The 54,680-nt window shown below is 69.8% G+C and carries 59 protein-coding genes (2 of these 59 running past the window's edge); 37 read left to right on the top strand and 22 right to left on the bottom strand.

Features of this window, described 5'->3' with window-relative positions; all coding sequences use genetic code 11:
- Window positions 1–556, bottom strand: the 5' portion of a protein-coding gene (locus NNW99_RS15530; protein ID WP_215119746.1) for a peptidoglycan-binding protein. The gene continues 215 nt to the left of window position 1, outside the view; the window shows 556 of its 771 coding nt (coding positions 1–556); it begins with the start codon at window positions 554–556; its stop codon lies beyond the left edge, outside the window.
- Between the two features lie 307 nt (window positions 557–863).
- On the opposite strand from NNW99_RS15530, the gene NNW99_RS15525 reads away from it, so the two are divergent.
- Window positions 864–1,247 (top strand): peptidase inhibitor family I36 protein, encoded by a 384-nt coding sequence (locus NNW99_RS15525; protein ID WP_215119745.1) that lies wholly within the window; start codon window positions 864–866, stop codon window positions 1,245–1,247.
- 87 nt (window positions 1,248–1,334) lie between these two features.
- Here the strand turns inward: NNW99_RS15525 and argS are convergent, their stop codons facing one another.
- Window positions 1,335–3,089: an arginine--tRNA ligase gene (gene argS, locus NNW99_RS15520; RefSeq protein ID WP_215124298.1), complete on the bottom strand. Its 1,755-nt coding sequence runs from the start codon at window positions 3,087–3,089 to the stop codon at window positions 1,335–1,337.
- Between the two features lie 143 nt (window positions 3,090–3,232).
- Here argS and lysS point away from each other — a divergent pair, with 143 nt between their 5' ends.
- Window positions 3,233–4,975, top strand: coding sequence for a lysine--tRNA ligase (gene lysS / locus NNW99_RS15515; protein ID WP_215119744.1), 1,743 nt, complete (start codon window positions 3,233–3,235; stop codon window positions 4,973–4,975).
- Window positions 4,976–5,018: 43 nt separating this feature from the next.
- On the opposite strand, the gene NNW99_RS15510 is transcribed toward lysS, so the two are convergent.
- The 3 genes from NNW99_RS15510 to NNW99_RS15500 all read right to left on the bottom strand — a co-directional run bounded on the left by NNW99_RS15510 (window position 5,019) and on the right by NNW99_RS15500 (window position 8,231).
- A complete protein-coding gene (locus NNW99_RS15510) occupies window positions 5,019–6,254 on the bottom strand; it encodes a DUF2637 domain-containing protein (RefSeq protein WP_215119743.1) in 1,236 nt (411 codons plus the stop codon).
- A gap of 112 nt (window positions 6,255–6,366) precedes the next feature.
- Window positions 6,367–7,245 (bottom strand): DUF3558 family protein, encoded by an 879-nt coding sequence (locus tag NNW99_RS15505; protein ID WP_251057812.1) that lies wholly within the window; start codon window positions 7,243–7,245, stop codon window positions 6,367–6,369.
- Window positions 7,246–7,379: 134 nt separating this feature from the next.
- On the bottom strand, window positions 7,380–8,231 hold the full coding sequence (locus NNW99_RS15500) for a DUF3558 domain-containing protein (protein ID WP_215119741.1): 852 nt from the start codon (window positions 8,229–8,231) through the stop codon (window positions 7,380–7,382).
- Window positions 8,232–8,402: 171 nt separating this feature from the next.
- Here NNW99_RS15500 and NNW99_RS15495 point away from each other — a divergent pair, with 171 nt between their 5' ends.
- The gene (locus NNW99_RS15495; RefSeq protein WP_215119740.1) at window positions 8,403–9,596 is read left to right on the top strand and encodes an RtcB family protein; all 1,194 of its coding nucleotides are present in this window, start codon (window positions 8,403–8,405) and stop codon (window positions 9,594–9,596) included.
- A 9-nt stretch (window positions 9,597–9,605) separates the two neighbouring features.
- Here NNW99_RS15495 and NNW99_RS15490 read toward each other — a convergent pair whose 3' ends face one another.
- Both NNW99_RS15490 and NNW99_RS15485 read right to left on the bottom strand, forming a co-directional pair.
- Window positions 9,606–10,355 carry a tyrosine-protein phosphatase gene (locus tag NNW99_RS15490; protein WP_321170414.1) on the bottom strand — a complete coding sequence of 250 codons (750 nt, stop codon included), beginning with the start codon at window positions 10,353–10,355 and terminating at the stop codon, window positions 9,606–9,608.
- Window positions 10,356–10,428: 73 nt separating this feature from the next.
- Complete coding sequence (locus NNW99_RS15485) at window positions 10,429–11,208, bottom strand: SDR family NAD(P)-dependent oxidoreductase (protein ID WP_215119739.1); 780 nt, start codon at window positions 11,206–11,208, stop codon at window positions 10,429–10,431.
- A 182-nt stretch (window positions 11,209–11,390) separates the two neighbouring features.
- On the opposite strand from NNW99_RS15485, the gene NNW99_RS15480 reads away from it, so the two are divergent.
- Window positions 11,391–11,828, top strand: coding sequence for an ester cyclase (locus NNW99_RS15480; protein WP_215119738.1), 438 nt, complete (start codon window positions 11,391–11,393; stop codon window positions 11,826–11,828).
- Window positions 11,829–11,848: 20 nt separating this feature from the next.
- On the opposite strand, the gene NNW99_RS15475 is transcribed toward NNW99_RS15480, so the two are convergent.
- Window positions 11,849–12,184 (bottom strand): YnfA family protein, encoded by a 336-nt coding sequence (locus tag NNW99_RS15475; RefSeq protein ID WP_215119737.1) that lies wholly within the window; start codon window positions 12,182–12,184, stop codon window positions 11,849–11,851.
- A 113-nt stretch (window positions 12,185–12,297) separates the two neighbouring features.
- Window positions 12,298–13,122 carry a helix-turn-helix domain-containing protein gene (locus tag NNW99_RS15470; RefSeq protein WP_215119736.1) on the bottom strand — a complete coding sequence of 275 codons (825 nt, stop codon included), beginning with the start codon at window positions 13,120–13,122 and terminating at the stop codon, window positions 12,298–12,300.
- A gap of 62 nt (window positions 13,123–13,184) precedes the next feature.
- On the opposite strand from NNW99_RS15470, the gene NNW99_RS15465 reads away from it, so the two are divergent.
- The 4 genes from NNW99_RS15465 to NNW99_RS15450 all read left to right on the top strand — a co-directional run bounded on the left by NNW99_RS15465 (window position 13,185) and on the right by NNW99_RS15450 (window position 17,242).
- Window positions 13,185–13,853, top strand: a complete 669-nt coding sequence (locus NNW99_RS15465; protein ID WP_251057811.1) for a TIGR03086 family metal-binding protein — start codon at window positions 13,185–13,187, stop codon at window positions 13,851–13,853.
- Between the two features lie 22 nt (window positions 13,854–13,875).
- Window positions 13,876–14,952, top strand: coding sequence for an LLM class flavin-dependent oxidoreductase (locus tag NNW99_RS15460; RefSeq protein ID WP_215119735.1), 1,077 nt, complete (start codon window positions 13,876–13,878; stop codon window positions 14,950–14,952).
- Window positions 14,953–15,025: 73 nt separating this feature from the next.
- Window positions 15,026–15,805: a response regulator transcription factor gene (locus NNW99_RS15455; RefSeq protein WP_215119734.1), complete on the top strand. Its 780-nt coding sequence runs from the start codon at window positions 15,026–15,028 to the stop codon at window positions 15,803–15,805.
- Complete coding sequence (locus NNW99_RS15450; RefSeq protein WP_215119733.1) at window positions 15,806–17,242, top strand: HAMP domain-containing sensor histidine kinase; 1,437 nt, start codon at window positions 15,806–15,808, stop codon at window positions 17,240–17,242. It begins immediately after the preceding gene.
- A gap of 7 nt (window positions 17,243–17,249) precedes the next feature.
- Here NNW99_RS15450 and NNW99_RS15445 read toward each other — a convergent pair whose 3' ends face one another.
- The gene (locus NNW99_RS15445) at window positions 17,250–17,834 is read right to left on the bottom strand and encodes an antibiotic biosynthesis monooxygenase (RefSeq protein WP_215119732.1); all 585 of its coding nucleotides are present in this window, start codon (window positions 17,832–17,834) and stop codon (window positions 17,250–17,252) included.
- Window positions 17,835–17,991: 157 nt separating this feature from the next.
- Window positions 17,992–18,570, bottom strand: coding sequence for a GNAT family N-acetyltransferase (locus tag NNW99_RS15440; RefSeq protein ID WP_215119731.1), 579 nt, complete (start codon window positions 18,568–18,570; stop codon window positions 17,992–17,994).
- 44 nt (window positions 18,571–18,614) lie between these two features.
- Between NNW99_RS15440 and NNW99_RS15435 the strand changes: the two genes are divergently transcribed.
- From NNW99_RS15435 to NNW99_RS15425, 3 genes are all read left to right on the top strand, one after another.
- Window positions 18,615–18,992 (top strand): VOC family protein, encoded by a 378-nt coding sequence (locus tag NNW99_RS15435; RefSeq protein WP_215119730.1) that lies wholly within the window; start codon window positions 18,615–18,617, stop codon window positions 18,990–18,992.
- Between the two features lie 100 nt (window positions 18,993–19,092).
- Window positions 19,093–19,263, top strand: a complete 171-nt coding sequence (locus tag NNW99_RS15430) for a hydrophobic protein (RefSeq protein WP_215119729.1) — start codon at window positions 19,093–19,095, stop codon at window positions 19,261–19,263.
- Between the two features lie 47 nt (window positions 19,264–19,310).
- Window positions 19,311–19,802, top strand: coding sequence for a hemerythrin domain-containing protein (locus tag NNW99_RS15425; RefSeq protein WP_215119728.1), 492 nt, complete (start codon window positions 19,311–19,313; stop codon window positions 19,800–19,802).
- Window positions 19,803–19,934: 132 nt separating this feature from the next.
- Here the strand turns inward: NNW99_RS15425 and NNW99_RS15420 are convergent, their stop codons facing one another.
- Entirely contained in the window at window positions 19,935–20,903 is a 969-nt protein-coding gene (locus NNW99_RS15420) for a LysR family transcriptional regulator (protein WP_215119727.1), read from the bottom strand.
- Between the two features lie 172 nt (window positions 20,904–21,075).
- On the opposite strand from NNW99_RS15420, the gene NNW99_RS15415 reads away from it, so the two are divergent.
- Both NNW99_RS15415 and NNW99_RS15410 read left to right on the top strand, forming a co-directional pair.
- The gene (locus tag NNW99_RS15415; RefSeq protein ID WP_215119726.1) at window positions 21,076–22,197 is read left to right on the top strand and encodes a PrpF domain-containing protein; all 1,122 of its coding nucleotides are present in this window, start codon (window positions 21,076–21,078) and stop codon (window positions 22,195–22,197) included.
- 104 nt (window positions 22,198–22,301) lie between these two features.
- Window positions 22,302–23,555, top strand: a complete 1,254-nt coding sequence (locus tag NNW99_RS15410; RefSeq protein WP_251057810.1) for an SLC13 family permease — start codon at window positions 22,302–22,304, stop codon at window positions 23,553–23,555.
- An 18-nt stretch (window positions 23,556–23,573) separates the two neighbouring features.
- Here the strand turns inward: NNW99_RS15410 and NNW99_RS15405 are convergent, their stop codons facing one another.
- Together NNW99_RS15405 and NNW99_RS15400 are read right to left on the bottom strand one after the other, a co-directional pair.
- Entirely contained in the window at window positions 23,574–24,194 is a 621-nt protein-coding gene (locus NNW99_RS15405; protein ID WP_215119725.1) for a dihydrofolate reductase family protein, read from the bottom strand.
- 52 nt (window positions 24,195–24,246) lie between these two features.
- A complete protein-coding gene (locus NNW99_RS15400) occupies window positions 24,247–24,636 on the bottom strand; it encodes a VOC family protein (protein ID WP_215119724.1) in 390 nt (129 codons plus the stop codon).
- Window positions 24,637–24,746: 110 nt separating this feature from the next.
- Between NNW99_RS15400 and NNW99_RS15395 the strand changes: the two genes are divergently transcribed.
- Entirely contained in the window at window positions 24,747–25,400 is a 654-nt protein-coding gene (locus NNW99_RS15395) for a TetR/AcrR family transcriptional regulator (RefSeq protein WP_215119723.1), read from the top strand.
- Between the two features lie 26 nt (window positions 25,401–25,426).
- On the opposite strand, the gene NNW99_RS15390 is transcribed toward NNW99_RS15395, so the two are convergent.
- Window positions 25,427–25,957 carry a GNAT family N-acetyltransferase gene (locus NNW99_RS15390; protein WP_215119722.1) on the bottom strand — a complete coding sequence of 177 codons (531 nt, stop codon included), beginning with the start codon at window positions 25,955–25,957 and terminating at the stop codon, window positions 25,427–25,429.
- Complete coding sequence (locus NNW99_RS15385; RefSeq protein ID WP_215119721.1) at window positions 25,942–27,195, bottom strand: helix-turn-helix transcriptional regulator; 1,254 nt, start codon at window positions 27,193–27,195, stop codon at window positions 25,942–25,944. Before NNW99_RS15385 ends, NNW99_RS15390 begins: the two co-directional genes overlap by 16 nt.
- Before the next feature lie 186 nt (window positions 27,196–27,381).
- Here NNW99_RS15385 and NNW99_RS15380 point away from each other — a divergent pair, with 186 nt between their 5' ends.
- From NNW99_RS15380 to tgmC, 4 genes are all read left to right on the top strand, one after another.
- A complete protein-coding gene (locus NNW99_RS15380; RefSeq protein ID WP_215119720.1) occupies window positions 27,382–27,798 on the top strand; it encodes an ATP-binding protein in 417 nt (138 codons plus the stop codon).
- Window positions 27,799–27,860: 62 nt separating this feature from the next.
- Window positions 27,861–28,163 carry a putative ATP-grasp-modified RiPP gene (gene tgmA, locus NNW99_RS15375; RefSeq protein WP_215119719.1) on the top strand — a complete coding sequence of 101 codons (303 nt, stop codon included), beginning with the start codon at window positions 27,861–27,863 and terminating at the stop codon, window positions 28,161–28,163.
- A 5-nt stretch (window positions 28,164–28,168) separates the two neighbouring features.
- On the top strand, window positions 28,169–29,125 hold the full coding sequence (tgmB, locus tag NNW99_RS15370) for an ATP-grasp ribosomal peptide maturase (protein WP_215119718.1): 957 nt from the start codon (window positions 28,169–28,171) through the stop codon (window positions 29,123–29,125).
- A complete protein-coding gene (gene tgmC / locus NNW99_RS15365; RefSeq protein ID WP_215119717.1) occupies window positions 29,122–30,309 on the top strand; it encodes an ATP-grasp peptide maturase system methyltransferase in 1,188 nt (395 codons plus the stop codon). Before tgmB ends, tgmC begins: the two co-directional genes overlap by 4 nt.
- 126 nt (window positions 30,310–30,435) lie before the next feature.
- Here tgmC and NNW99_RS15360 read toward each other — a convergent pair whose 3' ends face one another.
- Window positions 30,436–30,873, bottom strand: coding sequence for a hypothetical protein (locus tag NNW99_RS15360; protein ID WP_003974483.1), 438 nt, complete (start codon window positions 30,871–30,873; stop codon window positions 30,436–30,438).
- A 630-nt stretch (window positions 30,874–31,503) separates the two neighbouring features.
- Between NNW99_RS15360 and hemL the strand changes: the two genes are divergently transcribed.
- From hemL to ccsB, 7 genes are all read left to right on the top strand, one after another.
- Entirely contained in the window at window positions 31,504–32,820 is a 1,317-nt protein-coding gene (gene hemL, locus NNW99_RS15355; RefSeq protein ID WP_215119716.1) for a glutamate-1-semialdehyde 2,1-aminomutase, read from the top strand.
- Complete coding sequence (locus NNW99_RS15350; RefSeq protein WP_215119715.1) at window positions 32,817–33,515, top strand: histidine phosphatase family protein; 699 nt, start codon at window positions 32,817–32,819, stop codon at window positions 33,513–33,515. Before hemL ends, NNW99_RS15350 begins: the two co-directional genes overlap by 4 nt.
- Before the next feature lie 150 nt (window positions 33,516–33,665).
- Window positions 33,666–34,946: a polysaccharide deacetylase family protein gene (locus tag NNW99_RS15345; protein WP_215119714.1), complete on the top strand. Its 1,281-nt coding sequence runs from the start codon at window positions 33,666–33,668 to the stop codon at window positions 34,944–34,946.
- Between the two features lie 66 nt (window positions 34,947–35,012).
- Window positions 35,013–35,669, top strand: a complete 657-nt coding sequence (locus NNW99_RS15340; RefSeq protein ID WP_215119713.1) for a TlpA disulfide reductase family protein — start codon at window positions 35,013–35,015, stop codon at window positions 35,667–35,669.
- Between the two features lies 1 nt (window position 35,670).
- Complete coding sequence (locus tag NNW99_RS15335) at window positions 35,671–36,444, top strand: cytochrome c biogenesis CcdA family protein (RefSeq protein ID WP_215119712.1); 774 nt, start codon at window positions 35,671–35,673, stop codon at window positions 36,442–36,444.
- A 3-nt stretch (window positions 36,445–36,447) separates the two neighbouring features.
- On the top strand, window positions 36,448–38,157 hold the full coding sequence (locus NNW99_RS15330) for a cytochrome c biogenesis protein ResB (RefSeq protein ID WP_215119711.1): 1,710 nt from the start codon (window positions 36,448–36,450) through the stop codon (window positions 38,155–38,157).
- Window positions 38,154–39,254: a c-type cytochrome biogenesis protein CcsB gene (gene ccsB / locus NNW99_RS15325; protein ID WP_215119710.1), complete on the top strand. Its 1,101-nt coding sequence runs from the start codon at window positions 38,154–38,156 to the stop codon at window positions 39,252–39,254. Before NNW99_RS15330 ends, ccsB begins: the two co-directional genes overlap by 4 nt.
- Before the next feature lie 82 nt (window positions 39,255–39,336).
- On the opposite strand, the gene NNW99_RS15320 is transcribed toward ccsB, so the two are convergent.
- Together NNW99_RS15320 and NNW99_RS15315 are read right to left on the bottom strand one after the other, a co-directional pair.
- Window positions 39,337–40,746 carry a condensation domain-containing protein gene (locus tag NNW99_RS15320; protein ID WP_215119709.1) on the bottom strand — a complete coding sequence of 470 codons (1,410 nt, stop codon included), beginning with the start codon at window positions 40,744–40,746 and terminating at the stop codon, window positions 39,337–39,339.
- 113 nt (window positions 40,747–40,859) lie between these two features.
- Window positions 40,860–41,588: a MerR family transcriptional regulator gene (locus NNW99_RS15315; protein ID WP_215119708.1), complete on the bottom strand. Its 729-nt coding sequence runs from the start codon at window positions 41,586–41,588 to the stop codon at window positions 40,860–40,862.
- An 82-nt stretch (window positions 41,589–41,670) separates the two neighbouring features.
- On the opposite strand from NNW99_RS15315, the gene uvrA reads away from it, so the two are divergent.
- The gene (gene uvrA / locus NNW99_RS15310) at window positions 41,671–44,178 is read left to right on the top strand and encodes an excinuclease ABC subunit UvrA (protein WP_215119707.1); all 2,508 of its coding nucleotides are present in this window, start codon (window positions 41,671–41,673) and stop codon (window positions 44,176–44,178) included.
- Window positions 44,179–44,962: 784 nt separating this feature from the next.
- On the opposite strand, the gene NNW99_RS39125 is transcribed toward uvrA, so the two are convergent.
- Window positions 44,963–45,568, bottom strand: a complete 606-nt coding sequence (locus NNW99_RS39125; protein WP_215119706.1) for a hypothetical protein — start codon at window positions 45,566–45,568, stop codon at window positions 44,963–44,965.
- A gap of 104 nt (window positions 45,569–45,672) precedes the next feature.
- On the opposite strand from NNW99_RS39125, the gene NNW99_RS15300 reads away from it, so the two are divergent.
- The 3 genes from NNW99_RS15300 to NNW99_RS15290 are packed head-to-tail and all read left to right on the top strand — an operon-like array spanning window position 45,673 to window position 46,899.
- Window positions 45,673–46,626, top strand: coding sequence for a Scr1 family TA system antitoxin-like transcriptional regulator (locus NNW99_RS15300; RefSeq protein WP_370869139.1), 954 nt, complete (start codon window positions 45,673–45,675; stop codon window positions 46,624–46,626).
- Window positions 46,568–46,711, top strand: coding sequence for a DUF397 domain-containing protein (locus tag NNW99_RS15295; RefSeq protein ID WP_251058099.1), 144 nt, complete (start codon window positions 46,568–46,570; stop codon window positions 46,709–46,711). The genes NNW99_RS15300 and NNW99_RS15295 overlap by 59 nt, the downstream gene beginning before the upstream one ends.
- Window positions 46,708–46,899: a DUF397 domain-containing protein gene (locus tag NNW99_RS15290; RefSeq protein ID WP_215119704.1), complete on the top strand. Its 192-nt coding sequence runs from the start codon at window positions 46,708–46,710 to the stop codon at window positions 46,897–46,899. The genes NNW99_RS15295 and NNW99_RS15290 overlap by 4 nt, the downstream gene beginning before the upstream one ends.
- Window positions 46,900–46,913: 14 nt before the next feature.
- On the opposite strand, the gene NNW99_RS15285 is transcribed toward NNW99_RS15290, so the two are convergent.
- Window positions 46,914–47,252, bottom strand: coding sequence for a PLD nuclease N-terminal domain-containing protein (locus tag NNW99_RS15285; RefSeq protein WP_215119703.1), 339 nt, complete (start codon window positions 47,250–47,252; stop codon window positions 46,914–46,916).
- Between the two features lie 67 nt (window positions 47,253–47,319).
- Between NNW99_RS15285 and NNW99_RS15280 the strand changes: the two genes are divergently transcribed.
- Window positions 47,320–48,771, top strand: a complete 1,452-nt coding sequence (locus NNW99_RS15280; protein ID WP_215119702.1) for a menaquinone biosynthesis decarboxylase — start codon at window positions 47,320–47,322, stop codon at window positions 48,769–48,771.
- Window positions 48,768–49,670: a menaquinone biosynthesis prenyltransferase MqnP gene (mqnP, locus tag NNW99_RS15275; protein WP_215119701.1), complete on the top strand. Its 903-nt coding sequence runs from the start codon at window positions 48,768–48,770 to the stop codon at window positions 49,668–49,670. Before NNW99_RS15280 ends, mqnP begins: the two co-directional genes overlap by 4 nt.
- Before the next feature lie 12 nt (window positions 49,671–49,682).
- Here mqnP and NNW99_RS15270 read toward each other — a convergent pair whose 3' ends face one another.
- On the bottom strand, window positions 49,683–50,288 hold the full coding sequence (locus NNW99_RS15270; protein ID WP_215119700.1) for a rhomboid family intramembrane serine protease: 606 nt from the start codon (window positions 50,286–50,288) through the stop codon (window positions 49,683–49,685).
- A gap of 91 nt (window positions 50,289–50,379) precedes the next feature.
- Here NNW99_RS15270 and NNW99_RS15265 point away from each other — a divergent pair, with 91 nt between their 5' ends.
- From NNW99_RS15265 to NNW99_RS15240, 6 genes are all read left to right on the top strand, one after another.
- A complete protein-coding gene (locus tag NNW99_RS15265; RefSeq protein WP_215119699.1) occupies window positions 50,380–51,072 on the top strand; it encodes a UbiX family flavin prenyltransferase in 693 nt (230 codons plus the stop codon).
- A 74-nt stretch (window positions 51,073–51,146) separates the two neighbouring features.
- A complete protein-coding gene (locus tag NNW99_RS15260; RefSeq protein WP_033314055.1) occupies window positions 51,147–51,602 on the top strand; it encodes an Lrp/AsnC family transcriptional regulator in 456 nt (151 codons plus the stop codon).
- A 45-nt stretch (window positions 51,603–51,647) separates the two neighbouring features.
- Window positions 51,648–52,811: an aminofutalosine synthase MqnE gene (gene mqnE / locus NNW99_RS15255; protein WP_215119696.1), complete on the top strand. Its 1,164-nt coding sequence runs from the start codon at window positions 51,648–51,650 to the stop codon at window positions 52,809–52,811.
- 49 nt (window positions 52,812–52,860) lie between these two features.
- Entirely contained in the window at window positions 52,861–53,385 is a 525-nt protein-coding gene (locus NNW99_RS15250) for a GNAT family N-acetyltransferase (protein ID WP_215119692.1), read from the top strand.
- A 74-nt stretch (window positions 53,386–53,459) separates the two neighbouring features.
- On the top strand, window positions 53,460–53,759 hold the full coding sequence (locus tag NNW99_RS15245; RefSeq protein WP_215119690.1) for a DUF4229 domain-containing protein: 300 nt from the start codon (window positions 53,460–53,462) through the stop codon (window positions 53,757–53,759).
- A 331-nt stretch (window positions 53,760–54,090) separates the two neighbouring features.
- A protein-coding gene (locus tag NNW99_RS15240) for a dicarboxylate/amino acid:cation symporter (RefSeq protein ID WP_215119689.1) crosses the window boundary here: on the top strand, window positions 54,091–54,680 show its beginning. Its footprint extends 724 nt past the window's final position; the window shows 590 of its 1,314 coding nt (coding positions 1–590); the start codon lies at window positions 54,091–54,093; its stop codon lies off the right edge, out of view.

The raw sequence follows: 54,680 nt of genomic DNA, 5'->3' as shown, positions 1-54,680 counted from the left end.
TGTTGCCCGTGTACCAGCGGCCGTCGATCCGCTCCGCGACGCAGGTGTAGGTGGGGCGCTCCGACCGCTTGGGCGACCCTGGGACCTGCGTGGCCGCGGACGCCGTGAGCGGGGTCACGGCCGCCTTGCCCGCGCCGTCCGTGAGCCGTACGGCGAGCAGGACCACGGTGGCGACGGCCAGCACCAGGGCCACCGACCCGGCGATGAGGGTGATGCGCAGCGCCCGGCCGTGCGGGCGGGGCGGCGGGCCGGTGCCGGGCCCGGCCGGCGGTCCGCGGTGCTCGGACGCCGTGCCCCATGCCTCGGCGGCGACCTCGTGCAGCGCGAGCAGCCGGGCCGGATCGTCACCGTCGAGCCGGGCCATCGCCTCGACGGCGTCCCTGGGCGGGAGCGACCGGCCGGACAGATAGCGCTCCCACGACGATGTGCTGTAGCCCGTCCTCGCCGCGAGCCGGCGCAGGCTCAGTCCGCTGTGGTCCTTGGCCCGGCGTAATCGCACCACCAACTGCCGCACACGCGGGTCGAGTTCTTCGGGCAGCCCTTTCCAACGCGACATGTTCCCCCCATTCGCGTTCGCGGACCGTGGTCAGCGGTCCCCTTACCGCCGCATTCTGCATCAGCATCCACGCGGAGCCCCATACATCGGTTCCGATCCCCCTGCCGCCCCCCACCGATTCGGCCACGCCCACCGCGAGTGTCCCGCCGTACCGTCCCGGCGGGTGGTGTCCGGGCAGGTCAGAGGGTGGGACGTCCCGTGCGGGCGTCACTTCCGGGGCGGATGTGGTGGAGCGGGGCTCCCGGCCCGCAGTCTCGTTGTCGAGCCGGCCGGTGCGGTCGGCCCGTCCACGAAGGGGGAACAGCACATGCGAATGACCAGGAAGCTCGCCGTCATGGCCGGGGGGATCGCGCTGACCGGTGGTCTGCTCGCCGGCAACGCGGGTACGGCCGGTGCGGCGGAGGCCTCGCCCCAGGCGGCGTCGGACTGTCCGTCGGGCTGGTTCTGCGTCTGGGCCGGCAAGAACTACACCGGCCGCATGCAGAAGGTCGAGGGGAAGAACGCGGACCTCACCCCCTTCGTGGTCTTCCAGGGCTTCAAGTCCTGGTACAACCACGGCAGGTCCTGTGACTACAAGTGGTACACGGAGAAGAACTACCGCGGCGACACCGGAGTTCTCGCACGGGGCGTCAAGGGCACCGGCGACACCGTCTGGTTCCAGAAGTCCAACGAGTGGGTCAACTGCCGCTGACCGGCGGCTCTCCACCACGCCCGAGGGCGGCACTCCACGGGGGAGTGCCGCCCTCGGCCTGTCGTCAGGGCCCGGCCCCGACCCGGTTCAGAGCCGCTCGGGCGTCCGGATGCCCAGCAGGGCCATGCCCTGGTGGAGGGTGCGGGCCGTGATGTCGCAGAGGAACAGGCGGTTCTCGATCTGCTCGGGCGTCTCGGCCTTGAGGACCGGGCACTTGTCGTAGAACGACGTGTACAGCGACGCCAGCTGGTACAGATACGCGGCCAGCTTGTGCGGGGCGTACTCCGCGGCGGCTTCGAAGACCGTGTCGCCGAACGCGTCCAGGTGCAGACCGAGCGCCCGCTCCGCCGGGGCGAGTTCGAGCTCCGGGTGCGCGGCCGGCGACGCCCCGCCCGCCTTGCGCAGGATCGACTGGATCCGGGCGTACGCGTACTGGAGGTAGACGGACGTGTCGCCGTTCAGCGACACCATCTGGTCCAGGTCGAACTTGTAGTCCCGGTTCGGCGACGTCGACAGGTCGGCGTACTTCACGGCGCCGATGCCGACCTGCGCGGCCCGCTCCTGGATCTCGTCCTCGGTGAGGTCCTGCGCCTTCTCCCGGACGACCTCGGCGGCCCGCTGCACGGCCTCGTCCAGCAGGTCCTCAAGACGTACGGTCTCGCCCTCACGCGTCTTGAACGGCTTGCCGTCCGCGCCGAGCACCGTGCCGTAGCCCATGTTGTGCGCGCTGACGCCGTCGCTCAGCCAGCCGGCCCGGCGAGCCGTCTCGAAGACCATCTTGAAGTGCAGCGACTGGCGGACGTCCACGACGTACAGCAGGGACGAGGCGTGCAGGTCCTGGACCCGGTTGCGGATCGCCGTCAGGTCGGAGGCCGCGTAGCCGAAGCCGCCGTCGGCCTTCTGCACGATCAGCGGGACACGCTGGTCGTCCTTGCCGCGGATCTCGTCGAAGAAGACCACGAGCGCGCCCTCGGAGCGTTCCGCGACGCCCATCTCCTCCAGGAGGCGGGCGGTCTCGGGCATGCCCTCGTTGTACGCGGACTCGCCGACGATCTCGTCGTCGCGGATCTCCATGTCGAGCTTCTCGAAGACGGAGTAGAAGTAGACCTTCGACTCGTCCACGAACTGCTGCCACAGCTCCAGCGTCTCCTTGTCGCCGGACTGCAGGGCGACGACCCGCCCCCGGGCCCGCTCCTTGAACTCCTCGTCCGCGTCGAACAGCGCACGCGACGCCTTGTACACCCGGTTCAGGTTGCTCATCGCCTGCTCGCCGTCGACGTCGGCCGCGGGGGCCAGCTCGCCGGGGTGCTCGAACAGGTACTGGATGAGCATGCCGAACTGGGTGCCCCAGTCGCCGATGTGGTGCCGGCCGATCGTCTTCTCGCCGGTGAAGTCGAGCATGCCGCGCAGGGCGTCGCCGATGACCGCCGACCGCAGGTGGCCGACGTGCATCTCCTTCGCCACGTTCGGCTGGGCGTAGTCGACGACCGTGATGCCCGCGTTCTCCTTCAGCGGCACGCCGAGGCGCTCGCCGTCCGCGTGCCGCGCGGCGAGGTTCTCGGTGATCGCCCGGTCGGCGATCGTGATGTTGAGGAAGCCGGGTCCTGAGACCTCGACGTCCTTGATCACATCACCGGTGACGATGGCGCCGACGACCTCCGTCGCCAGCTCCCGGGGGTTCGACTTGGCCTTCTTGGCGAGGGCGAGGATCCCGTTGGCCTGGAAGTCGGCCCGGTCGCTACGTCGCAGCAGCGGGTCGGCGTCGGCCTCCGGCCGGGTGGCCGACAGGGCGTTCGCGAGACGCTGCTGGACTTGATCGGTGAGCGACGTGACCGAGGTCATGGGATGGATGCCGTTCTCCTCGTGGGAATCGATAGACACGCTCAGTATCCCACGGGGGGTAAAGCCGTTTTCCCGGGCGGGATGCCGTCTGGGAGAATGGGCACCGGCCGTTGACCGTACGGCTGCCCTGGAGAAAGAAGGACGTGCCGATCGTGGCTCAGAGCACCGAGACCACCGACTGGGTCTCCCGTTTCGCGGATGAGGTCATCGAGGAGTCGGAGCGTCGGGCCCCGGGCAAACCCGTCGTCGTCGCGTCCGGACTCTCACCGTCCGGCCCCATCCACCTCGGGAACCTGCGCGAGGTCATGACCCCGCATCTCGTCGCCGACGAGATCCGCCGCCGGGGCCACCAGGTGCGGCACCTGATCTCCTGGGACGACTACGACCGGTACCGCAAGGTCCCGGAGGGTATCGCCGGTGTCGACAAGTCGTGGGCCGAGCACATCGGCAAGCCGCTGACCTCCGTCCCGGCGCCGGAGGGCTCCTCGTACCCGAACTGGGCCGAGCACTTCAAGGCCGCGATGGTCGAGTCGCTGGCCGAGCTGGGTGTGGAGTTCGACGGGATCAGCCAGACCGCGCAGTACACCTCCGGGGTGTACCGCGAGCAGATCCTGCACGCCATCAAGCACCGCGGCGACATCGACGCGATCCTCGGCCAGTACCGGACGAAGAAGGCCCCGGCCAAGAAGCAGCAGCAGAAGCCGCTCGACGAGGCCGAGCTGGAGGCCGCCGAGGGCTCCGGCGCGGCCGGTGAGGACGACGGCAGCTCCGGCACGGCCGGGTACTTCCCGTACAAGCCGTACTGCGGCAACTGCGAGAAGGACCTCACCACCGTCACGTCCTACGACGACGACTCCACCGAGCTGACGTACGCCTGCACCGCGTGCGGCTTCTCGGAGACGGTCCGGCTGAACGAGTTCAACCGCGGCAAGCTGGTCTGGAAGGTCGACTGGCCGATGCGGTGGGCGTACGAGGGCGTCGTCTTCGAGCCGAGCGGTGTCGATCACTCGTCTCCCGGGTCGTCGTTCCAGGTCGGCGGGCAGATCGTCGGGATCTTCGGCGGGCAGCAGCCCATCGGGCCGATGTACGCCTTCGTCGGCATCAGCGGCATGGCCAAGATGTCGTCCTCGCGGGGCGGCGTGCCGACCCCGGCGGACGCCCTGAAGATCATGGAGCCGCAGCTGCTGCGCTGGCTGTACGCCCGGCGCCGGCCCAACCAGTCCTTCAAGGTCGCCTTCGACCAGGAGATCCAGCGGCTGTACGACGAGTGGGACCGGCTGGACGCCAAGGTCGCCGACGGCAGCGTCCTGCCGGCCGACGCGGCCGCGCACGCGCGTGCGGTGGGTACGGCCGCCGGTGACCTGGTGCGGACGGCCCTGCCGCTCCCGTACCGGACGCTGGCGTCCGTCGCCGACATCACCGCCGGGCACGAGGACCAGGCGCTGCGCATCCTCAGCGAGCTGGACCCGGAGCAGCCGCTGACCTCGCTGGACGAGGCGCGGCCGCGGTACGACAAGGCCGAGGCCTGGATCAACACGCACGTGCCCGCCGACCAGCGGACGATCGTGCGCGACGAGGCCGACGCGGAACTGCTGAAGTCCCTCGACGAGGCCTCTCAGCAGTCGCTGAGGCTGCTGCTCGACGGGCTCGCCGAGCACTGGTCGCTCGACGGGCTGACGCATCTCGTCTACGGCGTGCCGAAGGTGCAGGCCGGGTTCTCGGCCGACGCGACGCCGAAGGAGCTGCCGCCGGAGATCAAGACGGCTCAGCGGTCCTTCTTCGCGCTGCTGTACCACCTGCTGGTCGGGCGGGACACCGGGCCGCGGCTGCCCACGCTGCTGCTGGCGGTGGGGCAGGAGCGGGTTCGGGCGCTGCTCGGGGAGTAGCTGACGGTGTGAGGAAGGGGCCCTGTTCTCAGGGCCCCTTTTCTCATGCGATGTGCTCGTCCGTCATCTCCGCGTTGAGGCGGTTGGAGAAGCGGTTCACCATGCGCTTGGACTCGGCCTCTTCCAGGGTGATGCCGTAGGTCGCCTCGACATCGGCGATGAATCCACGGGGAGTGGGGGCTCCGTTGCCGCCCTTCGTCGACTCGCGGAAGGCCCGGTAGTAGTCCTCCTCGGTCGGTTCCGGGGGGCCGCCGCCGTCGCCGAGTTCCCGGGTGCGGTTGGGGCCCACCGGGATGGGGAAGCTGCCGGTGTCTTCGGGGGTGGGTGCCTGTTCGACCGGGGGCTCGTACGGGGGTTCATATGGGGGCTCGTACGGAGGGTCATACGAGGGCTCGTACTGCTCGGTGTCGTACGTCGGGTCGTAGCCGCCCTGGTACTCGACCTCGCGAGGGGTGTTGAACCACGGGCTCTGGTCCGGTTCGGGTACGTCGTCCACGTACTCGGCGTTTCGGTTGCTCTCGAGCTGTGGGCGCTGCTCGCTGTGAGGTGCCGTTCGCTGCGGGTCGGCTTCCAGCGCCGACTGGTGCTGCTTCGGGGCCGGGGGGAGCAGCGCGGGCTCTATGCCCGCCGCCGCCAGACCCGCCGGGGCCGTCTCCGCGAGCGGGACGCCGTAGCGCGCCAGCCGCAGCGGCATCAGGGACTCCACCGGCGCCTTGCGGCGCCAGCCGCGGCCGTACCGGGAGCGGAGGCGGGCCTGGTAGACGAGACGTTCCTGCTCCAGCTTGATGACCTGGTCGTAGGAGCGCAGCTCCCAGAGCTTCATGCGGCGCCAGAGGAGGAACGTGGGGCCGGGGGAGAGCAGCCAGCGGGTGAGGCGGACGCCCTCCATGTGCTTGTCGGCCGTGATGTCGGCGATCCGGCCGATCGCGTGGCGGGCCGCCTCGACCGCGACCACGAACAGGATCGGGATCACCGCGTGCATGCCGACGCCGAGCGGATCCGGCCAGGCGGCCGCGCCGTTGAAGGCGATCGTCGCCGCGGTCAGGAGCCACGCCGTCTGGCGGAGCAGGGGGAACGGGATCCTGATCCAGGTGAGGAGCAGGTCCAGGGCCAGCAGGACGCAGATGCCCGCGTCGATGCCGATCGGGAAGACGTAGGAGAAGTTCCCGAATCCCTTCTGCAGGGCCAACTCGCGGACCGCGGCGTACGAACCGGCGAAGCCGATGCCGGCGATGATCACGGCACCGGCCACGACCACGCCGATGAGAACGCGGTGCATCCGAGTCAGTTGTGGCGCGGCCACCCGTCTTCCCCTCCCCTTGCGTGCTGTTGCGCGCAACAGGGTGGCACATGTGTGCGGAGGACGGGTGGCCGGTTCCGGTCGGTGGTGTTCAGCTCTTCTTGGCGGGCGACTTCGAAGGCGACGCGGAGGAGTCCTTGGGGGCCCCCTTCGAGGCTTCCTTCGAGGGCTCCTTGGACGGGGACTTCGACGCCGGCTTGGACGGGTCGCCGCCGGGCTTGCCGCCGCCCGCGCCGTTCGCCTCGGACACCGCGGCGACCGCTTCCTTCGCGGCCTTCTCGGCGTCCTTCGCCAGGTCGTCGGCGCTCGGGGACTTGTCGCCGGCCAGGCCGGCGCCGTTGTAGTCCAGGGTGACGACGACGTTCTCGACGCGTGCCACGACCGTCTGCTGCTTGAAGGTGCCTTCCTTCTTCTTCAGGTCGTAGCGCACGGCCGTCGCCTGGTCGCCGGTGTCGGCGACCGGCTCCGACTTGACGCCCTTGGCGCCCTCGGAGGCCTGGACGTCCTGGACCTGCTTCTCGTAGTACTGCTGGGCCAGCTTCTCGCCCGAGCCGCGCGCGGCGTCCGACTCGAAGCGCAGCATCGACACGTTCAGCCAGCGGAACTGCGAGCCCTTCACGCCGTTGTTGTCGAGGCTGTTCCAGGAGCAGCTGCCGCGCGTGGAGATATCGTCCGACTTGCCCTCCTTGCCGGACTTGCTCTCCGGAACGAGGTCCTTCAGCGTCTTCTTCGACAGTGCCTTGCAGGACTCCGGAAGCTTGTCGTACGCCGCCGCCTCGACGGTCGGCGACGGGCTCGCCGACGCCGAAGCCGCCGCGTTCGCGGCCTTGTCCGTGGTGTCGCCGGAGCCGGAGTCCGAGGAGCAGCCGGCGGCGACCAGCATCACGGGGACGGCGGCCGCGCAGACAAGGACGCGGTTGAGTCGCTTCGCTCGCTGGTCCTGCTGGTCTCGCTGTGCTCGTCGCTGCATGGTTCCTTCACTCATGACGCTCGTGGTTCCCTGCGGTCGGAACGGGGCCGAGTGGTCACCGTACGCGGTGAGGCGGAGGTGTGGCCTTCCTTCGGGTGCTTTGCGGGTGTGCGTGAAGGGGGCGTGAAGGGGCCTCAGTCGCTCAGCGAATCGGCCAGCTGGGAGGCCAGTTTCTGGGCCCTGTCCTGCAATTCCTTGCTGTCCGGGACGACGCCGACGGTGGCCGGCTGTTCGACGTACTCGATGGTCACGATGACATTGGACGTGCGGAACGCCACAGTCACCGTGCGCTGCTTGGCGGTCGAACCGGAGCTGCTCAGCTCGTCGTCGATGAAGGCCTCGTCGCCGAAATCCTCCAGCACGCGCGGCTGGAGTTCGGTCGGGGTGGCGGAGGGCGACGAGGAGCCGGAGGGGGAGGACGGGGAGGACGGGGAGGAGGTCGAGCCGGGGGAGTCGCTCGGGGCGGCCGAGGAGCCGCCGGCCGGGGTGCTGCCCGCGGCGGGGGACTCCGAGGTCGCCGACTCGGTGGCCGTCGGCTCGGGGAGGTGGGCCGCGGCCTCCCGCTCCGCGAAGAGCTGCTCGGCCTGGTTGTCGTCGCTGACGGAGTTGTCGTAGGAGACGACCCGTTCGAAGTCGATGAGGAGATGGTCGGTGGCCTGCGGGCCGTCGACCTTCCACTGGCAGCCGACCTTGCGGTCGGTGTCGAACGTGACGGTCGGCTCGCCCTCGTAGGCCTTCTCGCGCTGCTCGCCGTCGGTGATCTGCCGCAGGCCGGGCAGGAGTTCGTCGAGCATGCTCTCGCCGACGGCGGTGCAGGGCTCGGGAAGCGTGCGGTAGCGGCCCGGCTCGGCGGCGGGCGAAGCCGTGCCGGTGTCGCCCGGGTTGGAGCCGTCCGTCGTGCCGCCGTCGTCCGAACTGCCGGTGCAGCCGGCCAGCAGGGCCGCGAGGAGCGCGGCGATACCGGGTACGTACGCCTTCCGTTGCACGTGGTGGCTCCTCTCGGGGCGGATATTGGCTTGCCGTCGCCGGGCAGCCGATGAACACAATGTGTATCGCACGCACTGCCGTGAACGCCGGTCCGGATTCCCTTTCGTAGACCTTGGCTCCGGTATTTGCTCTTGAAGACTTCTGTTCGCTTACGGGGGATTGAGGACGCTATGTCGTATGTAGAGGTACCTGGTGCGAAAGTACCGATCCGGATGTGGGCCGACCCCGCCTCGGTCGAGGAGGGCGCGCTCCAGCAGCTCCGGAACGTCGCCACCCTGCCCTGGATCAAGGGCCTCGCCGTCATGCCCGACGTGCACTACGGCAAGGGCGCGACGGTCGGTTCGGTCATCGCGATGCAGGGTGCGGTGTGCCCGGCGGCGGTGGGGGTCGACATCGGCTGCGGGATGTCCGCGGTGAAGACGTCCCTGACGGCGAACGACCTGCCCGGGGATCTGTCGCGGCTGCGGTCGCGGATCGAGCAGGTCATTCCGGTGGGCCGGGGGATGCATGCCGACGCCGTCGACCCGGGGCGGCTGCACGGGTTCGGTACGGCCGGGTGGGACGACTTCTGGGGGCGGTTCGACGGGGTCGCCGAAGCGGTCAAATTCCGTGCGGAACGCGCCACGAAGCAGATGGGAACGCTCGGCGGAGGAAACCACTTTGTCGAAGTCTGCACTGATACGACCGGTTCTGTCTGGCTGATGCTGCACTCCGGTTCCCGGAACATCGGCAAGGAACTGGCCGAGCATCACATCGGCATCGCCCAGAAGCTCCCGCACAACCAGGGCCTGGTCGACCGCGACCTCGCCGTCTTCGTCGCGGACACCCCGCAGATGGCGGCGTACCGCAACGACCTGTTCTGGGCGCAGGAGTACGCGAAGTACAACCGCTCGATCATGATGGCGCTCCTCAAGGACGTGGTCCGCAAGGAGTTCAAGAAGGCCAAGCCGGTCTTCGAGTCGGAGATCAGCGCGCACCACAACTACGTCGCCGAGGAGCGCTACGACGGGATGGACCTGCTCGTGACCCGCAAGGGCGCGATCCGGGCCGGCTCCGGCGATTACGGCATCATCCCCGGCTCCATGGGCACGGGTTCGTACATCGTGAAGGGCCTCGGCAACGACAAGTCCTTCAACTCGGCCTCGCACGGCGCCGGCCGGCGCATGAGCCGCAACGCGGCCAAGCGGCGCTTCTCGACCAAGGACCTGGAGGAGCAGACCCGGGGCGTGGAGTGCCGCAAGGACTCCGGCGTCGTGGACGAGATCCCCGGCGCCTACAAGCCCATCGAGCAGGTCATCGACCAGCAGCGGGACCTGGTGGAGGTCGTGGCGAAGCTGAAGCAGGTTGTTTGCGTGAAGGGCTGACGCGCCGGCTCACTCCAGCAGGCCCTCCCGGAGAGTCGCCGAGAGGGCCGACGCGTCCAGGTCCAGGGCGTTGGTCACATAGCCGGCTGTCGAGCCGTAGTGGGTCGTCAGGTCTGTCAGGAACAGGTGCATGACCTCGGCGGGGGCGCGGCCGTAGGACGGCCAGGTGGGGGAGCGGCCGTCGTTGTGGGATGTCCAGTCGGCGAGGAGGGCGGGGGCCGCCAGGTCCGTGAGGGCGAAGTCCTCGACGATGGCCGGGCGTGGGACTTCGAGGAGTTCCAGGACCAGGGCCGCGATCAGGCCCGTGCGGTCCTTGCCCGAGGCGCAGTGGAAGGCGAGAGGCTCGTCGGCCCGTGCCGCCTGTGTGATCAGTTCCAGGGCCCGGCGGATTTCCTTGGTGCCGTCCTGCGCCACTTCCATGTAGCGCTCGGCCAGGTAGGGGCCGGGGGCGATGTCGGGGGTGAGGGCCGCCTGGTCGTAGGGGCGGTGCTCGATGCTGAGGTTGTGGTACGTGAAGCTCGGGTCGTCCGGGACGCGGCCCCGGGAGTCGATCTCCCAGGGGTAGCGGAGGTCGATGACCGTGCGGATGCCTAGGGAGAGGAAGCGGGTCCAGTCGTCCGTGCCCCGGGTGAGCTTGCCCAGGGAGTCGGCGCGGTAGACCCGGGCCCGGCGGATGCGGTGGCCGTCCGCGGTGGTGTAGCCGCCTAAGTCGCGGAAGTTGTGCAGGTCGTCGAAGCGTATGTGTCTGTCGATGTCCACGAAGGGTGACCTTAAGGGCCACCCCGGCTCGGGGCCTGTGCTTTTCAGGGCCGTGGGAGTGTCCCCGCCGGTGTCACAGCTCCCGGTGGACCTTCGTGTTCGAGGCCTGGGCGCGGGGGCGCAGGACCAGGAGGTCCACGTTGACGTGGCTGGGGCGGGTGATGGCCCAGGTGATGGTGTCGGCGACATCGTCGGCGGTGAGGGGCTCGGCCACGCCCTCGTAGACCTTCTCGGCCTTGGCCGAGTCGCCGGAGAAGCGGGTCAGGGCGAACTCGTCCGTCTTGACCATGCCGGGGGCGATCTCGATGACGCGGACCGGGCGGCCGACGATCTCCAGGCGCAGGGTCTCGGCGAGGACGTGGGCGCCGTGCTTGGCGGCGACATAGCCCGCGCCGCCCTCGTAGGTGCCGTGGCCCGCGGTGGAGGAGACGACCACGACCGTGCCGTCGCCGCTCGCGTCCAGCTTGGGCAGCAGGGCCTGGGTGAGGTGGAGCGTGCCGATGACGTTCGTCTCGTACATCTGACGCCAGTCCGCCGGGTCGCCGGTCGCGACCGGGTCGGCGCCGAGCGCGCCGCCCGCGTTGTTGACCAGGACGCCGATGGTCTTGAAGGCCGTGGCGAACTCGTCGACCGCCGCGCGGTCCGTGACGTCCAGGGCGTAGGCCGTGGCCTGGTGGCCCGCCGCGTTGATCTCCTCCGCCAGTGCCTCGATGCGGTCCTTGCGGCGCGCGGTGAGGACGACGCGGTAGCCGGCCGCGGCGAGCTGCCGGGCGGTGGCGGCGCCGATTCCGCTGCTCGCACCCGTGACGACGGCGATGCGGGAGGCTGCGGGCGGTACGGCGGCGGTGGCCATGGGAGCTCCTCGGGCGTGAGTGGCGTGAGTGGCGTGGGTGCGGTGGGCGGGGTCGGCTGTGGCCTCAAGGCTTCCGGCTTCCGGCTTCCGGCTTCCGGCTTCCGGCCAGGATAGGCGGGGCCCCTGGTGGGAGAATGAGGGCGGGTGGTCCCTTGGTTTTCCGGCTGTACCGGAGGTGGATCATGGGCGAGGCACGTGAGGTCATGGACCGGCTCACGGACGCGATCACCACGCACGCCGATCTGAAGGCCATCGGCGAGCTGTACGCCGAGGACGCGGTCGCCTTCACACCCGACGAGGGCGAGCTGCACGGGCGTGACGACATCGTCGAGTACTGGCGGACGATGACGGAGGCCGTTCCCGACGGGGCGTTCCACGCGCTGCACTCCTACGAGGTGGGCGACACGGCCATCGACGAGGGGGTCTTCAGCGGGCGCAACACCGGGCCGCTGGAGCTGCCCAACGGTGAGACGCTGCCGCCGACGCAGAAGGAGATCAGGATCCGAGGGGTGGACATCGCCACCGTGCGGGACGGGCGGATCGTCGACTACCGGCTGTACTTCGACGAGATGGACTTCCTCGGGCAGTTGGGGTTGCTGCCGCCCGACGAGCCGTTCTGAGATCCCGCGCCCGGGGCCGGTCAGTCCCCTCGCGGGGCGTACATGATGACCGCCATGCCCGCGAGGCAGATCAGCGCGCCCGCGATGTCCCAGCGGTCCGGGCGGTAGCCGTCCGCGACCACGCCCCAGAGGATCGAACCGGCGACGAAGATCCCGCCGTACGCGGCGAGCACGCGGCCGAAGTGGGCGTCGGGCTGGAACGTCGCGACGAAGCCGTACGCGCCGAGCGCGAGGACGCCGCCGGCCGCCCACAGCCAGCCCCGGTTCTCGCGCACGCCCTGCCAGACCAGCCATGCGCCGCCGATCTCGAACAGGGCGGCGACGACGAAGAGGGCGGCGGAGCGGAGCACGAACATGGTCGTCAGCTTCGCATGCCCTCGCCCGGGCGCTCCGCGTCAGGGCGGGACGGCTCCCGGGCCGGCGCACGCTCCCTCCGTCCGCTTCCGCGCCGGTACGTCGGCTGCAGCACCTATCGCCCGGCCCGGGCCTCCGCCGCGTACGCCGTGGGAGGGACTCCCACCGTGGCCGTGAAGTCCCGCACGAGGTGGGCCTGGTCGGCGTAGCCGAGGTCGGCGGCGAGGGTGGCCCAGTCGATGTCGTCGTGGCCGGCGGCCTGTTCCAGGGCCTCGTGGATGCGGTAGCGCAGGAGGACCCACTTGGGGCTGACGCCGACGTGGGTGGAGAAGAGCCGTTGCAGGGCCCGTACCGACAGGCCCTGGGCGTGGGCGAAGTCGCCGACGCGGCGTACGGCGCGGTCCGCGCGGATGCGTGCGACGAGGTCGGTCGCGAGGTCCGCCTGCGGGTCCGGGGTGCGGGGCAGGGCGAGCAGGAAGGCGTCGAGGGCGGCGACCCGGGCGGCGTCGTCGGAGGGGGTGACGACCTCGCGGGCGGTGTCGGCGGTGACCTGCGGGAACACCTCCTGGGCGGGCAGGGCGACGCCCGTCCAGCGGGAGACCGGCTCCTCGGGGGCGTACGGCCGGAAGCCGCCGGGGCGGAACTTCGCCCCGCAGACCCGGCCCCGACCGGTCAGCTTCCTGGTGTAGAGGCCGAGCGCGACGCCGGTGACCTCGCCGTAGGGCGGGCCCTCGTCCTCGTCCCACTGGAAGGTGAGGTTGACGGAGGGGTGCGGGACGACGTGGGAGGCGTACGGCTCGGGCAGGTCCCAGTCGATGAGCCAGTACCACTCGACGTAGCGGCGCAGCGGCTCGGCGGGCTCGTGGCGGCGGAAGCGCACGCGGTTCAGCAGCCCGGACGGGTCGACGATCCCGCGGGTGTCGTGGCGGGGTGCCTCCATGGCCGGATCGTACGTCGCGTTTCTTCAAGATGGGCGGTCGTGGCCGTACCTACGGTCAGAACATGGACACGAGCATGGACATGAACCCTGTGAGGACGTACCGCGTCGGTGAGCTGCTGGGCATGGCCCGGGAGCGGGCGGTGCCGGTGGTGCGGGGCATTCCCGACGCGGCGCTCGCCGCGCCCACGCCCTGTGCCGAGTACGACGTGCGCGCGCTGGTCGATCACCTCTTCCAGGTGATCGTGCAGTTCCAGCGGCTGGCCGCGAAGGAGGCGTCGGACTTCGGTGAGGCGCCCGAACCCGTCGCCGGGAGTCCCGAGTGGCGTGAGCGGTTCGCCCGGGAGGCGGACCGGCTGGTGGCGGCCTGGTCGGCGCCGGGGGCCGAGGACGGCACGACGGGCGCGATGAACATGCCGGCGCGGCTGGTCGGCTCGATGGCGCTGCTCGATCTGACGGTGCATGTGTGGGACCTGGCGCGGGCGACGGGCCAGGAGTACCCGGGTGCCGACGAGGCGGTCGTGGCGGAGCTGTCCGGCGCGGTGGACGAGCTGGCACCCACGGCCAGGAAGATGGGGGTGTTCGGGGAGCCGGTGCCGGTGGCGGAGGGGGCCTCGGCCTTCGAGCGGCTGCTCGGGCGGACCGGCCGGGACCCCTCCTGGAATACCCCCGCGCCCGCTTCCCGGAATGCCACCGAGCCCGCCGTCGTTCCCCCGGGTACTGTTGAAGGGTAAACAACCTGGAGGGTGAGCGACCATGCAGTTCGGGATCTTCAGTGTCGGCGACGTCACGCCCGACCCCACCACGGGCCGGACCCCGACCGAGCGCGAGCGGATCAAGGCCATGGTCGCCATCGCCCTCAAGGCGGAGGAGGCCGGGCTCGACGTCTTCGCGACCGGCGAGCACCACAACCCGCCCTTCGTGCCGTCCTCCCCGACCACGATGCTCGGCTACATCGCCGCCCGCACCGAGCGGCTGGTCCTCTCCACGGCCACCACCCTCATCACCACCAGCGACCCGGTGAAGATCGCCGAGGACTTCGCGATGCTCCAGCACCTGGCCGACGGCAGGGTGGATCTGATGCTGGGCCGCGGGAACACCGCGCCGGTCTACCCCTGGTTCGGGCAGGACATCCGGCAGGGCATCCCGCTCGCCGTCGAGAACTACGCCCTGCTGCACCGCCTGTGGCGCGAGGAGGGCGTCGACTGGGAGGGGAAGTTCCGTACGCCGCTGGAGGGCTTCACGGCGACGCCCCGGCCGCTGGACGGTGTACCGCCGTTCGTCTGGCACGGGTCGATCCGCTCGCCGGAGATCGCCGAGCAGGCCGCGTTCTACGGCGACGGCTTCTTCCACAACAACATCTTCTGGCCGGCCGACCACACCAAGCGCATGGTCGAGCTGTACCGGGCCCGGTACGCGCACTACGGGCACGGCACGCCCGAGCAGGCGATCGTCGGGCTCGGCGGGCATGTGTTCATGCGGCGGAACTCGCAGGACGCGGTGCGCGAGTTCCGGCCGTACTTCGACGTCGCCCCGGTGTACGGGCACGGGCCGTCGCTGGAGGACTTCACGGCGCAGACGCCGCTGACCGTCGGCACCCCGCAGCAGGTCATCGAGAAGACGCTGGCCTTCCGCGAGTACGCCGGTGACTACCAGCGCCAGCTCTTCCTGGTCGACCACGCCGGGCTGCCGCTGAAGACCGTGCTGGAGCAGATCGATCTGCTGGGCGAGGAGGTCGTACCGGTGCTGCGCAAGGAGTTCGCCGTGGGCCGCCCGGCGGATGTGCCGGACGCGCCGACGCACGCGGCCCGGCTGGCTCGGGCGCGGGGGTGAGAGGGGAGTAAGAAGGACGCCCCGGCGCGGCGCATCCGGTCCTGGGGAGCCGGTCGCCAGGCACACTGGACGCGTGCCCCACACCGTGCTGCTCGCCGAAGACGACCGCGCCATCCGCAACGCCCTGGAGCGCGCCCTGACCCTGGAGGGTTACCAGGTCATGGCGGTCGCCGACGGTGTCGAGGCACTGGCGCAGGCCCACCGCAACCGCCCGGACGTGCTCGTCCTGGACGTGATGATGCCCGGCATCGACGGGCTCCAGGTGTGCCGGGTGCTGCGCGCCGAGGGCGACCGGACGCCGGTGCTGATACTGACGGCCCTCGTGGAGACCGCCGACCGGATCGCCGGGCTGGACGCGGGCGCCGACGACTACGTGGTGAAGCCCTTCGACGTGGAGGAGGTCTTCGCCCGGCTGCGCGCGCTGCTGCGCCGCACCAGCCCGGTGGGCGTGGGTGACCCCATCGGCGGCGCACCGGCCGGGGGCGCACAGGTCGGCAGCGCACCTGCCGGCAGCCCGCCCGTGCCCGAGGCGCCCAGGCAGCAGCTCCCCGAGCGGTTCATCGAGGCCGCCGGCATCCGCATGGACCCGCAGGCGCGCCGGGCCTGGCGGGGCGCGCGCGAGCTGGAGCTGACCCGCACCGAGTTCGAGCTGCTGGAGCTGCTGGTACGCAACGCGGGGATCGTCCTCGACCACTCGACGATCTACGACCGTATCTGGGGCTACGACTTCGGCCCCGGCTCGAAGAATCTCGCCGTCTACGTCGGCTATCTGCGCCGCAAGCTCGACGATCCGGACGGGCCGCAGCTGATCCACACGGTGCGGGGCGTGGGTTACGTGCTGCGGGAGGACTGAGTGGGCCGCCTCCGCCGACTCCTGAGTGGGCGGCGGCCGAAGCTGGCCTCGCTGCGTACGACGCTGGCGGTGTCGTTCGCGGCGGTGACCGCGGCCGTGACGGTCCTGGTCGGCATCCTGTCGTACAGCGCCGCGGCCCGGCTGGTGCGGGTGGACCAGCAGACGGTGTTCGACGAGGTCGTGCAGGACCTGCGGGACGAGGTCCGGGAGAACCGGATGACGCCGGAGGACTTCTCCTCCGCCGCACCGGGCCATGACCTGGTGCGGCCCGCCCGTACCGATGTGCAGGTGCTCGGCCCGGACGGAAGTGTCGTCGACCGGGGCAGTCCGGGACTGCCGGTGACCGGGGCCGATGTGCGGATCGCCGCCGCGTCGCTGTCCGGGCGGGTCGCCGAGCACAAGGACGTCGACGTGGGCGACGACGTCTACCGCGTCGCGACGGTCTCCCTCGGCGGCGGGCGGGGCGCGGTGCAGGTCGCGCAGGAGTTCAGCGACGTCGAGGACCTGCTGCGGGCGCTTCAGCGGCGGACGCTGCTGCTGATGGCGGCCGTCGTGATCGCCGCCGGGCTGCTCGGCTGGTGGCTCGCCCGGCGCATCACACGGCGCCTGGTCGTTCTGACCGACGCCGCCGAGGACGTGGCCCGGACCCGCCGGCTGGGCATCCAGGTGCCGGTCGCCGGCCATGACGAGGTGGGCCGGCTGGGCCGGGCCTTCGACCGCATGCTGGGGCGGCTCGCGCAGTCCGAGGAAGACCAGCGCCGACTGGTCCAGGACGCGGGCCATGAGCTGCGCACACCGCTCACCTCACTCCGTACGAACATCTCGATGCTCCGCCGGATCGACGAGCTGCCCCCGGAGACCAGGGAGGAACTGGTCGCCGACCTCGGCCAGGAGGCCCGTGAGCTGACCGACCTGGTCAACGAGCTGGTCGACCTCGCGGCCGGGCAGTCCGACACCGAGCCGCAGCGGCGGGTGGACGTCGCCGACCTCGCGGAGGAGGTGGCGGGCCTGGCCCGGCGCCGCAGCGGCCGGGAGATCACGCTTCGCGCGAGCGGCGACACCACGACCGACGGGCGGCCCGGGATGCTGAACCGGGCGCTGTCCAACCTCGTCGAGAACGCCGTGAAGTTCGACCAGCGCGGCACGGCCCCGATCGAGATCGTCGTCGCCGGTCCCGCCCGGCCCGGCACGATCCGCGTCGAGGTCCTCGACCGGGGCCCCGGCATCACCGACCACGACCTCGCCCGCGTCTTCGACCGCTTCTACCGCGCCGCCGACGCCCGTTCCCTGCCGGGCTCGGGCCTCGGCCTGTCCATCGTCCGCGAGGTGGCTCTCGCGCACGGGGGTGCGCCGTTCGCGGTGCGGCGGGAGGGGGGCGGGACGGCGATCGGGTTCACGGTGGGCGGGGGGATCGTGGGCGGCCAGGGCGAGGGGTGAGCAGGCCTCAGCGCAGCGTGCGACGCAGGTGGAACCGGCCCCCGCGCGTGAGCCGCACCCCGGGCGTCCCCGAGAACAGCTCGTGCGCCTTGTCATGACCCCCGGCCTCGGCGGCCTCCTGGTGGGCCTCGGCGCTGGTCCACTCCGTGTACAGCAGGACCCGGCTGCCGTCGACGCTGTGCAGGAAGTGAGCCGAGATCGCCCCGGGGTGGCCGCCTTCGCGTGGCTGGGCGGCGATCACCACGTCGGTGAAGGAGCGCTGCCGCTCGGGCCCGTCGACGTCGAAGGCGGCGGCGACGAGACAGCCCGGGACGCGTGTCTCGTGCTCCTCGGTGAGGCTGCGGTAGAGCCGGTAGCGGGGCGGACCGGCAGGCGGAACCGCGGTGTCGTCGGCCCACTGGGCGAGCGTCAGCACCGTCTCCCCGTCCGTGCCGAGGAACCAGCTCACATCGGCGAGCCCGGTGGGCGGGGACGCGAGTGAGTCGAACTCGGCGTCCACGAATGCTTGTTGCCGGTCCGGGCCGTCGGCGTACAGCGTGCCGATCACCAAGGTGCCGGGGACGGTCAGGTCCGGGAAGGAGGCGGAGGGCACGGGCGGAACTCCTTCATGGCAGCGAGCGGAACCGTGATCGTGCCCGAGTGCGGCCGGGAGCGGTCAACTGCTTTTCACCGGCGGCCTACACCTCCAGCCACACCGATCGGGGCTCGAAGGCCCCCAAGTGCGTGGAGGACTGAGCGGGTTCGCTCGGCTACACGGCGGGACGTGGTCCGATGCTGCCCTGCCATCGAATCTCGCCGTCGTGCCATTCATCGGTCGGCGCGAGCCCGGCGGCGGTGGCCACGGCGGCGGATGCCCGATGGTCGGGGTGGATGTGGGCGACGACCGTGTGCACGGACTGCTCACCGAGCCGGGTGACCAGCCCCCGGGCCGCTTCGGTGGCGATGCCACGCCCCTGCCACGGGGTCCCCACCACCCAGGCGATCTCGGCGACGAGGCCGCGGTCGGAGGGGCCGACAGCCGAGGGCCCGACAGTCGAGGGCCCGACAGTCGAGGGCCCGACCGTCGCCTGGACCGTGCCCGTCAGACAGGACGGCTCACGCAGCCGGATGACCCAGTTCAGCCAGGAGACGGCCGGGTCGGGAGAGCCGGCGGTCATACGCCGGTAGCGCGAGCGCAGTCCGGCCAGGGTGTCCGGCTCGCCGCCGATGTAGGCGTGCAGGGCCGGATCGGCCAGCACACCGGCCATCTCCTCGGCATGCTCGACCCGCAGCGGCAGCAGATCCAGCCGCGGGGTACTGATGGCCCGGGCCACGAGCTCTTCACGCATCAGATCCACCCTCCGCTACTGCCGCTACTGCCTAAGATCAGCCCGTGATCGCTGACCTGCAGTGTGTGGTGCTGGACTGTACCGAGCCGAGGGAACTCGCCGAGTTCTACCAGGCATTGCTCGGCGGAGCCGTGAATCAACAGGACCGGCGATGGGCCGTCGGCGACGACTGGGCGACCCTGCACACACCGTCGGGGCTCGTCCTCGCCTTCCAGCGGGTGGCCGACTACCTGCCGCCGCAGTGGCCGGGCTCGGCCCGGCCCCAGCAGTTCCATCTGGACTTCGGTGTCGCGGACCTGGACCGAGCCCAGGAACAGGTGCTGGCCCTGGGGGCGAGGCTGCTGGACGAGGGTTCCGACGGGCGGGGCTGGCGGGTCTGCGCCGATCCCGCCGGGCATCCGTTCTGCCTCGTCCGGCACTGAAACCCCATTGAAATGCCCCGGCTTTCCTTTCATAAACAAGGAGTTATTCGGGAATGGCGGTGAAGGCGCTGGGCACACGGAGGTCAGGAGGTTGATAACTATGGTTCCCCTGCTTCTCGTTCTGCTTCTCGCGGTGATCCTTTTCGGCGCCGGATTCGCCGTCAAGATTCTTTGGTGGGTGGCTGTCGCCGTCCTGGTTCTCTGGCTGCTCGGCTTCGTCATGCGCTCCACCAACGCCGGTGGCGGCCGCGGCCGTTGGTACCGATGGTGAGCTGACCCCGCGTACGCATTCCTTCGTAAGAAAGTGATGCCCGTTCCATGGCAGAGACACGAGACGTCGTCGAACTCATTCTCCAGGATCACAGAAGAATGGAGGATCTTTTCCACCGTATGCGCAGCGTGGAAGCCGACCGGGCAGCCGCCCTGCGGGAGTTCGCCGATCTGCTGGTCGCCCACGCGCTGGCGGAGGAAACGAAGGTGTACCCCGCCCTCAAGCGCTACGAGAACATCGACGACGACGAGCTCGACCACGGCGAGGAGGAGCACGAGGAAGGCAACCAGGCCCTTCTCGACCTCCTGGAGGTCGACGAGGTCGGCTCCGCCGAGTGGGACGAGAAGCTGGAAGAGCTCGTGAAGGCCATCACCCACCACACCGACGAGGAAGAGCGCACCATCCTCAACGGAGCACGCGAGAACGTCGCCATGGATCGTCGGGAAGAGCTGGGCGGCGCGTTCCTGGAAGAACGGGCGCGCCGCCTGAAGGAGAGCCCCGGCGCCGCGGACAACGTGCGCCGCCTCGTCAGCTCCTGAGCACAGCCCGCCGGGGCCACACACCCCCGGACATGATGAGAAAAGGCCTGTCCCGTGCGGCATCCGGGGCAGGCCTTTCCTGTCGGGCCAACGTCGTTCCCCGACGACTACGGTGACGTCCTGGCGGCCAGGTCAGGCGCGCCCGTGCCCGCCCCTTCGCACCGCGCCGAGCTGGGTGCGGTCCAGGTCGGCCCCGGTGAACTTCTGTGCCACGGCGCGCAGGACGTCGGCCATGGCCCGGGCGGGCGGTGTGGCTTCGCGTGACGCGGCGCGGGCGAGCAGGATGCGGCGGGTGGGGGCGGGTACGTCGGATCCGAACGGCAGCAGGCGGACGTCACTGCGGCGGCTGGTGAGGGCGAGCCGCGGCGCGAGGGAGATACCGAGGCCGGCGGCGACCATGGCCTGCGCTTCCTGGTAGTCGTGTGAGGCGTAGGCGATGCGGGGTTCGAACCCGGCCCGGTGGCAGCTGCGGCGCAGCACGTCGGCGACGGGGTGGTTGTCGGCGCGGGTGATCCACTCCTGGTCGGCGAGATCGCTGAGGCGCAGCGAGGGCAGGGTGCGCAGCGGGGAGTCGGCGGGGACGACCAGCACGGTGGGGTCGTCGAGCAGGTGCGTGAGGGCCAGGGCGTCGTCGTTGACGCGGTTCCACTCGTAGTCCCAGAGCAGCGCCTGCTCGACCTCTCCCGTGTGCAGCATCTCGCGCAACTGGTCGAGGACCCCGGCGCGTACGACGGTCCGCACACCGGGGTGGCGGCGGCTGAACCGGGTGAGGGCGAGCGGCAGCAGCGAGGCGCTGGCGGTGGGGAACGAGCCGAGCCTGAGCGTGCCCTGGTCCAGGTCGGCGAAGGCGTCCAAGTCGGCTTCCGCTGCTCGTAGTTCGCGTCGGATGGCCTGACCGCGCTCGGCCAGCGCGGCGCCCGCGGCGGTGGTGCGGATGCCGCGTGGCAACCGTTCGACGAGGGGCTGTCCGGCTTCCCGTTCCAGCTGGGACATCTGCTGGGAAGCGGCTGATGTGGTCATGCCCAGCGCCTCCGCGGCGGCGGTGAGCGAGCCGCGCTCGGCGGCCTCGGTGAGCAGCAGCAGGCGACGCACGTTGAGCATGCCTGCGAGTTTAGCCACGCTTAACCGAGGTGAAGAAAACTGCCATTGTGCCCAAGTCTTGCGGCTGCGAAGGTCTTCGCATTCGCCGGAGCGGTTCACCGGGACGCAACGCACCCGTAACCGTCCGCCCCGGCCTTCCCCTTCCGTCTGTGAACCAGGAAGAGCCTCAGCCGTGCACATTCCCGCGACCTTGGTCCGTGGTGGCACCAGCAAATGCTGGTTGTTCAGTCAGGTCCATGTCCCCACCGAACGCGGTGCGCTGGAGAAACTCCTGGTCGCCGCGTACGGCTCCACCGACCCCGTGGAACTGGACGGGGTGGGCGGAGCGACACCGACCACCTCCAAGGCGGCCGTCGTCGGCGTTTCCCCCACGCCCGGTGTGGACGTCGACTACCTGTTCGCGCAGGTCGGCATCGGCACCGGCACGATCGAGTGGACCAGCAACTGCGGAAACTGCGCCACCGGCATCGCCTTGTACGCCGTCGCCAAGGGTCTGGTGCCGATCAGCGGTGACCTGACGCGCGTGGTGATGCGCAACAGCAACACCGGCGCCGTCCTGGAAGGGGTGGTGGACACCACCGGCGGCGTGGTGCGTCACTTCGGCGACCAGACCGTGCCCGGCACCCGGGCGGGCGGCGTGGCGGTCGGGCTCACCTTCCTGAGCCCGGCCGGCGGCACCACCGGCTCCCTGCTGCCCACCGGACGGGCAACCGAGGAACTGCGGCTCGGCACCGGGGAGCCGCAGCAGGTGACCATGGTGGACGCGGGCGCCCCCGTGGTCCTCGTGGACGCCCCGGGCGCCGGCCGCTCCGGTGCCGAGTCCCTGGACCAGGTCCGTGCCGACGTGCCCTGGCTGCGCACGGTCCGCCACACCGCCGCGCCGCTGATGGGACTGCTCACCCCGGGCCAGGAGCCCGGTGACGCGGTGCCCAAGGTCGGCCTGATCGGCCCCCCGGTGCCGTACACCACCACGCTGGGCGAGCAGCTCACCGCCGAGGACTACGACGTCTCGGTCCGCATGCTCACCATGAACGCCCCCCACCCGGCGATCGGCCTCACCTCCGCGGTCGCCGTCGCGGCCGCGGGCCTGCTGAAGGACACCGTGGTGTCCCGGGCCGCGGGCGGGCCGACCGGTGAGTGGCTGCGCCTGGGCACCCCCGCCGGTGTCGTGGCCGTCCGCTGCTCGGACCTGCGCGACGGCGTCCCCGACCGCGTCACCGTGCAGCGGGCGGCCCGGCTGCTCGCCGACGCACGTATCTACGTACCGGAGTCAGGGGCGCGCGACGCCGCCTGAACCGGGATGAATCTCCCCGGACGGTCCCCCCAGCCGTCGCCCCGGGGCAGCCCCGCGCCCCCGGGGCGCGCTCTCCCGTCCCCTCCCCGCACCAAGGAACAAAGATGTCTCCTGAAGTGATCTCCATAGGCGCACTGCTGGTGATGTTCGTGGTCGGCACCGTGCTCCCGATCAATCTGGGCATTCTCGCCTTCGTCGCGACCTTCACCGTCGGAACCGCCTCGCTCGGCCTCACCGAGGACGAGATCTTCGAGGGCTTCCCGGTGAAGCTGTTCGTGACGATCGTGGGCGTCACCTACCTGTTCTCCGTCGCCCGCCGCAACGGCACCATCGATCTGCTCGTCGCGGCGGGAGTACGGCTGGTGCGCGGGAAGGTCGCGCTCATCCCCTGGGTGCTGTTCCTGGTCGCCGCGCTGCTGACGGCGTTCGGCACCTTCACCCCCGCCGCCGTGGCGATCCTTGTGCCGATCGCGATGAACTTCGCCTACCGCTACAAGCTGAACCCGCTCGTGGTCGGCATGATGGTGATCAGCGGCGGCCACGCCGGAGCGTTCTCCCCGCTCGCCGTCTCCGGTGCGCTGGTGCTCGGCATGGTCGACAAGACGGACCTGCACGTCTCGCCGGTCGCGCTGTTCACCGCCAGTTTCGTGATCAACCTGCTGCTGTCGCTCCTGACGTACGTCCTGCTGGCCAAACGCCCGGTCCCGCTGCTCGACCAGGACGAGACGGCGGACGAGGACGAGGACCCCGCCGCCTCCGGCAGGCCCGACTGGCGGCAGTGGCTGACCCTCGCCTGTCTGCTCGGCCTCGTCGTGGGCGCGCTCGGCTTCCAGCTGGAGATCGGCTTCCTGGCCCTGGTCGCGGGTGCCCTGCTGGCGCTGGTCGACATGAAGAGGCAGGAGAAGGCCGTCGACGGCATCAGCTGGGCCACGCTGCTGCTGGTCGCGGGCATGATGACGTACATCGCCATGCTGGAGAAGGCCGGGGTGATCGAGGAGATCTCCGAGCACGCCGCCGGCCTGGGCGCACCGCTCGTCGTCGCCCTGCTCCTGTGCTTCACCGTGGCCGTCACCTCGGCGTTCGCCTCCTCCACCGCGATCCTCACCGCGATCATCCCCATCGCCGTGCCGCTGCTGCTCTCCAGCCACCTCAGCGCCGCCGGGCTGATCGCCGCCCTCGCCGTGTCCACCACCATCGTCGACACCTCCCCCTTCTCCACCAACGGCGCCCTCGTCCTGGCCAACGCCCGCGGCGTCGACGCCCGCCGCTTCTACCGTCAGGTCATCGGCTACACCGGCGGCATCGTGGCCCTCGGCCCCGTCGTCGCCTGGGGTGCGCTGGTCCTGCCCTGGTCATAGGCAGGGGCTCGGCCGACCTCAGTTCCCGGCGGCCGGGGTGTCGGGGCCGGTGGCGCGTGCGTAGGTGACGAAGGCCGCGCCGCTGTCGAGCACGGTGTGGCCGGTGAGCTCCCAACCGCGCGGATCGAAGGCGGTCTGGTGGGAGAAGAGCGGGATCCCGGCGCCGATGGTCAGCGGTGCCATCTTGAGGATGAGCTCGTCGATCTCGCCGTACAGGGCACCGGCCAGCTCCCCGCCGCCGATCAGCCAGATGTCCTTGCCGTCCTCCTGCTTCAACTCCCGCACCTTCTCCACGGGGTCACCGGCGACCAGTTCGACGGCCGGGTCCGGGCTCTCGGTGAGGGTCCGGGAGAAGACCAGGTGACGCAGGTGGGGGTAGGCATCGGTGATACCGGCCTTCAGACCGATCTCGTAGGTGCGGCGCCCCTCCACGACGGTGTCGAAGTGCGTGCCCCGCGCGGTGACGGACAGCGCCGCCCGGGCGGGGGCGGGCAAGGTCTCCGGATACTCCGTCACCAGGTGCTTGATGTAGTCCTCGGGGATCGGCCAGAAGCCGTCCGGGCCGGAGGGATCGGCGCCGTCCGGGCCCGCGATGAAACCGTCCAGCGTGGTGGCGATGTAGTACACGAGCTTTCGCATGCGGTGCTCTCTCTTCTCGGTCTGCACGATCCGGTCGTACGGCGCCGGGGGATCAGGAGTGGTCCGGAGTGATCCACTCGACGAACTGGACGACGACCCCGTTGGGGTCGGTGACCTGGAACAGGCGTTCCCCCCACGGCTCTTCACGCAACGGCATCGTGATGTCGACGCCCTCGGAACGCAGCCGCTTCTCCTCGGCGTCGAGGCCGGTGAGGGTGAAGGCGAGGATCAGTCCACCGGCGTGCCGGTCGCGCTGGTCGGGCGGCAGGACGTCGATGCCCCGCCGGAGCAGGACGATGTCGACGGCGGCATCGTCCCGGGTCAGGGAGACGAATCCTTCGGCCGCGGCCTGTTCCCGGTAGCCGAGGTGCTCGGTGAAGAAGTCGCGGGAGGCCGCGATGTCTTCGACCGTGAGGGAGACGGTGGAGGCGGTGATCCTCAAGAGGGGCTCCTCATCCAGGCTGCTCGGAATAATCTTACGCCGGTAGTAACATTACTTCCGTGCGATCGACGCCGTAAACATATTTTTACTACCGAGGTAAGATTCTCCTCATGGAGACGACGCCGAACGCCGCAGCGAGTGCGCTGGGTCTGCGGGAGACGAAGAAGCAGGAGACGCGACAGCTGATCTCCGACCATGCGACACGGCTCTTCATCGAGCAGGGCTTCGAGCACACCACCATCGCCGAGATCGCGGCGGCAGCCCGCGTCGCGAAGAAGACGGTGACCAACTACTTCGCGCGCAAAGAGGACTTGGCCCTCGACCACCAGGAAGAGTTCAGCGCCACGCTGGCGCACGCCGTGACCTCCCGCCACCCGGGGGAGTCCGCCCTCGCGGCACTTCGCCGCGCTTTCGAAACCGCCGTCGCCGCGCAGGACCCCGTCGCCGGATTCGCCGGCCCGGACTTCTCCCGCATGATCACCGACAGCCCCACCCTGTCGGCCTGCCTCCGCACCCTGCACGACCAGCGCGAACAGGCACTGGCCGAGGCCCTCGCCGACGCCGCCGGCACCCAGCCGGACGACATCACCGCCCGCACGATCGCCGGCCTGCTCGGCGCCGTCCACCGCGTCCTGTTCCAACGCATCCAGAACCTGACCCTGGCCGGCCACACCAACGACGAGATCGCCACGACCATCGCGAAGGAGGCGGCCCGCGCCTTCGACCTCCTCGAACCGGCGATCGGCGATTACGCGATCGCCTGAAGGAACCGGTCACGGCCTCGAGGCGGTCAACCTCGAAGAGCCTTGACCATGACCGCGTACACCGGAGAGTCGGCGAACGGCTGCTGCTCGCCGACCTCGGCGTAGCCCCACGACTCGTAGAGCTCCCGCACCTTGGGGTGGGTCACGTCGACCAAGAGCACGGCGAGGTCTTCCGCGCGTTCCTTCAGCAGCGCTTCGTGGAGCCGCTCGGACATGCCCTGCTTGCGCCAACTCGGACGCACCATCACCTCGGACACCGCGTAGGTGGCGGTGCGGCCGCCGTCCGGCTCGTAGCCGGTGGACCGCCACCACTCCCGGCCGGGTGCGAGCGGAGCGCCATAGGCGAAACCGGCCGGTTCGTCCGCGTCGTACGCGACGACACAGGAGAAGCCGTCCATGCCGCTCCAGTGGTCGACGAACCAGGCGAAGCGCTGGTGGAAGGGGTCGTCCATCTGTTCGGCGTAGGCGTCGGCGTGTACGTCGATGAGCATCTGCCGGAAGGCCTCGGGGAGGGTTCCGTGCTGGAAGTGACGCAGGTCGGTCACGCTCGGCTCCATTCGGTGCGCATGCGGTCGGCCCAGTCTCGTGCGTAGGAGGCGGAGGGGGCCATGACGAACAGGCCCCGGTGGAAGTCGCCGATGAGGGTGCGCATACGGCCGGGCAGCTGGCCGCCACCCATGATCGTGAAGACGTCGGTGGCTGAGGCCGTGGCCTGTTCGGCTTCTCCCTGGTGGAGCTGTGCGAGGGCGAGTTGGGCGGTCGCGAGGGCCCTGTTGCGCCGGAAGGCGGACGGGATTCTGGTCAGAGCGCGGTGTGCCAAGGCTTCGGCATGAGGGTGGCGTCCGCTGTTGAACTGGACGATCGCGGCGAGGTGGTCGAGTTCGGCCTGCCCGTAGAAAGCCGTCCAGCGTGGGCGGTCGCGGTCGGCCACCCTGGTGAAGGTGTCCTGGGCCGATCCCAGAGAGCGCAGGCCCGCATGGCCGTCACCGAGGGCCGCGTATGCGAGAGCGACGCGGACTCGCCCCAGCGAGTCGAAGAACGGGTCACGTCGAGCAGCCGAGGAGGCTTGTGCGGCCTGGGCTGCCGCGAGTGCTTCGGGCCAGTTCTGGCGCTGGTAGGCCAGCATCGAGAGGTTGACCCACACTCGCATTTCGGTGGTGCCGTCCTGGGAGAGGCCGGCGTAGGTGGCGGACTCGTTGAGGTGGCGCTGCGCCTGGTCGAGGTTGCGGGCGTCGATGCAGGACCAGGCGGCGATGGTGGAGTACTCGGCGGCCAGAGCGTACAAGGCTCGGCGGACGCGCTCGCCCGCGTTGCGCTGCTGCAGCTCCAGGACGCTGTCGCGGCCCTGGACAGCGGCCTTCTCCAGGTCGGCGTGCCCGCCTTGGCGGTCGTCCGCATCGACGAGGGCGTTCATTCCGTCAGCGGCCCGGGCCACGTCTGACATGCCGACCGCACGACGCTGGGTCACCAGAGGAACCGCGGCGGCTGCGGTCCCGGTGGCCGAGGCGATGAAGGTGCGACGCCGCACAGGGTCCTCCTGCGGGTGATGCATGGAGCGTGGTGCGCTGAACCCTAAGTCCTCGACGGGGCAGTCGAACACCCGCTCCAGCGCCGCGCACGTACGTCCGATGGGGCGGCGGGAGGTTCCGTTCAGCAGGTTGCGGATGGTCCGGGCGCATACGTCGCCGGCCTTGCCGGTGATCTCTGCCAGCGCAGCGTTCATCCGACCAGCCAGTTCTTCCTGTGTGAGCCCGAGTTCGTCCATCCGGCTCTTCAGAACGGCGTTCGCTCCCATGTCACCGACCGTAGACCGAGGGTCACCGAGTGAGCCAGACCCGAGGTCACGGGAACGCAAAGTCTTCCGGTTCGAGGTGGCCGGTTGAAGCGCGACCTTTCCTGTTCCGCACGGGGCACTGGTCGTTGACTCGGTGTCAGCCCGTCGAGGCGCCCTGATTTCCCCCGGAGGGAAGTTCCTGTGTCCATGACCGCAGCCCGACCCACTGCGACCGGTGCACCCGGTTACACCGAAACGATGCCGTGCGAGCCGGAATCGGCCCGCCGGGCCCGCCTGTTGGTCATCGCCGCTCTGAACGCCTGGGACATAGGGGAGTTGGCCGACCCTGGGGTGCAGATCGTGGCCGAGTTCTTCAACAACGCTTTCCAGCACACCCGGTGCCGCAGCGTCCGTGTTCTGATCACACGTCCCTCTGACCGTGTGGTGCGTATCGGCGTTGCCGACACCTCCAGGAAAGACCTTGAGCTTGGCAGGCCAGGCGAGGACGCCGAGAACGGACGGGGCCTGCTCCTGATCGACGCCCTGAGCTGGAGATGGGGCTACGACCGGAAGCGCTGGGGCAAGGTCGTGTGGGCCGAGCTGGAAGTGCCGGCCAGATCCTGAGCCACGAGATTCGCGAAGTCAGTAGTCGAAACACCAGCACTCTCCGCAGAGAAAGGACGACCGTGTTCAACTACATGGACCGATTCCCCACCGGTAGCCCTCTTCCGCAGGGGCACCTGACGGCCCCTCCCTGGGGCCTGCGCCGTATCGCCCCGTACCCGGCGGTCGAGAGCCCCGACTACGCGAGCGTGGAGCTGGATCCGGCGACGCAGACCGCCCGTTACTTCGATGCTTCCGGAGCGCCGGCCCTGTCCCCGGGACACGGCACCTCCTCCGGCACGAACCCCGCCACGGGCACCACGGGCCAAGGCGACCGCAATAGCGACTCCCCGGACAGCGACACGGGGAACGACACCGACCAGTGACTCCGGTGACGAACGACGATCGTCCGGTCCTGGTCGTCACGAACCTTGACGACCCGACCGCCGACCTTGTGATCGACGAGCTGTACGAACGGGACGTCCCAGTCGTGCGGTTCGACTCCGGCGACTTCCCCGCCACCCTGTCGTGCTCGGCCGTCATCGGGGACAGCGACAGTTGGCGAGGAAGCGTGCGGACGCCCAGCAGGCGAGCCGACCTGGGGGCGGTGCGGTCCATGTACTACCGCCGCCCCTCGGGCTTCACCTTCCCCCACCTGGACAAGCAGGACGAGCGGTTCGCCGTGGCCCAGGCCCGCTACGGACTGGGCGGCATCCTGACCTCGCTGCCCGGCTGCCTGTACGTCAACCACCCCCACCGCATCGGAGACGCCGAGTACAAGCCGTCAGGGCTCGCCGCCGCAGCGGAGGCCGGCTTCATGCTGCCGCCCACGCTGATCACCAACGTCCCGGCCGACGCCCGAGCATTCATCAAGCGGCACGGGCCTGCCGTCTTCAAGCCGATCTCGGTCCCGCTCTACCTGGTCGAAGGCAAGGCCCAAACGGTCCCGGTCAGCGAGGTGGCCGCCGAAGACATCGACGAGTCCGTGTCCGGCACCATGCACCTCTTCCAGAAGCGCGTGGACAAGGTCGGGGACATCCGAGTCACGGTCATCGGCGAGCACACCTTCGCGGTGCGGATCGACTCCGGGCTCCTCGACTGGCGGACCGACTACGGCACCCACACCTACACCCCGGTCCGCGTGCCGCCCGCAGTGGAGCTGGCGATGCATGCCTACCTCAGCCACTTCGGGCTCGTCTTCGGGGCCTTCGACTTCGCTCTGACCGACTCCGGCGACTGGATCTTCATCGAGTGCAACCCTTCCGGACAGTGGGCATGGATGGAGCCGCCGACCGGTCTGCCGATGACCGCCGCACTCGCCGACCTCCTGGAAGGAGGGGCTTCGTGACCAGTGAGCCCGGTATCGAGACGGCCGCGGCCGGCCTCCGGCAGCAGCTCGCCGACCGGCTGGAGAAGGACGGCCGGCTGCGGTCACCGGAGTGGCGGGAGGCTGTCGAGATCGTGCCGCGCCACGCTTTCGTCCCCCGCTTCTACCGAGAGAGTGACGGCCTCGGCGTCACCACGTGGGAGCCGGTCACCCAGGAGATCGTCGGCCAGGAGGAGTGGCTCCGGCTCGTCTACAGCGACGAGACCTGGATTACGCAGTTCGACGGTCGGGACATCGACTGGAGTGATCCGAAGCCGATCAGCAACGCGGCTCCCACCTCTTCGTCGACGCTGCCGAGCCTCGTGGTGCGGATGCTCGAAGACTTGGACGTGCACGAGGGGCTGCGCGTGCTGGAGATCGGCACGGGCACCGGCTACTCCACGGCACTGATGTGCCACCGGCTGGGCAGTGAAGCCGTGACCTCGATCGAGACGGACGAAGGTGTGGCGCGGCGAGCCCGCCAGGCGCTCGCCCGGTCCGGCTGCCTTCCACACCTGTCAGTGGGGGACGGACGCGCAGGTCACCTCCGCGGAGCCCCGTACGACCGATTGATCGCCACCTGTGGCTTCCGCAGCATCCCTGCTGCGTGGCTGGAGCAGGTACGGCCCGGCGGCGTCATCCTCACCACCCTGCGCGGCTGGATGCGCTCACTCGGCCTGGTCAAGCTCATCGTCACCGGCGACAGCGCGAGCGGCTGGTTCAGCGAGGACGAACCGAGCTTCATGATCGCCCGCCAGCAGGACGCGCCGGAGAGTCTCGGAACGATCCCAGGGCCTGACGACGGAACGCAGCGGAGAGCCACGTACGGGCCTGAGGTTCTCATCAGCGCAGGTCCAGGCTTCATGGGGCAACTCGCGGCGCCGGACGCCCGCTTCTTCGCCATGCCGGTCGACGGTGGCCCGGTCAGCACGTTCGTCCTCGACAACCCGACCGGCTCCTTCGCCGTGCTCAGTCCCACCGACAACGGCTGGCAGGTCCGACAGGGCGGGCCGCGTCGACTCTGGGACGCGATCGAGTCGGCGGTGGCCACCTGGGAGGAGTACGGCTCACCGAGTACCGCCGCCTTCGGTGTGACGGTCTCCCGCGATGCTCAGGTGGTGTGGCTGGGGAACCCGGACGGTCCGCAGTGGCCCCTGCCCAGGTGAGGCGACGGCCTTCCGGCCTGCCCCCGCCCGCCCCTCAAACCGAGCCTCCCGGCACCGGGAACACCATCCAAAAGGGCGAGGCCCGAAGACCCCGCCCGATCACTCACCCCTCACAGAGCTCCCAGCTCAAGGCCACACAAGGCAATAAGGCTGATGCCCCGCCTCATGCAACCGATGTGAGAAGTCCTGCCACTCATGCAGCAGTTGGTAGACATTGAACGCGTCCCGCGGGCCACCCCGGTCCGGGACCGTTGACCAGATGAAGGCCGCCGCGCCCACCGCTTCCTCGCCGATGCCGCGGAGGGGGTCGACGACGGTCATGGGGAGTTTGACCACGGCGTAGTCGGGGTGGAGGACGACCAGTTCCAGGGGCGGGACCTTGTGGAGGGGGACGCCCTCGATGCCCGTGAGGACCATCGCCGCCATGGTCTCCGGCTTGATCTTGGTGAACATGCCGTTCATGCCGAGTTCGTCGCCGCCGAGTTCCTCGGGGCGCATCGAGATCGGGACGCGGGCCGCCGTCGCACCGTCGGGTGCGCCGAAGTATTTGTACGTCACCCCCACCCGGCCACCATTCCTGCTCCCCGCACGAAGATCGTCCACCCGGTGTTCAGCCTGAAATTCATCCACGCGACGCTCACCCCGACGTTCAGCCCGAAGATCGTCCAGCCGATGTTCAGTACGTCCGTCGGACCGCTCCGGTTCACTCTGCGGGCTCTGCGTCTGACGAGTTTCCTGAGTGTCCTCCGCCTCGCGCCGGTGCTTGCCCCGCCTGGCACGTCGAGGACCCAGGTCATCGGTCCCCTCGCCCAGTCCGCCACCGCGATGCATATCTCCACCCGACTGCTTTTTCTAGGACGCGTCGCCCCCGCCGCGCAACCCGATCATCGTGTCAGTGACCTCCCCCGCGACCGCCCGGCGAAACGTGCGCCGAAACATCTGTCCGCAGGATCTTCGCAGCCTCTGACCACCCTGGGCCGTTTGATCTGTGTGTATCAGGTCCAGTCTCGCAGACGGCCGGGAATCGCGGGCTGGATGCGGGTTCGCTCACACTCGCCGTCCGCCCCGTCACACTCGCCGTCCGCCCCGTAACCTCCCCTGGCCTACCCTGAACAGGTCACTGAAGCGGTCAAGGAACAGGTCACTGGTACCCGGAGCCGACAACGTCGGAGAAGGTCGGAGAAGTCGCAGGTCATGAGCGAACTGGCATATCCGTATGAAGCACCGGCCTCGCAGGCTCTGTTCGACCGTGCGGCGGCCGTCACGCCCGGCGGTGTGAACTCACCGGTACGGGCCTTCCGCGCCGTCGGCGGCACGCCGCGGTTCATGGTGTCCGGCACCGGCCCGTATCTGACGGACGCCGACGGACGCGAGTACGTCGACCTCGTGTGCTCCTGGGGACCCATGATCCTCGGGCACGCGCACCCCGAGGTCATCGCCGCCGTCCAGGACGCCGTCGCCCGCGGTACGTCCTTCGGTACGCCCGGCGAGGGCGAGGTCGCGCTCGCCGAGGAGATGATCGCCCGGGTCGGGCCCCTGGAGCAGGTCCGGCTCGTGTCCAGCGGCACCGAGGCGACCATGTCCGCGATCCGGCTCGCGCGCGGATTCACCCAGCGCGCCAAGGTGATCAAGTTCGCCGGGTGCTACCACGGCCACGTTGACTCGCTGCTCGCCGCCGCCGGCAGCGGTGTCGCCACCTTCGCGCTGCCCGACACCCCGGGCGTCACCGGCGCCCAAGCCGGCGACACCGTCGTCCTGCCCTACAACGACCTCGACGCCGTACGCGAGGCCTTCCGGGCCCACCCCGGCGAGATCGCCTGCGTGATCACCGAGGCCTCCCCGGGCAACATGGGCGTCGTACCGCCCGCGGACGGCTTCAACCAGGGGCTCAAGGACATCTGCGCCGAGAACGGCGCCCTCTACGTCTCCGACGAGGTCATGACCGGCTTCCGGACCAGCCGCGCCGGGTGGTTCGGGGTCGACGGCGTCGTCCCCGACCTGATGACCTTCGGCAAGGTCATGGGCGGCGGCTTCCCTGCCGCGGCCTTCGGCGGACGCGCGGACGTCATGGCCCACCTCGCTCCCGCCGGGCCCGTCTACCAGGCCGGCACCCTCTCCGGGAACCCGATCGCCACCGCCGCCGGCCTCGCCCAGCTCCGGCTGCTCGACGACGCCGCCTACGCCAAGGTCGACGCCGTCTCCAAGCAGATCCAGGGCCTCGTCACCGACGCCCTGACCAAGGAGGGCGTCGCGCACACGCTGCAGCACGCCTCCAACATGTTCTCCGTGTTCTTCACCGACCGCCCGGTCAGGAACTACGAGGACGCCAAGGCGCAGGAGTCCTTCCGCTTCACCGCCTTCTTCCACTCGCTGCTCGCCGACGGCGTCTACCTGCCGCCGTCGTCCTTCGAGTCCTGGTTCGTCTCCACCGCGCACGACGAGCGTGCCGTGCAGCGCATCGCCGACGCCCTCCCGGCGGCGGCCCGCGCGGCCGCGGAGGCCACGGCATGAGCGACCAGAACAACGGCACGAACGACGACATCACCGTCGTCCACGTCATGCGCCACGGCGAGGTCGCCAACCCGGACGGCATCCTCTACGGCCGCCTCCCCGGCTACCACCTCTCCGAGCTGGGCCGGCGCATGGCGGACCGGGTCGCCGAGCACCTCGCGGACCGCGATGTCACCCATGTCGTCGCCTCCCCGCTGGAGCGGGCGCAGGAGACGGCCGAGCCGATCGCCAAGGCGCACGGCCTCGACCTCGCCACCGACGAGCGGCTGATCGAGGCCGACAACATCTTCCAGGGGAAGACCTTCGGCGTCGGCGACGGTGCGCTGCGCAAGCCCGGCAACTGGAAGCACCTGGTCAACCCACTGCGGCCGTCCTGGGGCGAGCCGTACGTCGATCAGGTCGTGCGCATGATGAGCGCGCTGAGCACGGCGAAGGACCGGGCCCGGGGGCACGAGGCGGTCGTGGTCAGCCATCAGCTGCCGATCTGGATCGTGCGGTCGTACGTGGAGCGGCGGCGGCTGTGGCACGACCCGCGCAAGCGGCAGTGCACGCTCGCCTCGCTGACGACCTTCACCTTCCGGGGCGACCGGATCGTCTCCGTCGGCTACACCGAGCCGGCCCGCGATCTCGTCCCGGCGCATCTCCTCGCCGGTGCCAAGCCGGTGAAGGGGAAGGACAAGGCCTTCGGCGCCTGACCCGACCCAGGAAGCACACAAGCCCTTTCTGTTCGCTTCTGATCGGCTTCCGACCGCTCCGTTACGGAATCTGCAAGTTTCAGCGGAACCTCCCCGTTCGTCACGTCCTCTGACTGGGTGACCAGCACGACGTGACGAATCGGGGATGCCATGCGCGCTCTCACCCGCAGGGGAATGCTCGGAATCGGCGCGGGAGCCGCCGCCGCCTCGCTCGCCGGATGCGGCGGCCTCACCGGGTCAGAGGGATCGAGCCATGCCGGAGGTTCCCCCAGTAAGGGAACCAGCAGTCCGAAGCCCACCGCCCGCCCCATAGGCGACGGCTCCACCGCCTACACCGGCAAGCAGCCCCACCAGCCCGGCAAGCCCGAGCCGCTGGAGCCGGGCCAGACCCCGCCCCAGTTCGTCGTCTTCTCCTGGGACGGCGCCGGCGAGGTCGGCAACGGCCTGTTCCCGCGCTTCCTGGACCTGACCAAGGAGCACGGCGCGAGCATGACCTTCTTCCTGTCCGGGCTGTATCTGCTGCCCGAGTCGAAGAAGCGCCTCTACGACCCGCCGAACAACCCGCGCGGCGCCTCCGACATCGGCTACCTCACCGACGCGCACGTCAAGGACACGCTGAAGTACGTCCGCCGGGCCTGGCTGGAGGGCCACGAGATCGGCACCCACTTCAACGGGCACTTCTGCGGCGAGACCCACGGCTCGGTCAAGAACTGGACGCCCCAGCAGTGGCGCAGCGAGATCGACCAGGCGAAGTCCTTCGTGAAGGAGTGGCGCACCAACAGCGGCTGGACCGACCTGCCGTCCCTGCCGTTCGACTACGACAAGGAACTCGTCGGCGGCCGTACGCCCTGTCTGCTCGGCCAGGACAACCTGCTGCCCACCGCCCGCGAGCTCGGCTGGCGCTACGACGCCTCCTCGCCCGGCGGCCGCCAGGTCTGGCCCGTGAAGCGGCAGGGGATCTGGGACCTGCCCCTACAGCAGATACCTTTCCCCGGCCGGGGCTTCGAGGTCCTCTCCATGGACTACAACATGCTGGCAAATCAGTCCATAAGCACCACAAAGGCACCCGCGCACAACTACCCGGGCTGGAGGAAGCAGTCGACCCAGGCGTACATCCAGGGCTTCCAGCGGGCCTACGAGTCCAATCGCGCGCCCCTCTTCATCGGCAACCACTTCGAGCAGTGGAACGGCGGCATCTACATGGACGCCGTGGAGGAGGCCTTCAAGCACATCGGGCGCGAGAAGGACAAGGGCGCCGATGTGCGCCTCGTCTCCTTCCGCCAGTTCACGGACTGGCTGGACGTCCAGAAGCCCGAGGTGCTGGCGGGGCTCCGTACCCTCGAGGTCGGGCAGCAACCGGCCGGTGGCTGGAAGGGGTTCGTCGAGAAGGCCCCGCAGGGGACCGGGACACCCTCGCAAAACGCTGCCTGAAATGCGGTTTTCCGCCCACAAGGGGGGTGGGCGAGAGCCCTGGAACGGGCATGCGAAACTTTTCACATGAGTGCCGCCAGCCGCGCCCCCCTGGGCTCGAACAGCTCGCCCCGCACGACCCGGAACACCCGCTCACCCCGGGTCCGTCGCCGCGCCGCCCTGACCGCCGGTGCCGCCGCGGCCGCCCTGCTCGTCTCCGCGTGCGGCTCGGGCGGCACCTCCGGCGGGGGCGGCAACACCAACTTCGTCACCGGCTCCGACGGCACCTCCACGGTCGCCAAGGGCGAGCGCACCCCCGCCCCCGACCTGTCCGGCAAGACCATCGCCGGCAAGACCCTCGACGTCTCCGACTTCAAGGGCAAGGTCGTCGTCCTCAACGTATGGGGCTCCTGGTGCAACCCCTGCCGCGCCGAGGCCAAGTACTTCGCCAAGGTGTCCAAGGCGTACGAGGACAAGGGCGTGCAGTTCGTCGGCATCAACACCCGCGACACCTCCACCGGCGCCGCCCTCGCCTTCGAGAAGGACTGGGACATCACCTACCCCAGCCTCTACGACCCGACCGGCAAGCTGCTGCTGCGCTTCGACAAGGGCACGCTCAACCCGCAGGCGATCCCCTCCACCCTCGTCCTCGACCGGGACGGCAAGATCGCGGCCCGCTCGCTGTCCGCGCTCAGCGAGGAACGGCTGCTGAAGATGCTCAAGCCCGTCGTCGCGGAGAAGTGACGTGACGGACGTCAATGCCCTCGCCGCGGTCACGGACCCCAACGGCACGGTGCTCAACGGCGCCCTGCTGGCGGCCCTGCCCCTCGCCCTGCTCGGCGGCCTGGTCTCCTTCTTCTCGCCCTGCGTGCTGCCGCTCGTGCCGGGCTATCTGTCGTACGTCACCGGCGTCAGCGGCACCGACCTGGCCGAGGCCAGGCGAGGCCGGATGGTCGCCGGTGCCTCGCTGTTCGTGCTCGGCTTCACGGCGGTCTTCGTCTCCGGCGGCGCCTTCTTCGGCTACTTCGGCCAGACGCTCCAGGAGGAGCGCGGCGTCCTGTCGAAGGTGCTGGGCGTCTTCATGATCCTCATGGGGATCTTCTTCATGGGGCTGATGCCCTGGCTCACCCAGCGCGAGTTCCGCTTCCACCGCAAGCCGGCGGCCGGCCTGGTCGGCGCTCCCGTGCTGGGGGCGCTGTTCGGGATCGGCTGGACGCCCTGCATCGGACCGACGCTGGCCGCCGTGCAGACACTCGCCCTGAACCAGGGCAGCGCCGGACGCGGCGCCCTCCTCACCGTCGCGTACTGTCTGGGGCTGGGCGTGCCGTTCGTGCTCGCCGCGGTCGCCTTCCGCAAGGCCCTCGGTGCCTTCGGCTGGATCAAGCGCCACTACGTCTGGGTGATGCGGGTCGGCGGCACCATGATGATCGTGACCGGTCTGCTGCTGCTGACCGGCGCGTGGGACCGCATCGTGCAGGAGATGCAGGTCTGGTCCGACGGCTTCACTGTGGGGATCTGATCGATGAGCAAGACCACCGCCCCCGACCCGGCCCCGCCCGCCGGTGAGGACCAGGACCTGGGCGCCGCCGGCTCCCAGCTCTCCACCGCCCCCAAGGAAGACCTGCCCAACCTGCCCGCCCTCGGCGTCATCGGCTGGGTCCGCTGGTTCTGGCGCCAGCTCACCTCCATGCGGGTCGCGCTGCTGCTGCTCCTGCTGCTCTCCCTCGGCGCGATCCCCGGCTCGCTCATCCCGCAGTCCGGCCAGGACGAGACCAAGGTCGCCGACTTCCGCAGGAACCACGAGACTCTCGGCGAGATCTACGACAAGCTCGGCCTGTTCCACGTCTACGGCTCGGTGTGGTTCTCCGCGATCTACATCCTGCTGTTCATCTCCCTCATCGGCTGCATCGTGCCCCGCACCTGGCAGTTCGTGGGCCAGCTGCGCGGCCGCCCGCCGGGCGCGCCCAAGCGGCTGACCCGGCTGCCCGCCCACACCACCTGGCGCACCACGGCCGAACCCGAGCAGGTCCACGAGGCCGCCCTCGCCCTGCTCAAGAAGCGCCGCTTCCGCGCCCACCTCGCCGGTGACGCCGTCGCCGCCGAGAAGGGCTATACGCGCGAGCTGGGCAACCTCGTCTTCCACATCGCCCTCATCGTGATGCTGGTCGCCTTCGCCTGGGGCCAGCTCTACAAGTCCGAGGGCAACAAGCTCGTCGTCGAGGGCGCCGGCTTCTCCAACACGCTCACCCAGTACGACGACTTCAAGTCCGGCAACCTCTTCTCGTCGGACGACCTGGTGCCGTTCAGCTTCAACCTGAAGAAGTTCACCGGCACCTACGAGCGCACCGGCCCCAACAAGGGCACCCCGCGCACGTACCAGGCCTCCCTCGACTTCAGCGCGGGCCCGTACGGCAAGGACGAGAAGACCACCGTCAAGGTCAACCATCCCCTGGAGATCGGCGACTCCAAGGTCTATCTCGTCAGCCACGGCTACGCCCCCGTCATCACCGTGCGCGACGCCCAGGGCAAGGTCGTCTACGAGGACGCGGTACCGCTGCTGCCGCTGGACGCCAACGTCACCTCCTCCGGAGTCGTCAAGGTCCTCGACGGCTACCGCAACGCCCAGGGCAAGAAGGAACAGCTCGGCTTCAACGCGTTCTTCGTGCCGACCTACGGCGGCCACGCCAGCGGCACGATGCTGTCGCAGTTCCCCGCGCTGGACTCTCCGCTGCTCGCGCTGTCCGCCTACCACGGCGACCTCGGGGCCGACTCGGGCATCCCGCAGAGCGTGTACCAGATGGACAAGACCAACATGAAGGAGTTCAAGGACTCCAAGGGCAAGCTGTTCAAGAGGCTGCTGCGGCCCGGCGACTCCATGACGCTCCCGAACGGCGCCGGTTCGGTCACCTTCGGCAAGACCGTCAAGGAGTGGGCCGGCTTCCAGGTCGTCCAGGAGCCCGGCGGCGGCTGGGCCCTCGCCGGGGCGATCGCCGCGATCGGCGGCCTCGCCGCCTCCCTGTTCATCCAGCGCCGCCGCGTCTGGGTGCGCGCGGTCAAGGGCGCCGACGGCGTCACCGTCGTGGAGATGGCCGGTCTCGGCCGCAGCGAGTCCGCCAAGGTCCCCGAGGAACTGGGCGACCTCGCGGGGATCCTCTACGACCAGGCCCCGGGCGCACCCGACCCCGACGACCCCGCAGACACCCCCGTACCTGCCGAAGGGGCTGAGAAATGACTCTCGCCGCCGCAACCGATCTGGCCGCCGCCACCAACGAGAACCTCGCGAGCATCAGCAATGTGCTGATCTACTCGTCGATGGCCGTCTACACCCTGGCGTTCTTCGCGTACATCGCCGAATGGCTCTTCGGCAGCCGCAGCAAGGTGGCCCGGACCGCCGCCGCGCTCACCACCACGGCGGACGCGAAGAAGAAGGCGCCGGCCGTCACCGTGAACCAGGCCGGCGGCACCGCCGTCCTGGAGCGGCCGAAGGTCACCGTGCGGGCCGCGTCCGGCCAGCGGGACGTACCGGACGGGCCCGGCGCGGCCGGCGGGGACGAACAGGGCGACCTGTACGGCCGGATCGCGATCTCCCTCACCGTGCTCGCGTTCCTGATCGAGTTCGGCGGTGTCCTCACCCGCGCCCTGTCGGTGGAGCGGGCGCCGTGGGGCAACATGTACGAGTTCAACATCACGTTCTCCACGGTCGCCGTCGGCGTGTACCTCGCGCTGCTGGCCCTGAAGAAGAACGTCCGCTGGCTCGGGCTGTTCCTGGTCACCACGGTCCTGCTCGACCTGGGCCTCGCCGTCACCGTCCTCTACACGGCCAGCGACCAGCTCGTCCCTGCCCTGCACTCGTACTGGCTGTACATCCACGTCTCGACGGCGATCTTCTGCGGCGCGGTCTTCTACGTCGGCGCGATGTCGACGATCCTGTACCTCTTCAAGGACTCCTACGAGAACAAGCTCCAAGCCGGCGGCACGCCCGGCACCTTCGCGACCTCGGTGCTGGAGCGGCTGCCGTCCTCCGCGTCCCTCGACAAGTTCGCCTACCGCGTCAACGCGGCCGTCTTCCCGCTGTGGACGTTCACGATCATCGCGGGCGCCATCTGGGCCGGCGACGCCTGGGGCCGCTACTGGGGCTGGGACCCCAAGGAGACCTGGGCCTTCATCACCTGGGTCGCCTACGCCTGCTACCTGCACGCCCGCGCCACCGCCGGCTGGAAGGGCCGCAAGGCCGCCTACCTGGCCCTCATCGCCTTCGGCTGCTGGCTGTTCAACTACTACGGCGTGAACATCTTCGTCTCCGGCAAGCACTCCTACGCGGGCGTGTAAGCACCGCCCCCGAGGACACCGAAGGCCGGTTCCCGCGACTCCAGGTCACGGGAACCGGCCTTCGCCGTCTTCGGGGGGCCTCCTAAGGCCGGTCGGCGGTACTCGTGATGACGTCCCGCAACCGCTCCGCGTACAGCCGCAGGTTCTTGTGGGCGATGTCCGTGTCCGGGTAGCGGCTGGCGAACCACAGGCCCTCGTGCAGCCGGGTGATCCAGGCGCAGACCTGGTCGCCGTAGGACACCCGCAGCAGCCCGTACGCGTTCTGGTCGGTCCAGCGGTCGGAGCCGGGGATGGCGCGGGTGTCGACGAAGGAGACGATCGAGTAGAGGTCGGGGGAGGTGGGGCGGAAGTCGGCGCCGAGGAGGTGCAGGACCCGGGCGAGGGGGATGCGGGCGAGCCGTCGGTTGGCCTGGAGGGCGGCGCGTACGGTGCGCAGGGCGCTCGGGAAGTCGGGGGCCTCGGACATGGGGATCTCGATCGGGGCGCCGCCCACGTACCAGCCGACCGACTGCGACCACTGGGACTTCACCCGGGTGTGGAACGGCACGACCGTGCGATAGACGGGCTCGCCGCCGATCTCGTGCACGATCAGGGCCGTGGCCGCGAGGACCCCGACGAGGCTCCCGCCGTACGGGCGGCAGTACGCCTCGAACGCGGCGGCGGCCTCCGCGTCCACCAGCGGCTCACGCATGAACTTCTGCGTGGGCAGCCCGCCCTCGGGATCCAGGCCGAGGTCCATGGGGAAGCTCGGCAGCCGGCCCTCGCAGCGGTGGATGAACTCCCGCCAGCGGGCGACGATGTCGTGGTCCGCGTCGATGCGGTCGGCGTCCGCCCGCTCCGCTTCGCAGAAGTCGACGTAGCTGCCCACCGGTTCCGGCTCCGGCGCCGCCGCCACCTCACCGCCGCCGCGGGCCGCCTCGTACAACTCGTGGATCTCGGCGGGGATGCGGTGGATGGAGTAGGCGTCGACATTGCTGTGGTCGAACGCCATGTACACGCTGGTGGAGTCGTCCCGGACCACCGCCGTGTAGATGAGGTTGGGCCAGCGCAGGGCGTCCGCCGTGGTGTCGAAGCGGTCCTGGAGGTGCTGGGCCAGGGCCGCCGGGTCGGTGAAGTCGCCGGCCTCCTCGCGGTGCAGGGACACCGAGGAGGCGTCGAGCGTGAAGCGGCGGATCGAGTCACCGGGACCGCCCGCCCAGCGGAAGCCGCTGCGCAGGGTCTCGTGCCGCAGCGTCCAGCCGCGCAGCGCCTCGCCCAGCGCGTCCAGATCGGCCCGCCCCGGGATGTCGAACGCCGCGCCCAGCCAGGTCGGCACGAACAGCCCGTCCTCGCGCACGGACCGCGCCGTCCGGAGGTGCGACTCCTGGATGTACGCCGGCGGCCTGGAGTCCTCCGGCAGCGCCTTCGCCGTCGCGACGGTCGCCGGACTGAGTGTCCATTCGACGAGTCGCCCAGGTCGCACCTCGCAACGCTGGATGTCAGTCATTCGCACAGGGCGTCTCCGTTCGCAGGTGGGATAGACCCGACCAAAGGAATGCCGAACGGGCCCTCGGCGACACCGGCTTTCGCCACATTTCAATGGAACGGATGGCATCTCGAACGGCGTTACGAGCCCTTGGCGGTGCGCTCGGTTGACGCGAGGTAGCCGTGGAGCGCCCCCGAACCCTCGATCATCACCCTGGTCCGAGCCGTCAGAGCCTCCCCGCGCGCCGCGACGGCCGCCCGCAGGGCATCGCTGCTGCCCTCTCTCCGCAACCCCTCCAGCACCGGCCGGATCTGATCGAACAGATAGTGACTGCGGCGCAGGGTGTGCACGAGCCGGGCGTCGCGCACATCCGCCGGTTCGTACAGCCGGTATCCCGTGGCGCGCTCCCGCCGGGGCATGAGCAGCCCGGCCCCCTCCCACACCCGCAGCGCCGACGTCCGTACGCCCAACAGCGCGGCCACCTCCCCGATCCGCAGCCCGCCGGACCGGGGGAGCGGGGCGGGCGGCTCCGCGGCCAGCAACTCCAGCGCCTCACTCGCGGCCCTCAGCGAGACACGCTCCTCGTGCAGGGCGGCGTGCGCGGCGTCGACCAGCGCGAGCGCGCCCGCGGCGTCCCCCTCGTGCAGGGTCCGCATGATCCGCGTCGCCGCGACCGGCCCGTACCCGCGCATCAGCGTCCGGTACGCCAGCAGCGCGGCGCGGTGCACCTCGGTGAAGGCGCGGTAGCCGGACGCGGTCCGGGCGGCCGGCGGGAGCACACCGGCGTCCTCGTAGTTGCGGATCTGCTGCGTCGAGACACCGGCCGACCGGGCGAGGTCGACGGGACGGAGACGGCGTTGGTTCGTCATCGATTTGAAGGTTACGGCAGGAGACAAGGGGGGTGGATGCTCCAAAGTCTCAACACCGCACTTCAATGGAAGACTTGAAGGAATGGACTCCTTCATTCGCGTGACCGGCGCCCGACTCCACAACCTCAGGAACGTCTCCCTCTCCCTCCCGAAGAACAAGCTGGTCGTCCTGACCGGCCTGTCCGGTTCCGGCAAGTCCACCCTCGCCTTCGACACCCTCCACCGCGAGGGCCAGCGCCAGTACCTGGAGTCGCTGGGCATGGTCACCGGCCTCGTCAGCAAGCCCGCCGTCGACTCGATCACCGGCCTGTCCCCGTCCATCAGCGTCGACCAGCACCACACCAACCGCAGCCCCCGCTCCACGGTCGGCACGGTCACCGAGGTGTTCACGTATCTGCGGCTGCTGTGGTCGCGCATCGGAGTACGGCCGTGCCCCGGCTGCGGGAAGGACATCCCGCCGTCGTACGCCGAGGGCGCCGAGGGCGACGTGGACGCCGATGACGCCGAGGCGGAGCTGCGGCCCTGCCCGCACTGCGGCATGCGCGTGCCCGAGCTGGTGATGGGCTCCTTCTCCTTCAACAAGCCTGCGGGCGCGTGCCCGTCGTGCACCGGCCTCGGCGAGGTGATCCGGCCCGACGTACGGCGCCTGGTCGACGGCGGGAAGTCGGTCGCCCAGGGCGCGGTGAAGGGCTGGAACACCAAGTACACCGACTGGAGCCTCCCCGTACTGCGGGCCGCCGCCGCCCACTACGGCTTCACCTTCGACGCGGACGCACCCGTCGACGAACTGGGCGACATTCCGAGGGACCTGCTGCTCCACGGCGTCGAAAGCCCCGAGTTCCGACGGCACTTCCCGGACACCGATCCACCGGCGACCGTGTCGAAAGGCCGCTTCGAAGGGGTCGCCACGGCACTGCTGCGCCGCTACAACGACAGGGCCGACGACCCCGAGTACCGCGAACGCGCCGAACAGCAGGGCCTGCTGAAACAGCCCTGCGGGGAGTGCGGCGGAACCCGGCTGCGACCGGAGAGCCGGGCCGTGACCGTCCATGGACACACCATCGTCGAGGCCGCCCGGCTTCCCCTGACCGACCTCGACACCTGGCTGGCCGGTCTGCGGGAGCGGTCGGACGGGGACGAGTGGCTCCTCGTCGAACCGGTCGTCGCCGACCTGGAGGAGCGAGTGCGCCGCCTGGTCGACGTCGGCGTCGGCTACCTCACCCTCGGCCAGGCCACACCCAGCCTCTCCGCAGGCGAGACCCAGCGGCTACGACTGGCCGCCCTGCTCGGCTCCGGCCTGACCGGCGTCCTCTACGTCCTCGACGAGCCGACGATCGGACTGCATCCGTCCGACACCGAGCGACTGGTCCGCGTCCTGCGCAGGCTGCGCGACCTGGGCAACACGGTGCTCGTCATCGAACACGACCTGGACGTGCTGCGGGCGGCGGACTGGGTCGTGGACGTCGGCCCGGGGGCGGGACGCGACGGAGGGCGGATCGTGGCCGAGGGCACGCCGGAGGAGGTCGCGGGGGTGGAGGGCTCACCGACCGGGGCGTATCTGTCGGGCCGGGTGGCGTCGCCGGTGTCGCGCGAGCGGGGTGGCGGCGTTGGTGAGGCGGCCTTGGTCATCCGGGGCGCCCGGGCTCACAACCTCAAGGACCTGACCGTACGGATCCCCCTGGGCCGGCTGGTCACGGTCACCGGCCCGTCCGGGTCGGGCAAGTCCACGCTGCTGCTCGACATCCTGGACCGGGCCGCCCGCCGCCGCTTCAACGGGGCGGGGGAGCAGCCGGGTGAGCACGACGGCATCGACGGCTGGGAGCACCTGGGCAAGATCGTCACGGTCGACCAGGAGCCGGTCAGCCGCCTGCCGAGGTCCAACGCGGCGACGTACTCCGAGGTCTTCACCCCCATACGTGAGGTGTTCGCGGCCCGCTCGAAGGGGGCGCTCACACCAGGACACTTCTCCTTCAACACCGCCGGTGGCCGCTGCGAGCGCTGTGAGGGCGCCGGGGTGCTGTCGGTCCACATGCACTTCCTGCCCGCCGTGGAGGTACGGTGCCCCGCCTGCCGGGGACGGCGTTTCCGGCCCGAGGTGCTCGGGGTCCGGTACGAGGGGCACGACATCGCCGAGGTACTGGAGGCGACGGTGGACGAGGCGCTCGGCGTTTTCCGGGACGTGCCCGCCGTGGCCGGCCGGTTGCGCCGCATGGCGGATGTCGGCCTGGGCTACCTCCCGTTGGGCCAGCCCGCGCCCACCCTGTCCGGCGGCGAGGCCCAACGCCTGAAGCTGGCGAAGGAGTTGGGGCGCAGGTCGGCCGGCCGTACGCTCTACGTCCTCGACGAGCCGACAACGGGTTTGCACGCGGCGGACACGGCTCGTCTCCTCGGTGTGCTGCAGCGACTGGTGGACGCGGGCCACTCCGTCATCACCATCGAGCACAACGTGGATGTCATGCGGGCGTCCGACTGGCTGATCGACCTTGGTCCGGAGGGCGGGGCCGGAGGAGGCCGGGTCGTGGCGGAGGGGACTCCCCGGGAGGTGTCGGTGGCAGGGGCGTCGAGGACGGGTGGGTTCCTCCCCGGGTGACTTGGAGGGTGCTCTCGGGGCCGCCCGCTTCTTTGGAGTGTCGTGCTGGAACGGCCTGCGTCAAGGGCGCTTCGCGTCGCCTTCGGCGATGACCCTTCGGGTCACCCTTGACCCAGGCCGTTCCAGCACGGGAGAGAAGCGAGCGAGCGGCCCGGAAACGCGGGTGGCCAGACCCAACCTGCGATCTACGCCCCGTTGCATCGCCCCCGGCGTCAGCGGCCGCCCCCGCGCCTCGCCTGCACGCCGGGTTTGCTTAGCGGCGAACGGTGGTGGGTGGGTGGGGGGGGAGTGGGTGGAGTGGGGAGGGGCCGTCGGCGGGGGCACCGGGACCGGGACCGGTTACGGAGGGCGCGTTATTGCTGCTTTGGGAGCGGATGGGCCAAGGGGGAGAGGGAAGTTGCTGGTCGAGGAGGGGGTTGGCTGGCCCGACCGCTCCACTCACCACCTTCAGCCTCCCCGCCCCCTGCTCATCCACCCACCGACGGTCGCTCCCCCCCTTCCCCCCCCCACCACCGTTCGCCGCTAAGCGGCCCGGCGTGCTGGCGAGGCGCGGGCGCGCTTCCCTCTCGCCAGTGGTCAGGTAGCTGGCTGGAGGGGCGGTGGGCCTGGCCACCCGCCTTTCCGGGCCGCTCGCTCGCTTCTCTCCCGTGCTGGAGCGAGGTGAGTCAAGGGTGGCCCGGAGGGCCATCGCCGAAGGCGACGCGGAGCGCCCTTTACTCGGCTCGTGGAAGCACGACACTGACAAGAAGCGGGCGGCCCCGACAGTTGCTCTCGGTCGGCCTTGTCAGCCGTGCCGTTCCAGGACCGCGTAATCCGCGAAGCTGCGGCGGTAGCGCAGATGCCTGGTCTCCTGGGTGTGCCTGCGCTGCCACTCCTCGACCTCGGCGGGCGCCGAGCAGGGCCCTGAGCTCGCCCCGCAGTCCGTCTCCTCCCCGGAGACGCAGTACGCCTGGTACTCCGGCAGGGCGGAGTCGTCCTGGACGATCGTGTACGGGACGTACCGGAACAGTCTGCGCCCTGTCGATTCCCCGCCGTGCTCCCTGCCCTGGTGCTGGCGCAGCAGTACGTTCGCGTCCGTCACCGCACTTCCGTCGAACGCCGCCCGGGCCTTGTCCCGCTGGGCGGCGAGTTCCTCGCAGGTCGCGCAGCCGGGCACCGGGACGGGGGGTCGGGTCGGGTCGAAGGTGATGCCCTCCCTGGAACGGTCGTTGGCCGCGCGTACGCCCGCACTGATCCGTTCCTCCGGGGTGGCCGGCCTGATCCGAGCCGGGTCGGCCTGCCATTCCCGGCCGCCGCCGACCGGGCGCAGCATCACGTACGGCCCGGTCTTGTCCTGGTACTCGCCGACCTTGTGCGTGTGGGGGTCGTAGACGAGCGATCCCGGTTCCATTTCGTGCTCCTCCGTAACTCTGGGTGTATCGAGCGTTGCGCAGGGGAATGGGCCGGATCAATGTTTCGGGCGTGCGGGTGGTGCACTGTCACGGAGGGGGAGCCGTGAGTCGACGGAATGGCAGCGCGGGGTCGGGGGTGAGTACGGCGGCCGTGTTCGGGGAGGTGCTCAAGCATTTCCGCGAGGCGGCGTTGCTCACGCAGGAGGGGTTGGCGGGGCGTATCCCCTGCGACCGTTCGCATGTGGCTCGGGTGGAGGCGGGGACGAGGGTTCCGACCGACGGTTTCGCCAAGAGCTGTGATGAACTTCTGGCCACGGGTGGGGTGTTGATGCGGTTGTGGGGCCGGATCGACTGGTACCCGCAGGTGGAGCATCCTGATTGGTTCCAACGCCGGGCGGAGATGGATGCGAACGCGGTCAAGCTGTACGAGTACCAGGACATGGTGGTGCCGGGCTTGCTTCAGTCGGCGGACTACGCGAGGGCGCTGCTCTCCCAAAAGGCCTGTGGCGAACTGCTGGAGGACCGGGTTCGCGCGCGCCTGAGCCGACAGCAGCGCTTCCTCGCGGCGGACGGGCCGCTGTACATCGCCGTACTGGATGAGAGCTGTCTGCGTCCCGTCGGTCCCTCGGTCGTGATGCGTGATCAGTGCGCCCACCTGCTGAGCCTCGGGCAGCGCCCCAACATCCGTATCCAGGTAGCCCCGGCCGATCGCTACGACCTCGTCCGCCCCAACAGCTCGATGTCTCTGATCACGTTGCCGCACAGCGAGCAGTGGATCTACTCGGAGTCGCTGAGCCGTGGCTACTTCAACAATGATCCGAACGCCTACGCCCAACAGTGCCAGGCCTATGATGTGCTCAGGGCTGACGCTCCGTCTGCCCCGGAATCAGCCGCATTGATCAGGGAGGCGATGGAAGCGTATGGGCGGAACGATGGACAGCCTCGTCGCAGCGACCTGGATCAAGAGCAGCTACAGCGGAAACGACGCGGGCAACTGCATCGAAGTAGCCCCCGGTTTCCCCGAAGTCGTCCCGGTCCGCGACAGCAAAGCCCCTGACGGACCTGTGCTGTTGGTGTCCCCCCAAGCCTGGGCGGCATTCACCTCGTGCCTCGCGCTCCAGCCTGGAAGGGTACGAGCATGAACAGGACCGGACTCAGCGCGGCGACGTGGATCAAGAGCAGCTACAGCGACGACAACGGCGGCAACTGCATCGAAGTAGCCCCCGGTTTCCCCGAAACCGTCCCCGTCCGCGACAGCAAGAACCCTGACGGACCGGTCCTGGTCGTCACCCGGTCCGCCTGGTCAGCCCTGCTCTCGGCCGTCCGCTGACCTACTGCGCCGCTTCAGGACTCGTCGCGCTTGGGGTCGTCCGGGTCGGCGCCCCTGTCCCGGTCCTGGGGCTTGTCCTCGTCGAGGGACTTCAGGAAGTCGGGGTTGTCGTCGGGCGCGACCCACTGTCGGGAGCGGTTGCCTCGGACGCCGGACCAGCCTTCGGCGGCCGGGCGGCGCTTCTTGCCGGCGATGAGCCAGGAGATGGAACCGACGAGCGGGAACACCAGTACGAGGAGTGCCCACAGCGGCTTGGGCATGTGGCGGATGTCGTCGTCCTTGGTGCTGATGCAGTCGATGAACGCGTACACGCTCAGCGCCAGCGGCACGAGGAACATCAGTACCCGGAGCATGCGGCCTCTCAGCGAAAGCGGGTGGGCGGTTCAGGGCCAGGGTAGCCGCTCGGGGATACTGGACCGCATGGCTTACGACGATCTTCGCTCCCTGCTCAGGGCGCTGGAGCGCGAGGGCGACCTCAAGCGCATCAAGGCCGAGGTGGACCCGTATCTGGAGATCGGGGAGATCGTCGACCGGGTGCAGAAGGCCGGCGGCCCCGCGCTGCTCTTCGAGAACGTGCGCGGGTCCGGCATGCCGCTCGCGATGAACGTGTTCGGCACGGACCGGCGGCTGCTGAAGGCGCTGGAGCTGAAGTCGTACGGCGAGATCTCCGAGCGGATCGGCGGGCTGCTGAAGCCCGAGCTGCCGCACGGGTTCGTCGGCGTGCGCGAGGCCTTCGGCAAGCTCGGCTCGATGACCCACGTCCCGCCGAAGAAGGTCAAGGACGGCCCGGTGCACGAGGTCGTCCTGACCGGGGACGATGTCGACCTCGACCAGCTCCCGGCGCTGTTCACCTGGCCGAAGGACGGCGGCTCCTTCTTCAATCTGGGGCTCACCCACACCAAGGACCCGGAGAGCGGCGTCCGCAATCTCGGGCTGTACCGACTGCAGCGCCACGACAAGCGCACCATCGGCATGCACTGGCAGATCCACAAGGACAGCCGCAACCACTACCAGGTGGCGGCGCGCAGGGGTGAGCGGCTGCCCGTCGCGATCGCCTTCGGCTGTCCGCCCGCCGTGACGTACGCGTCCACGGCCCCGCTGCCCGGGGACATCGACGAGTACCTGTTCGCCGGGTTCCTCGCGGGCAAGCGGATCGAGATGGTCGACTGCAAGACCGTGCCGCTGCAGGTGCCGGCGCAGGCGGAGGTCGTCATCGAGGGCTGGCTGGAGCCGGGCGAGATGCTGCCCGAGGGGCCCTTCGGCGACCACACCGGCTTCTACACGCCGCAGGAGCCCTTCCCCGCGCTGAAGATCGACTGCGTGACGATGCGGAAGCGGCCGCTGCTCCAGTCGATCGTGGTGGGTCGCCCTCCGACGGAGGACGGGCCGCTGGGCCGCGCGACGGAACGCTTCTTCCTGCCGCTGCTGAAGATCATCATCCCGGACATCGTGGACTACCACCTGCCGGAGGCGGGCGGTTTCCACAACTGCGCGATCGTCTCGATCGACAAGAAGTACCCGAAGCACGCGCAGAAGGTCATGCACGCCGTCTGGGGCGCGCACATGATGTCGCTGACCAAGCTGATCGTGGTCGTCGACGCCGACTGCGACGTCCACGATCTGCACGAGGTCGCCTGGCGGGCCCTCGGCAACACGGACTACGCCCGGGATCTGTCGATTGTCGAGGGGCCCGTCGACCATCTCGATCACGCCTCCTACCAGCAGTTCTGGGGCGGCAAGGCGGGCATCGACGCGACGAAGAAGTGGCCCGAGGAGGGCTACACCCGCGACGGCGGCTGGCCCGACATGGTGGAGTCCGACCCGGAGACGGCGGCGAAGGTGGACCGTCGCTGGAAGGAGTACGGCCTGTGAGCTCCGCGTCCGCCGCGATCCCCCAGCCGGGACGCACGAAGGCGTTCCTGCGCCTGGTGATGATCGAGCACTCGGTCTTCGCGCTGCCCTTCGCCTATATCGCCGCGCTCACCGCGATGTTCCAGGTGGACCGGAACATCCACTGGGGGCGGCTGCTGCTGGTCACCGTCTGCATGGTGGGGCTGCGTACGTTCGCCATGGCGGTCAACCGGATCATCGACCGGGAGATCGACGCCCGTAACCCGCGGACGGCGAAGCGGGAGCTGGTGACCGGCGCGATGTCGGTACGCCACGCCTGGACCGGGGCGCTGATCGCCCTGGTCGTCTTCCTCGGCGCGGCGGCCCTGCTCAACCCCCTCTGCCTGGCCCTGGCCCCCATCGCGGTGATCCCGATGGTGGTCTACCCCTACGGCAAGCGGTTCACGAACTTCCCCCAGGCCATCCTCGGCCTGGCCCAGGCGATGGGCCCGGTCGGCGGCTGGCTCGCCGTCACCGGGGCCTGGTCCTGGGACGCGGTCATCCTCGGCCTCGCCGTCGGCATCTGGATCGGCGGCTTCGACCTGATCTACGCCTGCCAGGACGTCGAGACCGACCGCGAGATCGGCGTCATGTCCGTCCCGGCCCGCTTCGGCATCCCGGCGGCGATCTGGGGGGCGCGGGTCTGTCACGCGCTGACGACGGCCCTGTTCGTCTGGTACGCCCTCGCCACCGACGCCGGTGCCTTCTTCTGGCTGGGGCTGCTGATCGTCGCGGGCGCGTTCCTGTACGAGCATTCCATCGTCCGACCGCACGATCTGTCCCGCGTGAACCGGGCGTTCTTCAGCGTCAACGGCTTCATCGGGATCGCCTTGTTCGTGTGCGCGCTGCTGGATCTGCTGGTGCGCGGCCTCACCGTGTGAGCCTGATGAGCCTCACCGTATGAGCTCGGGCGGTGCCGCTGGGCGGCGGCGGAACGCGAACGCCGCCGCCACGCCCGCCAGCAGCCCGAGCAGGTGACCCTGCCAGCTGACGCCCGACTGGGTCGGGGCCAGGCCGGTCAGGATGGAGCCGCCCCAGATCGCGGCGATCACGATGCCGGTGAGGATGCCCAGGGGGCGGCGCTCCAGGAAGCCGGTGACCAGGAGGAAGCCGAAGAGGCCGAAGATCAGGCCGGAGGCGCCCGCGGTGTTGGTGTCCGGCGGAGATATGAGCCAGACGCCCAGGCCGTCGACCAGGATGATCAGCGCGCAGACCAGCAGGAAACGGCGTAGCCCGCTGAGCGCGGCCAGGAAGCCCAGGACCAGGAGCGGCAGGGTGTTCGCCAGCAGATGGGCGAAGCCGAAGTGGATGAACGCCGAGGGGACGACGTCGATCAGCTCGGAGGGCTCGCGCGGAGCGACGCCGAAGCCGTCCAGCGCGTGGCCGCTCGCCACGTCCACCACTTCCAGCACCCACAGCAGCGCCACCCAGACCAGCATCAGCTTGCCCGCGGCCATCACACGATCGCCGCGAGACCGCCCGGCTTCCACACCCGACATGGCGACCCCCAGTGCTCGCTCATCCCCTTCATGCAACGGCCCACACCCCTGCGCCGGTTCCCACCCTGTGACGCCCGATAGGCTCGGTGTTGTGAACCCAGTCAAGCCAGGCGAGACGCCGCGTACGCCTTGGATCGTAGGGGTGTCCGGGGCCTCCGGCACTCCGTATGCCGCTGCCGTGCTGCGGGCCCTGCTCGCGGCCGGTGAGAGTGTCGATCTCGTGGTGTCGCGGGCCTCGCGGCTCACCCTGCTGGATGAGACCGGGATCTCCTTCCGGGACGCCCACTGGCGGGACGACCTGCGGGAATGGCTGTCCCGGGGTGCCGACGGCAAGCCCGACACCTTCGCCGTGGACCTCGACGCCGTACGGCACTGGAGCGCCGGCGACCTGGCCGCCGGGCCCTCCTCGGGGTCGTACCCCACCAAGGGCATGCTCATCGTGCCCGCCTCGACGGCGAGCGTGGCCGGGGTCGCGCTCGGGCTGTCGAAGGACCTGCTGCAGCGGGCGGCGAGCGTGACCCTGAAGGAGAGCCGCCCCCTGGTCGTGGCCGTGCGCGAGACCCCGCTGAACGGCCAGACCCTGCGGCACCTGGTGACCCTCGACGACGCGGGCGCGAGCGTCGTACCGGCCTCACCCGCCTTCTACGCGGGCGCGACGCACATCCAGGACCTGGTGGACTTCGTCGCCGGACGCGTCCTCGACGCGGCGGGCGTGCCGCACCGGCTCTACCGCCGTTGGCAAGGTGAGCTCGGCGGCGGATCGCACCGCGCCGACTCCCCGTGAGCACGACCCCGAAACCGCACGACCCCGAAACCTCATCGGACCACAGACAACTTCAGCGGAAGGCTTCGATCGCAATGGACGCGGTGGACAGGCAGCTCATCCAGGCCCTGAGGGAGAACGGCCGGGCCTCCTACGCGGAGCTGGGACGCCTCGTCGGACTGTCGGGACCCAGTGTCACCGACCGCATCAACCGGCTGGAGGCGGCCGGTGTCATCACCGGCTACCGGGCCACCGTCGACGCCGCCTCGCTCGGCCTCGGCGTCACCGCCCTCATCGGCATCTCGCTCTCCGACGCCACCGACCACGAGGACGTGGCGCAGCGGCTGAAGGATCTCTCCGAGATCGAGGACTGCTGGTTCATCGCGGGCGACGACTCGTACATGCTCAAGGTGCGGGCGGCCGACGTCGACGGTCTGGAGAAGATGATCCGCCGGCTCAGCGGCATCGAGGGCGTCTCCCGGACCCGTACGACCATCGTGCTCTCCACCAAGTGGGAGAACCGCGTCGGGGAGCTGCCGGAAGAGGAGTAGGGGCGTAGTCGTACGGTTGGGTCGTCTTCGTAGAAAGGTGTGGGCATGGATCTCGGGCTCAAGCGCGAGCTGGAGGAGAAGGTCAGGGCGGGCGTCCGGCTGACCCGTGAGGACGGCATCGCGCTGTACGAGTCGGACGACCTGGCCTGGCTCGGCGGCCTCGCGCACGAGGTGCGCACCCGCAAGAACGGCGACGTCGTGCACTTCAACGTCAACCGTCACCTCAACATGACCAACGTGTGCACGGCCTCCTGCGCCTACTGCTCCTTCCAGCGCAAGCCGGGGGAGAAAGACGCGTACACGATGCGCATCGAGGAGGCCGTCAAGCTCGCCAAGGCGATGGAGGGCGAGAACCTCACCGAGCTGCACATCGTCAACGGGCTGCACCCGAACCTGCCGTGGCGTTACTACCCCCGGTCGCTGAGCGAGCTGAAGAAGGCACTGCCCGGCGTCTCGCTCAAGGCGTTCACGGCCACCGAGATCCACCACTTCGAGACGATCTCCGGGATGCCGGCCTCCGAGATCCTCGACGAGCTGATCGACGCCGGGCTGGAGTCGCTGACCGGCGGCGGCGCCGAGATCTTCGACTGGGAGGTCCGGCAGCACATCGTCGACCACCGCACCCACTGGGAGGACTGGTCGCGCATCCACCGGCTCGCCCACGAGAAGGGTCTGAAGACCCCGGCCACCATGCTCTACGGCCACATCGAGGAGCCGCGGCACCGCGTGGACCACGTGCTGCGGCTGCGTGAGCTGCAGGACGAGACCGGCGGCTTCCAGGTCTTCATCCCGCTGCGCTACCAGCACGACTTCGTCGACGTGAAGGACGGCAAGGTCCGCAACCGCCTCCAGGCGCGGACCCAGATGGCGACGGGCGCCGAGGCGCTGAAGACCTTCGCCGTGTCGCGGCTGCTGTTCGACAACGTGCCGCACGTCAAGGTCTTCTGGGTGATGCACGGGGTGCAGACCGCGCAGCTGGCCCTGCAGCACGGCGCCGACGACATGGACGGGTCGGTCGTCGAGTACAAGATCACGCATGACGCGGACAACTTCGGTACGCCGAACAAGCTGACGCGTGAGGATCTGCTGGATCTGATTCGCGATGCCGGGTTCCGGCCCGTGGAGCGCAACACGCGCTACGAGATCATCCGCGAGTACGAGGGGGCCGACCCGGAGCGCCGGGAGTCGCCTCAGCCGATGCGGGTCTGACTCGTTTCGGGGCGTGCGGGCGCGTTGTCGTAATAGCTACAATCCCCGCATGCCCCTTACCTTCACGCTCGATCCCGCCGTCACCCCCGAGCTGCGTGACGGCATTCTCGATCTGTGGGCCGATGTCTCCAACGCCGGGGGAGCCGTCGGGTTCGTGCCGCCCGTGGTGCCGGAGGACATCCGGCCCTCGCTGGTGAAGCACTTCGCGTCGATGGCGGAGGGCACGGTCAGGCTGCTCGTCGGGTTCGACGAGGAGGGGCGGGTCGCGGCGACCGCGTTCCTGACCCTCAACACGCACCGCCTGATGACGCACTGGCTGTGGCTGTACACGGTGATGGTGCATCCGAGCCACCAGGGCAAGGGCTACGGCCGTGACCTGCTGGGCGCGGCCGCGGAGGCGGCCCGGGGGCTCGACGGCATCGGGGCGATCCGGCTGACCTGCCGGGGCGGCCTCGGTCTCGAGCGGTTCTACGAGTCCTGCGGCTACAAGGAGGTCGGCCGGATCCCGGGTGCCATCCGGGTGGCGCCGGGCGACGACCGGGACGACGTGATCATGCTGCTGCCGCTGCACTGACCCCCCTGAAAGATCGGCCTCCCGGCGTGCTTCACTGAACCTGGCCCTTTTTGGAATCGGAAGAGTGGATTGAGATGCTCCGCTACACACTGAAGCGCCTCGGAATCTTCGTGGGCTGCCTCGTGGTCGTCTGGGGCCTCGTCTACTCCGGCCTCGCCCCGCGCGGCCTCGGCGACAGCAACGGCCTGTGGATCGTGGCGCTCGCCCTGGTGCTCTCCGCGCCGATCAGCTTCGTCGTGCTGCGCAAGGAGCGCGACCGCGCCTCCGTGCAGATCGTGGAGCGGGTCGACCGTATGAAGGCCAACATGGAGGCAAGTCGCAGCCAGGAGGACTCGGCCGACGAGACGAGCCGGGCGCAGGGCCAGGCCTCGTAAGCTTCCTCACACTCGCGCGCAGCGCCCCGTTTCCGTACATGCTCGGAAACGGGGCGCTTTGCCTTGTATGGGTGCCTGCGCGTTTCTGCCTGTCAAAGCGAGGCTTTGGGGTCCTCAAAGTTCAGGTGTTAAGGTGTCGCGGTGATGAACTCAGCAGTCGTGCCTCTGCAGCCCCGGAGCGTCATGCCCCGGCGGCTCGCACTTGTCGCGCGACTGCACGTGGATCTCTGTCGGTGCGCGTCCGCTAACTGTCGTCTCTGACGTAACGCCAACCCCCGTCGTCTCCCACGTCAGCTCCCCCCCCAACGCGTCCCCCCAACGGAGTCAGTCCGTGTCCTCATACACGAAGTCCTTCAAGGTGCCCTTCTGGGCTCAGATCATCGCCGGTCTCGTCCTCGGTGTGCTGCTCGGCTGGCTCGCCCGCGACCAGGACCTGTCCTGGCTGACCACGACCCTGGAGAAGGTCGGCGACACCTTCATCGGCCTGCTGAAGCTCGCCGTCGCGCCGCTCGTCTTCTTCGCGATCCTCGTCTCGATCACCAACCTGCGGAAGGTCAACAACGCGGCCCGCCTGGCCTCGCGCACCCTCCTGTGGTTCATGGTCACCTCGCTGATCGCGGTGAGCATCGGCCTGGTCATCGGCCTGGTCACCAACCCCGGCGCCGGTACCGGCCTCACGCCCAAGGACGGCGCGAAGCCCGACGAGACCGGCTCGTGGATCGACTTCCTGACCGGCATCGTGCCGACCGACGTGATCACGCCGTTCACCGAGCTGAACGTCCTGCAGATCGTCTTCATGGCCGCCGTCGCCGGTATCGCCGCGCTCCAGCTCGGCGAGAAGGCCCAGCCGATCCTCAACCTGAGCGAGTCCGTCCTGGAGCTGCTCCAGAAGGCGCTGTGGTGGGTCATCCGGCTCGCCCC

Source organism: Streptomyces sp. CRCS-T-1, assembly GCF_024442335.1.
In the GTDB taxonomy this organism is placed as follows: domain Bacteria; phylum Actinomycetota; class Actinomycetes; order Streptomycetales; family Streptomycetaceae; genus Streptomyces; species Streptomyces koelreuteriae.
Note: the sequence above shows the minus strand (reverse complement) of the source record. Positions and strands in the feature narration are given on the sequence as shown.

Coding starts and splice junctions, on each gene's coding strand:
- NNW99_RS15245 (WP_215119690.1), top strand. CDS start 53,460: ATGCTCCGCTACACACTGAAGCGCCTCGGAATCTTCGTGGGCTGCCTC.
- NNW99_RS15340 (WP_215119713.1), top strand. CDS start 35,013: ATGAGTGCCGCCAGCCGCGCCCCCCTGGGCTCGAACAGCTCGCCCCGC.
- uvrA (WP_215119707.1), top strand. CDS start 41,671: ATGGACTCCTTCATTCGCGTGACCGGCGCCCGACTCCACAACCTCAGG.
- NNW99_RS39125 (WP_215119706.1), bottom strand. CDS start 45,568: ATGGAACCGGGATCGCTCGTCTACGACCCCCACACGCACAAGGTCGGC.
- NNW99_RS15525 (WP_215119745.1), top strand. CDS start 864: ATGCGAATGACCAGGAAGCTCGCCGTCATGGCCGGGGGGATCGCGCTG.
- NNW99_RS15410 (WP_251057810.1), top strand. CDS start 22,302: ATGTCTCCTGAAGTGATCTCCATAGGCGCACTGCTGGTGATGTTCGTG.
- mqnE (WP_215119696.1), top strand. CDS start 51,648: ATGGATCTCGGGCTCAAGCGCGAGCTGGAGGAGAAGGTCAGGGCGGGC.
- ccsB (WP_215119710.1), top strand. CDS start 38,154: ATGACTCTCGCCGCCGCAACCGATCTGGCCGCCGCCACCAACGAGAAC.
- NNW99_RS15380 (WP_215119720.1), top strand. CDS start 27,382: ATGACCGCAGCCCGACCCACTGCGACCGGTGCACCCGGTTACACCGAA.
- NNW99_RS15395 (WP_215119723.1), top strand. CDS start 24,747: ATGGAGACGACGCCGAACGCCGCAGCGAGTGCGCTGGGTCTGCGGGAG.
- NNW99_RS15285 (WP_215119703.1), bottom strand. CDS start 47,252: ATGCTCCGGGTACTGATGTTCCTCGTGCCGCTGGCGCTGAGCGTGTAC.
- NNW99_RS15475 (WP_215119737.1), bottom strand. CDS start 12,184: ATGTTCGTGCTCCGCTCCGCCGCCCTCTTCGTCGTCGCCGCCCTGTTC.
- argS (WP_215124298.1), bottom strand. CDS start 3,089: ATGACCTCGGTCACGTCGCTCACCGATCAAGTCCAGCAGCGTCTCGCG.
- NNW99_RS15430 (WP_215119729.1), top strand. CDS start 19,093: ATGGTTCCCCTGCTTCTCGTTCTGCTTCTCGCGGTGATCCTTTTCGGC.
- NNW99_RS15505 (WP_251057812.1), bottom strand. CDS start 7,245: ATGCAGCGACGAGCACAGCGAGACCAGCAGGACCAGCGAGCGAAGCGA.
- NNW99_RS15470 (WP_215119736.1), bottom strand. CDS start 13,122: ATGGAGGCACCCCGCCACGACACCCGCGGGATCGTCGACCCGTCCGGG.
- NNW99_RS15260 (WP_033314055.1), top strand. CDS start 51,147: ATGGACGCGGTGGACAGGCAGCTCATCCAGGCCCTGAGGGAGAACGGC.
- NNW99_RS15460 (WP_215119735.1), top strand. CDS start 13,876: ATGCAGTTCGGGATCTTCAGTGTCGGCGACGTCACGCCCGACCCCACC.
- NNW99_RS15315 (WP_215119708.1), bottom strand. CDS start 41,588: ATGACGAACCAACGCCGTCTCCGTCCCGTCGACCTCGCCCGGTCGGCC.
- NNW99_RS15420 (WP_215119727.1), bottom strand. CDS start 20,903: ATGCTCAACGTGCGTCGCCTGCTGCTGCTCACCGAGGCCGCCGAGCGC.
- NNW99_RS15465 (WP_251057811.1), top strand. CDS start 13,185: ATGGACACGAGCATGGACATGAACCCTGTGAGGACGTACCGCGTCGGT.
- NNW99_RS15495 (WP_215119740.1), top strand. CDS start 8,403: ATGTCGTATGTAGAGGTACCTGGTGCGAAAGTACCGATCCGGATGTGG.
- NNW99_RS15440 (WP_215119731.1), bottom strand. CDS start 18,570: ATGCGTGAAGAGCTCGTGGCCCGGGCCATCAGTACCCCGCGGCTGGAT.
- NNW99_RS15480 (WP_215119738.1), top strand. CDS start 11,391: ATGGGCGAGGCACGTGAGGTCATGGACCGGCTCACGGACGCGATCACC.
- hemL (WP_215119716.1), top strand. CDS start 31,504: ATGAGCGAACTGGCATATCCGTATGAAGCACCGGCCTCGCAGGCTCTG.
- NNW99_RS15350 (WP_215119715.1), top strand. CDS start 32,817: ATGAGCGACCAGAACAACGGCACGAACGACGACATCACCGTCGTCCAC.
- NNW99_RS15385 (WP_215119721.1), bottom strand. CDS start 27,195: ATGGGAGCGAACGCCGTTCTGAAGAGCCGGATGGACGAACTCGGGCTC.
- NNW99_RS15330 (WP_215119711.1), top strand. CDS start 36,448: ATGAGCAAGACCACCGCCCCCGACCCGGCCCCGCCCGCCGGTGAGGAC.
- NNW99_RS15425 (WP_215119728.1), top strand. CDS start 19,311: ATGGCAGAGACACGAGACGTCGTCGAACTCATTCTCCAGGATCACAGA.
- NNW99_RS15280 (WP_215119702.1), top strand. CDS start 47,320: ATGGCTTACGACGATCTTCGCTCCCTGCTCAGGGCGCTGGAGCGCGAG.
- NNW99_RS15405 (WP_215119725.1), bottom strand. CDS start 24,194: ATGCGAAAGCTCGTGTACTACATCGCCACCACGCTGGACGGTTTCATC.
- NNW99_RS15510 (WP_215119743.1), bottom strand. CDS start 6,254: ATGCACCGCGTTCTCATCGGCGTGGTCGTGGCCGGTGCCGTGATCATC.
- NNW99_RS15345 (WP_215119714.1), top strand. CDS start 33,666: ATGCGCGCTCTCACCCGCAGGGGAATGCTCGGAATCGGCGCGGGAGCC.
- NNW99_RS15290 (WP_215119704.1), top strand. CDS start 46,708: ATGAACAGGACCGGACTCAGCGCGGCGACGTGGATCAAGAGCAGCTAC.
- NNW99_RS15250 (WP_215119692.1), top strand. CDS start 52,861: ATGCCCCTTACCTTCACGCTCGATCCCGCCGTCACCCCCGAGCTGCGT.
- NNW99_RS15485 (WP_215119739.1), bottom strand. CDS start 11,208: ATGGCCACCGCCGCCGTACCGCCCGCAGCCTCCCGCATCGCCGTCGTC.
- NNW99_RS15390 (WP_215119722.1), bottom strand. CDS start 25,957: ATGGAGCCGAGCGTGACCGACCTGCGTCACTTCCAGCACGGAACCCTC.
- NNW99_RS15270 (WP_215119700.1), bottom strand. CDS start 50,288: ATGTCGGGTGTGGAAGCCGGGCGGTCTCGCGGCGATCGTGTGATGGCC.